The sequence below is a fragment of the Thermoactinomyces sp. FSL K6-2592 genome (assembly GCF_038006465.1).
GTDB lineage: Bacteria > Bacillota > Bacilli > Thermoactinomycetales > Thermoactinomycetaceae > Thermoactinomyces > Thermoactinomyces vulgaris.
This window is the reverse complement of sequence record NZ_JBBOVH010000001.1, coordinates 1,149,267-1,206,937: the sequence shown is the minus strand read 5'-3', so window position 1 is coordinate 1,206,937 and position 57,671 is coordinate 1,149,267. Positions and strand designations below refer to the sequence as shown.

At 50.4% G+C, this 57,671-nt stretch carries 51 protein-coding genes (2 of these 51 cut by a window edge); 5 read left to right on the top strand and 46 right to left on the bottom strand.

What is annotated here, in order from left to right; translation table 11 throughout:
* The 9 genes from rsmD to NYE37_RS06390 all read right to left on the bottom strand — a co-directional run.
* A protein-coding gene (gene rsmD / locus NYE37_RS06430; RefSeq protein WP_037994856.1) for a 16S rRNA (guanine(966)-N(2))-methyltransferase RsmD crosses the window boundary here: on the bottom strand, window positions 1-552 show its 5' portion. Its footprint begins 36 nt before the window's first position; 552 of the gene's 588 nt are visible here — the first part of the coding sequence; the start codon lies at window positions 550-552; its stop codon lies off the left edge, out of view.
* Window positions 553-857: 305 nt separating this feature from the next.
* A complete protein-coding gene (locus tag NYE37_RS06425) occupies window positions 858-1,085 on the bottom strand; it encodes a hypothetical protein (protein ID WP_037994859.1) in 228 nt (75 codons plus the stop codon).
* An 82-nt stretch (window positions 1,086-1,167) separates the two neighbouring features.
* Window positions 1,168-1,479 (bottom strand): hypothetical protein, encoded by a 312-nt coding sequence (locus tag NYE37_RS06420; RefSeq protein WP_037994860.1) that lies wholly within the window; start codon window positions 1,477-1,479, stop codon window positions 1,168-1,170.
* Between the two features lie 140 nt (window positions 1,480-1,619).
* The gene (gene recG, locus NYE37_RS06415) at window positions 1,620-3,671 is read right to left on the bottom strand and encodes an ATP-dependent DNA helicase RecG (protein WP_037994861.1); all 2,052 of its coding nucleotides are present in this window, start codon (window positions 3,669-3,671) and stop codon (window positions 1,620-1,622) included.
* Complete coding sequence (gene sdaAA / locus NYE37_RS06410) at window positions 3,668-4,552, bottom strand: L-serine ammonia-lyase, iron-sulfur-dependent, subunit alpha (protein ID WP_037994864.1); 885 nt, start codon at window positions 4,550-4,552, stop codon at window positions 3,668-3,670. Before sdaAA ends, recG begins: the two co-directional genes overlap by 4 nt.
* Window positions 4,553-4,613: 61 nt before the next feature.
* The gene (gene sdaAB, locus NYE37_RS06405; RefSeq protein WP_037994867.1) at window positions 4,614-5,270 is read right to left on the bottom strand and encodes an L-serine ammonia-lyase, iron-sulfur-dependent subunit beta; all 657 of its coding nucleotides are present in this window, start codon (window positions 5,268-5,270) and stop codon (window positions 4,614-4,616) included.
* Window positions 5,271-5,301: 31 nt separating this feature from the next.
* A complete protein-coding gene (locus NYE37_RS06400) occupies window positions 5,302-6,171 on the bottom strand; it encodes a DegV family protein (protein ID WP_340711878.1) in 870 nt (289 codons plus the stop codon).
* 12 nt (window positions 6,172-6,183) lie between these two features.
* On the bottom strand, window positions 6,184-7,866 hold the full coding sequence (locus tag NYE37_RS06395) for a DAK2 domain-containing protein (RefSeq protein ID WP_037994871.1): 1,683 nt from the start codon (window positions 7,864-7,866) through the stop codon (window positions 6,184-6,186).
* An 11-nt stretch (window positions 7,867-7,877) separates the two neighbouring features.
* A complete protein-coding gene (locus NYE37_RS06390) occupies window positions 7,878-8,243 on the bottom strand; it encodes an Asp23/Gls24 family envelope stress response protein (RefSeq protein WP_037994873.1) in 366 nt (121 codons plus the stop codon).
* Window positions 8,244-8,458: 215 nt separating this feature from the next.
* On the opposite strand from NYE37_RS06390, the gene rpmB reads away from it, so the two are divergent.
* The gene (gene rpmB / locus NYE37_RS06385) at window positions 8,459-8,647 is read left to right on the top strand and encodes a 50S ribosomal protein L28 (protein ID WP_037994875.1); all 189 of its coding nucleotides are present in this window, start codon (window positions 8,459-8,461) and stop codon (window positions 8,645-8,647) included.
* Window positions 8,648-8,697: 50 nt separating this feature from the next.
* Here the strand turns inward: rpmB and spoVM are convergent, their stop codons facing one another.
* The 20 genes from spoVM to NYE37_RS06285 form a co-directional block, all read right to left on the bottom strand.
* On the bottom strand, window positions 8,698-8,784 hold the full coding sequence (spoVM, locus tag NYE37_RS06380; RefSeq protein WP_037994876.1) for a stage V sporulation protein SpoVM: 87 nt from the start codon (window positions 8,782-8,784) through the stop codon (window positions 8,698-8,700).
* Window positions 8,785-8,967: 183 nt separating this feature from the next.
* Window positions 8,968-9,630 carry a thiamine diphosphokinase gene (locus NYE37_RS06375; RefSeq protein WP_037994878.1) on the bottom strand — a complete coding sequence of 221 codons (663 nt, stop codon included), beginning with the start codon at window positions 9,628-9,630 and terminating at the stop codon, window positions 8,968-8,970.
* A complete protein-coding gene (gene thiT, locus NYE37_RS06370) occupies window positions 9,631-10,179 on the bottom strand; it encodes an energy-coupled thiamine transporter ThiT (protein WP_037994880.1) in 549 nt (182 codons plus the stop codon).
* A gap of 17 nt (window positions 10,180-10,196) precedes the next feature.
* Window positions 10,197-10,856, bottom strand: a complete 660-nt coding sequence (gene rpe / locus NYE37_RS06365) for a ribulose-phosphate 3-epimerase (RefSeq protein ID WP_037994881.1) — start codon at window positions 10,854-10,856, stop codon at window positions 10,197-10,199.
* Complete coding sequence (gene rsgA, locus NYE37_RS06360; protein ID WP_037994884.1) at window positions 10,856-11,749, bottom strand: ribosome small subunit-dependent GTPase A; 894 nt, start codon at window positions 11,747-11,749, stop codon at window positions 10,856-10,858. The genes rpe and rsgA overlap by 1 nt, the downstream gene beginning before the upstream one ends.
* 26 nt (window positions 11,750-11,775) lie before the next feature.
* Window positions 11,776-13,443, bottom strand: coding sequence for a Stk1 family PASTA domain-containing Ser/Thr kinase (gene pknB, locus NYE37_RS06355; protein ID WP_082240658.1), 1,668 nt, complete (start codon window positions 13,441-13,443; stop codon window positions 11,776-11,778).
* 33 nt (window positions 13,444-13,476) lie between these two features.
* Window positions 13,477-14,229, bottom strand: coding sequence for a Stp1/IreP family PP2C-type Ser/Thr phosphatase (locus NYE37_RS06350; RefSeq protein WP_037995113.1), 753 nt, complete (start codon window positions 14,227-14,229; stop codon window positions 13,477-13,479).
* A 117-nt stretch (window positions 14,230-14,346) separates the two neighbouring features.
* Window positions 14,347-15,387 (bottom strand): 23S rRNA (adenine(2503)-C(2))-methyltransferase RlmN, encoded by a 1,041-nt coding sequence (gene rlmN / locus NYE37_RS06345; protein ID WP_037994886.1) that lies wholly within the window; start codon window positions 15,385-15,387, stop codon window positions 14,347-14,349.
* A 161-nt stretch (window positions 15,388-15,548) separates the two neighbouring features.
* Entirely contained in the window at window positions 15,549-16,703 is a 1,155-nt protein-coding gene (locus tag NYE37_RS06340) for a Ger(x)C family spore germination protein (protein ID WP_037994889.1), read from the bottom strand.
* Window positions 16,693-17,838: a GerAB/ArcD/ProY family transporter gene (locus NYE37_RS06335; RefSeq protein ID WP_037994891.1), complete on the bottom strand. Its 1,146-nt coding sequence runs from the start codon at window positions 17,836-17,838 to the stop codon at window positions 16,693-16,695. Before NYE37_RS06335 ends, NYE37_RS06340 begins: the two co-directional genes overlap by 11 nt.
* Entirely contained in the window at window positions 17,828-19,408 is a 1,581-nt protein-coding gene (locus tag NYE37_RS06330) for a spore germination protein (RefSeq protein ID WP_049720274.1), read from the bottom strand. The genes NYE37_RS06335 and NYE37_RS06330 overlap by 11 nt, the downstream gene beginning before the upstream one ends.
* Window positions 19,409-19,537: 129 nt before the next feature.
* Window positions 19,538-20,905: a 16S rRNA (cytosine(967)-C(5))-methyltransferase RsmB gene (rsmB, locus tag NYE37_RS06325; RefSeq protein ID WP_198052667.1), complete on the bottom strand. Its 1,368-nt coding sequence runs from the start codon at window positions 20,903-20,905 to the stop codon at window positions 19,538-19,540.
* The gene (fmt, locus tag NYE37_RS06320) at window positions 20,898-21,821 is read right to left on the bottom strand and encodes a methionyl-tRNA formyltransferase (RefSeq protein ID WP_037995116.1); all 924 of its coding nucleotides are present in this window, start codon (window positions 21,819-21,821) and stop codon (window positions 20,898-20,900) included. The genes rsmB and fmt overlap by 8 nt, the downstream gene beginning before the upstream one ends.
* Before the next feature lie 20 nt (window positions 21,822-21,841).
* Window positions 21,842-22,312, bottom strand: a complete 471-nt coding sequence (gene def, locus NYE37_RS06315; RefSeq protein WP_037995118.1) for a peptide deformylase — start codon at window positions 22,310-22,312, stop codon at window positions 21,842-21,844.
* Window positions 22,313-22,338: 26 nt separating this feature from the next.
* The gene (gene priA / locus NYE37_RS06310; RefSeq protein ID WP_037994898.1) at window positions 22,339-24,789 is read right to left on the bottom strand and encodes a primosomal protein N'; all 2,451 of its coding nucleotides are present in this window, start codon (window positions 24,787-24,789) and stop codon (window positions 22,339-22,341) included.
* Window positions 24,779-25,984 carry a bifunctional phosphopantothenoylcysteine decarboxylase/phosphopantothenate--cysteine ligase CoaBC gene (gene coaBC / locus NYE37_RS06305; RefSeq protein WP_037995121.1) on the bottom strand — a complete coding sequence of 402 codons (1,206 nt, stop codon included), beginning with the start codon at window positions 25,982-25,984 and terminating at the stop codon, window positions 24,779-24,781. Before coaBC ends, priA begins: the two co-directional genes overlap by 11 nt.
* A gap of 208 nt (window positions 25,985-26,192) precedes the next feature.
* Entirely contained in the window at window positions 26,193-26,387 is a 195-nt protein-coding gene (gene rpoZ, locus NYE37_RS06300) for a DNA-directed RNA polymerase subunit omega (protein WP_037994899.1), read from the bottom strand.
* Between the two features lie 18 nt (window positions 26,388-26,405).
* Complete coding sequence (gmk, locus tag NYE37_RS06295) at window positions 26,406-27,014, bottom strand: guanylate kinase (protein ID WP_037994901.1); 609 nt, start codon at window positions 27,012-27,014, stop codon at window positions 26,406-26,408.
* A gap of 13 nt (window positions 27,015-27,027) precedes the next feature.
* Window positions 27,028-27,294, bottom strand: coding sequence for an extracellular matrix/biofilm regulator RemA (gene remA / locus NYE37_RS06290; protein ID WP_037994904.1), 267 nt, complete (start codon window positions 27,292-27,294; stop codon window positions 27,028-27,030).
* A 114-nt stretch (window positions 27,295-27,408) separates the two neighbouring features.
* Window positions 27,409-28,302: a YicC/YloC family endoribonuclease gene (locus NYE37_RS06285; protein WP_037994906.1), complete on the bottom strand. Its 894-nt coding sequence runs from the start codon at window positions 28,300-28,302 to the stop codon at window positions 27,409-27,411.
* A gap of 186 nt (window positions 28,303-28,488) precedes the next feature.
* Here NYE37_RS06285 and NYE37_RS06280 point away from each other — a divergent pair, with 186 nt between their 5' ends.
* Complete coding sequence (locus NYE37_RS06280) at window positions 28,489-30,129, top strand: putative polysaccharide biosynthesis protein (protein ID WP_037994909.1); 1,641 nt, start codon at window positions 28,489-28,491, stop codon at window positions 30,127-30,129.
* 50 nt (window positions 30,130-30,179) lie between these two features.
* Here the strand turns inward: NYE37_RS06280 and NYE37_RS06275 are convergent, their stop codons facing one another.
* From NYE37_RS06275 to NYE37_RS06265, 3 genes are all read right to left on the bottom strand, one after another.
* The gene (locus tag NYE37_RS06275) at window positions 30,180-31,577 is read right to left on the bottom strand and encodes an amino acid permease (RefSeq protein WP_082240642.1); all 1,398 of its coding nucleotides are present in this window, start codon (window positions 31,575-31,577) and stop codon (window positions 30,180-30,182) included.
* A 399-nt stretch (window positions 31,578-31,976) separates the two neighbouring features.
* A complete protein-coding gene (locus tag NYE37_RS06270; RefSeq protein ID WP_062843164.1) occupies window positions 31,977-33,047 on the bottom strand; it encodes a M42 family metallopeptidase in 1,071 nt (356 codons plus the stop codon).
* A gap of 255 nt (window positions 33,048-33,302) precedes the next feature.
* Entirely contained in the window at window positions 33,303-34,658 is a 1,356-nt protein-coding gene (locus tag NYE37_RS06265) for a glucose-6-phosphate isomerase (RefSeq protein ID WP_198050781.1), read from the bottom strand.
* A gap of 218 nt (window positions 34,659-34,876) precedes the next feature.
* Between NYE37_RS06265 and NYE37_RS06260 the strand changes: the two genes are divergently transcribed.
* Window positions 34,877-35,626, top strand: coding sequence for a DUF3153 domain-containing protein (locus NYE37_RS06260; protein WP_037994915.1), 750 nt, complete (start codon window positions 34,877-34,879; stop codon window positions 35,624-35,626).
* An 18-nt stretch (window positions 35,627-35,644) separates the two neighbouring features.
* Here NYE37_RS06260 and dapF read toward each other — a convergent pair whose 3' ends face one another.
* Together dapF and NYE37_RS06250 are read right to left on the bottom strand one after the other, a co-directional pair.
* Window positions 35,645-36,466: a diaminopimelate epimerase gene (dapF, locus tag NYE37_RS06255; RefSeq protein ID WP_037994918.1), complete on the bottom strand. Its 822-nt coding sequence runs from the start codon at window positions 36,464-36,466 to the stop codon at window positions 35,645-35,647.
* Window positions 36,467-36,490: 24 nt separating this feature from the next.
* Window positions 36,491-39,235, bottom strand: coding sequence for a calcium-translocating P-type ATPase, SERCA-type (locus tag NYE37_RS06250; RefSeq protein WP_232335452.1), 2,745 nt, complete (start codon window positions 39,233-39,235; stop codon window positions 36,491-36,493).
* Between the two features lie 155 nt (window positions 39,236-39,390).
* On the opposite strand from NYE37_RS06250, the gene NYE37_RS06245 reads away from it, so the two are divergent.
* Window positions 39,391-41,112 (top strand): Rqc2 family fibronectin-binding protein, encoded by a 1,722-nt coding sequence (locus tag NYE37_RS06245; RefSeq protein ID WP_198241453.1) that lies wholly within the window; start codon window positions 39,391-39,393, stop codon window positions 41,110-41,112.
* A gap of 284 nt (window positions 41,113-41,396) precedes the next feature.
* On the opposite strand, the gene pyrE is transcribed toward NYE37_RS06245, so the two are convergent.
* The 11 genes from pyrE to NYE37_RS06190 form a co-directional block, all read right to left on the bottom strand.
* Window positions 41,397-41,969: an orotate phosphoribosyltransferase gene (gene pyrE / locus NYE37_RS06240; RefSeq protein WP_037994923.1), complete on the bottom strand. Its 573-nt coding sequence runs from the start codon at window positions 41,967-41,969 to the stop codon at window positions 41,397-41,399.
* Window positions 41,970-41,985: 16 nt separating this feature from the next.
* Window positions 41,986-42,699: an orotidine-5'-phosphate decarboxylase gene (pyrF, locus tag NYE37_RS06235; protein WP_198050782.1), complete on the bottom strand. Its 714-nt coding sequence runs from the start codon at window positions 42,697-42,699 to the stop codon at window positions 41,986-41,988.
* Between the two features lie 20 nt (window positions 42,700-42,719).
* Complete coding sequence (gene carB, locus NYE37_RS06230; RefSeq protein ID WP_049720278.1) at window positions 42,720-45,932, bottom strand: carbamoyl-phosphate synthase large subunit; 3,213 nt, start codon at window positions 45,930-45,932, stop codon at window positions 42,720-42,722.
* Complete coding sequence (gene carA / locus NYE37_RS06225) at window positions 45,925-47,016, bottom strand: glutamine-hydrolyzing carbamoyl-phosphate synthase small subunit (RefSeq protein WP_049720279.1); 1,092 nt, start codon at window positions 47,014-47,016, stop codon at window positions 45,925-45,927. The genes carB and carA overlap by 8 nt, the downstream gene beginning before the upstream one ends.
* A 19-nt stretch (window positions 47,017-47,035) precedes the next feature.
* The gene (locus tag NYE37_RS06220) at window positions 47,036-48,328 is read right to left on the bottom strand and encodes a dihydroorotase (protein ID WP_198050783.1); all 1,293 of its coding nucleotides are present in this window, start codon (window positions 48,326-48,328) and stop codon (window positions 47,036-47,038) included.
* Window positions 48,313-49,254 (bottom strand): aspartate carbamoyltransferase catalytic subunit, encoded by a 942-nt coding sequence (locus NYE37_RS06215; protein WP_206760016.1) that lies wholly within the window; start codon window positions 49,252-49,254, stop codon window positions 48,313-48,315. The genes NYE37_RS06220 and NYE37_RS06215 overlap by 16 nt, the downstream gene beginning before the upstream one ends.
* Window positions 49,255-49,272: 18 nt before the next feature.
* The gene (gene uraA, locus NYE37_RS06210; protein ID WP_037994932.1) at window positions 49,273-50,637 is read right to left on the bottom strand and encodes a uracil permease; all 1,365 of its coding nucleotides are present in this window, start codon (window positions 50,635-50,637) and stop codon (window positions 49,273-49,275) included.
* A 138-nt stretch (window positions 50,638-50,775) separates the two neighbouring features.
* Window positions 50,776-51,321, bottom strand: coding sequence for a bifunctional pyr operon transcriptional regulator/uracil phosphoribosyltransferase PyrR (gene pyrR, locus NYE37_RS06205; protein WP_037995129.1), 546 nt, complete (start codon window positions 51,319-51,321; stop codon window positions 50,776-50,778).
* A gap of 193 nt (window positions 51,322-51,514) precedes the next feature.
* Window positions 51,515-52,438, bottom strand: coding sequence for an RluA family pseudouridine synthase (locus NYE37_RS06200; RefSeq protein ID WP_121874252.1), 924 nt, complete (start codon window positions 52,436-52,438; stop codon window positions 51,515-51,517).
* 17 nt (window positions 52,439-52,455) lie between these two features.
* Window positions 52,456-52,944 carry a signal peptidase II gene (gene lspA / locus NYE37_RS06195; RefSeq protein WP_049720281.1) on the bottom strand — a complete coding sequence of 163 codons (489 nt, stop codon included), beginning with the start codon at window positions 52,942-52,944 and terminating at the stop codon, window positions 52,456-52,458.
* Window positions 52,945-53,023: 79 nt separating this feature from the next.
* Window positions 53,024-53,782, bottom strand: a complete 759-nt coding sequence (locus tag NYE37_RS06190; RefSeq protein ID WP_049720282.1) for a TraR/DksA C4-type zinc finger protein — start codon at window positions 53,780-53,782, stop codon at window positions 53,024-53,026.
* A 117-nt stretch (window positions 53,783-53,899) separates the two neighbouring features.
* Here NYE37_RS06190 and NYE37_RS06185 point away from each other — a divergent pair, with 117 nt between their 5' ends.
* Window positions 53,900-55,252: an amino acid permease gene (locus NYE37_RS06185; protein ID WP_049720283.1), complete on the top strand. Its 1,353-nt coding sequence runs from the start codon at window positions 53,900-53,902 to the stop codon at window positions 55,250-55,252.
* Between the two features lie 73 nt (window positions 55,253-55,325).
* On the opposite strand, the gene ileS is transcribed toward NYE37_RS06185, so the two are convergent.
* Window positions 55,326-57,671, bottom strand: the 3' portion of a protein-coding gene (gene ileS / locus NYE37_RS06180; RefSeq protein ID WP_049720284.1) for an isoleucine--tRNA ligase. Its footprint extends 426 nt past the window's final position; 2,346 of the gene's 2,772 nt are visible here — the last part of the coding sequence; the start codon falls outside the window, past its right edge — the gene reads right to left on this strand; it ends in the stop codon at window positions 55,326-55,328.

Here is a 57,671-nt window from a genome sequence, read left to right as displayed (position 1 = left end):
CTCACCCCATTCGTATAAAGAAATCGATGTATCCCGGTAATTTAGCAAGCGATAACGTCGGAAAGCCCCTATCTCTTCCGGGGGAACGCATTCCGCCTCATGTTCGGCAACAATCAAGCCATCCCCTTTTAACAACCCGTGCTTGGAAATCTTTTCAATCGTGGGAGCCAGTAAATTTTTTTTATAAGGAGGATCCAAGAAAATATAATCGAATTGTAAACGGCGCTTTTTTAAAAGCGGCAACGCCCGTTGGACGTCATTCCGGTAAACCTCAACGGAATCGCTTAATTTGGAAGCACCGGCATTCATCCGGATCACATCACAGCTTGTCCGCGAAGAATCGATGAAAACGGCTTTATCCAATCCCCTGCTCAAAGCTTCCAGCCCCAATGCGCCGGTGCCCGCAAACAAATCCAGGGCCATGCCGCCATCAAAAAAAGGACCGATCACTTGAAACAAGGATTCTTTGACACGATCTGCCGTCGGGCGAACATGCTTGCCGGGAACCATTTTCAAACGGGTTCCTTTGGCTTTTCCAGCAATGATTCGCATATCATTTTACACCTGACTTTATGAATGGATTATGAATGCATTACGTTTCTTATCCTACCATAAAGAACCGGCAAAAGAAAATCTGTAAAAAACATTCAAAGAAGAGGTATGAACGCCCGAAAAATGGAAATCATAAATGATGACAGCATCTGCTGCGATGCTGTCAACCGCGGAGAAGACTTACGTTTCCCCAATAAGCTCTTCCTCCGGTTTCTCCTCTCCCATTGAAGACTTACGCATGGATGCGTAAGAAACATGGGGCTCGCTATTGAGGCGAGCCATTTTTTTTTTGCATGGAAACGATCCTATCTTTCTTCTTCGAAGTCTTTGCGTTCTGCCGGCTCATCTGCTTCCGGTTGCAAAAACAAATCCCCGAACAACCAGTCCTCTTCCCATTCGTTGACAGCCACCGGTGCTGCTTCTTCCGGCTTGGGATCATCCCAATTTTCTTCGACCTTCAGATTGTCAACTTTGTCGGAAGGGGCCTTCGCCTTGCGAATCGCTTTTTTCTTTGCCCGATTTCTTTTTCCCATCCTTCTCCTCCTTTCCACTTGGATTTCTCTATACGATATGACAACACCCCGGCATCCGTCTGATTGAAAGGCCCATGCTTTTTTACAAATAACGGCGGATCATGTTGGCTTCAATCGGAGTAATGACCCCTTCCATCACCATCGCATCCACAAAACGGTTGGATAATTCATGCCAACGCGGCGAACGTTGCAAACGGTCGATTTCCCGGGGGGTGAAGATCTGCCAGGGCAATTCCCGGGCAAAAGCCCAAAGCCCCATCTTGCCGTAAGATCTGCGAATTTGTTTGGCCTGTTTGATCAAGGATTTAATTTTTTTGGGAGAAACGGCATTTCTGCCGACTGTCCGGTTGATCTCCTCTGCCAGCTCCACATAAAAAGCGTCACGCTGATTCATAAAACACTCCTCCTGCCGTGATATCCACCACCTTTACCCGTCGGCGGATCGGTTTCGAACAATATATCTTATGTCTTCGGCAAGAAAAAGTTTGTGATAAAAAAACAAACCGGCCATCCATGACCGGTTTCAGACCTGTTTCAGTCAAAATTGACTTCCGTCAGGTTTTGTGCACACAGATATTCATATAAAGGTTTGGTTTCTTCCGAGGTCGCAAAATCATCGCGGCTGACATATTCCGCCGCATCGGCGCGGGCGTATTCCAAAACGGTCAAATCCTGGTTTAGATCCGCCACTTTAAAATCAGGAAGCCCGCTTTGCTTCACCCCCAAAAAATCGCCGGGCCCCCTCAGCATCAAATCGCGTCGGGAAATCTCAAATCCATCCGTGGTTTCGGTCATAATCCGCATCCGCTCATTGCCGGTTTCCGATTTGGGGTTGGCCACCAGAATACAGGTGGAAGCCCCCCCTCCCCGGCCCACACGGCCGCGCAACTGATGCAACTGAGCCAGCCCGAACCGGTCGGCATCATAAATCACCATGACGGTAGCATTGGGAACATTGACTCCGACTTCCACCACGGTGGTGGATACAAGAACCTGCACATCATTTTCGGCAAACGAACGCATCACTTCTTCTTTTTCCGCTGGCGACATGCGCCCGTGCAACAATCCGACCCGAAGGGGCGCCAACTCGGTCACAAGCTGTTCAAACACTTCTTGCGCATTTTCCAGGTCCAGTTTTTCCGATTCTTCGATCAGCGGGCAAATCACATAGGCTTGCCGCCCGTTTTGGCATTCTTTCCGGATAAAATTCACGATGCGCGGCCACAATTCTTTTTTTACCCAATACGTATCGACCGGTTGTCTTCCCTTTGGCATCTCATCGATCGTGGAAACATCCATTTCGCCAAACACTGTAATGGACAGCGTCCGCGGAATGGGCGTTGCCGTCATGTGCAACACATCCGGCACTTCCCCTTTTTCCCTGAACATCGCCCGCTGTTTCACCCCGAAACGGTGTTGCTCATCGGTAATAACCAAGCCCAATTTCCGGAATTCCACCACTTCCTGAATCAAAGCGTGGGTCCCCACGACCACATCCGCAAGCCCCATCTTGATTTGGCCTTGCGCCTCTCTTTTTTCCCGCGCCGTCATGCTTCCCGTCAGCGTAATCACATTTAACCCCCAAGGAGACAATAACCCCTGCAACGAAGAAGCGTGTTGCTCCGCCAAAATTTCGGTGGGCACCATGATTGCCCCCTGATACCCGCTCAAATAATTGGCATATAACGCGATGGCGGCCACAACCGTTTTTCCGGAACCAACATCCCCCTGCAGCAGGCGGTTCATCTGAACCGGTTCGCGGAGATCATTGAGAATTTCGCGTGTCACCCTTTGTTGGGCTCCGGTCAAGGGAAAGGAAAGTCCGGCGATGAATTGCTCCACTTTTTCATCCGGAAACGCATGCGCCAGCCCTTTTCCCTTCGTCCGGTGGATCCGGCGCAACCACATGATTTTTAATTCGTACAGAAACAGCTCTTCGTAAACCATGCGCCTCCGCGCCTGTCTCCCTTCTTCTTTTCCTTTGGGAAAATGCAGATAATACATGGCGGTGGCCCGCGGAATCAACCGGTACTTGTTCCTTAATGCATGCGGCAAAATCTCCCCGATCTCCTGTCCGTACGCTTGAAAGGCTGAATGAATCAATTTGCGGAGCCAGTTCACCTTGACTTTTCCGCTGACGGAGTAAACCGGTTCAAACCGGCCGGCATATTTTTCGATTTCCGACGGACTGATCCACGTGCGATCCGCTGTCAGTTGCATCCGGTTCCGGTCCCATTTTCCGGAGACGACAATCGTTTTGCCGGCTTGCAGTTTATCTTTTAAAAACGCCTGGTTAAACCAAACCACTTGGACGGGAATGCCTCGAACCAGGAGTTTCAGCGTCATTCTTGATTTTTTCTTTCCGTACCAACGAACACTTGGTTGCCCGTAAACTTGCCCTTCCACCGTGACCCGCTCTTCATGCCGGGCTTCAGACAAGTCGCTCAGTCGATAGTCTTCATAACGATATGGGAAATAGGACAATAAATCAGCGATCGAATGGATCCCCAACTCGGCAAGGGCTTCTTTTTTCTGTTTCCCCACTCCGGGAAGAACTTCCACGGAAATCTCTTTCAGTTTCTTCATTTTCCGGAATTCCCGAAAACCCGCTGTTCCAATGCCCTTCCCGTCGGAGTGTCCGCAAGCCCTCCCAGAGCCGTTTCCTTCAAGGCGGCCGGCATGGATTGGCCGATTTTGTACATGGCATCAATCACTTCGTCGGCAGGAATCACACTCTTCACTCCGGCCATCGCCATATCTGCCGCAACCAGCGCAATGGAAGCCCCCATGGCATTTCGTTTCACACAGGGCGCTTCCACCAAACCGGCAACCGGATCGCAAACCAGCCCCAACATGTTTTTTAACGCAATGGCAACCGCTTCTGCCGACATCGAAGGGGTTCCTCCGGCCATCTCCACCACAGCGGCGGCGGCCATGGCGGTCGCTGAACCCACTTCAGCCTGACATCCCCCGGCGGCTCCGGAAATACATGCATTATTGGCAATGCAAAATCCGATGGCCCCGGCTGTAAATAAAGCGCGAACCATCGTTTCCCGGTCCGATTGCAATTTGTCAGCCGCTGCATGAATGGCTCCGGGTAAAATCCCGCAAGCTCCGGCAGTTGGGGTTGCGACAATCGTTCCCATGGCGGCATTCACTTCGGACACGGCCGTGGCCTTTGAAACCGCATCCAAAACCGTGGTGCCGGATAAAAACACGCCTTTTTTCCGGTATTCCCGGATTTTTTTCGCATCGCCACCGGTAATGCCGCTGTGAGACCGAATTTCTTCCGTCAATCCCCGTTCGATCGCTTCTGTCATCACATCCAGATTTTTTCCCATTTCCTCCACGATCTCTGCCCGCGGACGATTCATCACTTCCTCCTCATGCCGGATCATCACTTCGGAGATCGGGATTTTCAGGGTTTGAGCCACTTCTGTCAATTCCCTCACGGTACGAAATCTCATCAACGAAACCCCCTTTTCATAGAAAACCGCCGTCATCTGTGAAGAAACGGCGGTGGTGAAACTATAAAACCGTTACAGCATGGATATCCTCCAAGTCGCGAATTTCCGCTTGCACCTTTTCGTCCACCGGTTGATCCGTCTCGATGGACATCAGTGCCTGCAAACCTTTTTCCTTGCGCGACACCTGCATAAATGCAATGTTAATTTGATGCTCGGCAAGGACACCGGCAACACGCGCGACCGCTCCGTATTTGTCTTGATGCAATACGAACAAAACCGGCCCGTTCCCTGACAGACGAAGTTCAAAACCATTTAATTCCACAATTTCCATTTTTCCGCCACCGATGGATACCCCGACGATTTCCAGACTTCCCGCTTCGTCCTCCAGCCGGATCCGGGCCGTGTTGGGATGGTCCGTGATTTCATCGGATTCATGAAAGCGGATTGTTATGCCTTCTTGTTCGGCGATTTGAAGCGCATGCACCATCCGCTTGTCAAAAGTGTCAAAATCGAGCAATCCGCCTGCCAAAGCGACATCCGTCCCGTGGCCGCGGTAAGTTTTGGCGAAGGAGCCGTACAATGTAATCTCTGCCCGGCTCGGTTTTCGTCCGAAAATGGTCCGTGCCGCTCTGCCGATACGGGCTGCACCTGCCGTATGGGAACTGGACGGCCCGATCATCACCGGGCCGATAATATCAAAAACCGTCCGATATTTCATAAACTCCACCTCTTCAGACTGCTTTCCCGGCTCACAGCCGGTCCAGGGGCACAATGATGCAGCCGATGGTTCCGGGCCCGGCATGTGTCCCCACGGCAGGCCCGATATCCACTACATGTTGTTCCCGGATGTCAAACAGTTCCTGAGCCCGTGCCATCCATTGTTCCGCTTGCTCTCTTTTGGCTGCATGGATCACCGCCAAGGCAACCGGACGGCCCGACGCTTTCTTTTTCAAACCGTCAAACACTTTTTGGACCGCCTTTTTATTTCCCCGCGCCTTATCAACAGCTTCCACTTCCCCGTCATCATTGACAGTAATGATGGGCTTGATGTTTAACAAGGTACCGACAAAGGCAGCCGCTTTTCCGATCCGGCCGCCTTTATGCAAATATTCCAGGGTATCGACCAAAGCAAGCAATTTTTGTTCCTGCCGGATCTTCATCGCCATGGACAACAGTTCCGAAAACGGCTTGCCTTCTTTGGCGGCACGCGCCACCAGAACGACAATCACCCCCAAACAGTAGGTGACGGTTTTGGTGTCAACCACTTCAATTTTGACATCGGGATATTCTTCCTCCACCATTGATTTTGCCAGCAAAGCAGATTGATAAGTCCCGCTCATTCTCGATGAAATATGAAAAGATATGATTTCTTTGGCCCCGTCAAAAACGGCTCGTTTAAACGCGCTGACAATATCCAGCGGAGAAGGTTGTGAAGTGGTTGGCAATTGATCCGTCCGGCTCATTTTCAGATAAAACTCATCCGGAGTAATGTTGATTCCGTCCTGATAAGATTCCCCTTCCAAATGCACATTGATCGGGATGACCGTGATGTCCAATTCTTTTGCAAGTGACTTGGGAATATCTGCCGTACTGTCTGTAATGATTTTAACGTTCCCCATTTGATCCTCCCCTTACTCAACCGCAAACAAGTAGTAATAAACCGGCTGACCGCCGTCATACAATTCGATTTCCACATCGGGATATTGATCTTCCAAGGTTTGCACCAGGTCTTGTGCCTCAGCTTCTTCCAACGCTTCTCCATAGAAGATCGTCACAATGTCCGTGTCCTCTTCAATCATGTCAGCCAGCAAAGCCAAGGACGTTTGCTTTAAGTCCTTGTCGACGACTTCGATTTTGCCTTCCAGGATGCCAAGATAATTTCCTTGCTCAATCTGATACCCATCCACTTGGGAATCACGTACAGCCACGGTGATTTCGCCCGATTTCACTTCTTGGAAAGCTTCCGTCATATTCTCCTTGTTTTCTTCAGGCGAAACGGTTGCATCAAAAGACAACAACGCTGCCATCCCCTGCGGAATCGTGCGTGTCGGCAAAACATGCACCGGCTGGCCCACCACTTCTCCCACTTGTTCTGCGGTTAAAATAATATTTTTATTATTCGGGAGGATAATCACATGCTCTGCATGGAGTTGTTCCACGGCACGAACCAAATCCTCCGTGCTCGGATTCATTGTTTGGCCGCCTTCAATCACCACATCCGCGCCCATCGAACGGAAAATGTCCGCAATTCCTTTCCCGGACGCGACGGCCACAATGCCATATGGAGTCTTTTCAGCCGGCTTTTCTTCCGCTTTGGCCTTCGGTGCCGGTGTTTTGTTGACCACATCGTCATATTGCTCGCGCATATTTTCAATTTTGATTTTTTTCAGGTCGCCGAATTTCATTGCAAAGTTCAGCACGTCTCCGGGATATTCGGCGTGAATGTGGACTTTCACCAGCTCGTCATCGGAGACGACCAAGATGGAATCCCCAAATTGCTCCAATGCCCGTCGGAATTCCGCCTCCTCAAAGACTTCGGTTTCCCGGCGGTCCGTCATCAGGTTCACCATAAATTCGGTGCAATATCCGAACTGAATGTCAGCCGGATCCAATTTGGACTGCGCCGACTCATGAGCCAGATCCGATATGGACGACAGATCATCCGGGAGGACTTCGGAAGCATCGTCCTCTTCCCCTCTCAAGGCGGCAAGCATTCCCTCATAAATATAGACCAAGCCTTGTCCACCGGCATCCACCACCCCGGCTTGCCTTAACACGGGCAAGAACTCCGGGGTCTTTGATAACGCTTTTTTTGCTTCGGTTAAAACGGTATTCATCACAACGGACGGATCATCGGCCGCAAGCGCCTGTTTCTTTCCAGCCTCTGCCGCTTCGCGCGCCACGGTCAGAATGGTTCCTTCCACCGGCTTGATCACTGCTTTGTAAGCCGTATCGACCCCTCGCTGAAACGCATCGGCCAGCTGGTGAGACGAAATAAACTCCTTATCCGCCACTGCTTTGGAAAAACCACGAAATAGCTGAGAAAGAATCACGCCGGAGTTTCCTCGTGCTCCCATTAACAAACCTTTTGCGAGCGCTTGCGCCAATTCCCCAACGGTCCCGGCGGTTGCAGAAGCTTTTTCCATCTCTTTGACACCGGAACTGATGGTTAAACTCATGTTGGTTCCCGTATCACCGTCAGGCACGGGGAAGACGTTTAATGCATTCACTTTTTCTGCGTTTTTGTTGAGTGCCCTGGCACCCGCCCGCATCATCTGTAAAAACTGTGATGTATGGATTTGTTGCTTTGTCACAATGCTCCTCCTTACTCTTCATTCACCAGTCGAACACCTTGTACAAAGATGTTCACTTTATTGGCTTTGACTCCAATAATTTCACTGAGCGTGTATTTCACTTTTGACTGCACATTACTCGCCACTTCCGAAATTTTGGTGCCGTAGCCGACAATGATGTACAGATCGATCACAATCTCGCCGTTTTCTTCACGGACTTCGATTCCCTTACTCAAGTTCTCTTTTCGCAATAATTCCGTAATCCCGTCTTTCAATTGACTGCGTGATGCCATGCCGACCAATCCGTAACAATCCATTGCCGCGATCCCGGCAACCGTGGCAATCACATCATTGGTCACTTCAATCTGTCCAAGTTGTGTGGCTATTTCAACGCTCATTTTGATTCCTCCCAAATGAGGTACTTATTCCAGCTAGGTCAATTGTACAATATTAACATAACGAATAAAAGAGCAATAATATTCATCATACTGAACCTGTCAACTCCTTGCAAGCAGCGGGGAGGTATGCTAAAATGACCAGGTGTTTAGTCCATAAAGTTACCGGTTGGTAACGTTTCATCGGTTGGAACGAGTGAGAAACAGGAGGTGTCGACATGGCTCGTCGTTGTTTTGTAACCGGAAAACAAGGGCATGCTGGAAATAAAGTAAGCCATTCTCACCGCAAAACGCGGAGAAAATGGGGCGCCAATGTCCAAAAAGTCCGCATTCTTGTAGACGGAAAACCAAAGCGCGTGTACGTAAGCACCCGCGCATTGAAATCCGGCAAGGTTACCCGTGTATAATGCCAGGAAAAAAGCACCGTGAAGAGGTGCTTTTTTTGTGGTTTCTTTTTTTATTGCGGATCTTTTTTAAAAGCGGCCAGGATAACTTTTACCATCCCGCCCAAAAACTTCGGCAATTTAAACGTGTAAAATTTCACCAGGATCACCCCTCATTTCAACAATTCACCAGGATCGACAAAAGGAAGAATACCCTATTTTTCAACTTATTTATATTCTATAGATGAGAATGTGTACCTAGAACCTCCGGAAAAATCCTGAAAGACGAGCCTGAATTTTTCTTCCCGAAACAAGAAAAACCTGCGGCACACCGCAGGTTTTGTTTATTCCCGGCTTTCGACCACCAAACAAATCCCTTTTTCAACCGAAACGAAAGCCGGCACTTTCACCAACTCATTGCTGATCCCCCGGGTTCGTCCCCGGTACAACGTTTCCTTTTTGAGCGGATATTTCAATCCGTCCGTCTCAATCCCGGTCACTTTCCGGGAAACCGGAAGCAACGAAACATATTGAAAATCTTTGCTGTCTATCCTCATCTTTCCCGGTCCCGAAAGCAACCGCAACCGGTTCGCAGGATGAAGCATGGTTGCATTTTTGCCCTCTTCCTTTAACCATTCCAACAATCCGATGTTGGCCAGCATATGGTCCGCCCGGTCTCCGCCCAGCGCTCCCAGGATCAAAATTTCGTTCGGTTTTTGCCGGATGGCGCAAAGGAGAGCAAAATGTAAATCGGTCACTTCTTTTTCGGCGGGAAGCGGAATAACCCGCACTCCCTTTTGCTTCAACGTTTCGATATAGCCAATGCCCGTGGTGTCAAAATCCCCCACGGCAATATCCGGAACCAATCCGTGTGCTTCCAGGCTCATGGCCCCTGCATCCGCCGTAATAATCAGATCCGTTTCCGGACGAATGAGTCCCGCCTCAAAACGGGTAAAATCACCGCCGGCAATCACAACCACCCTGTTTTTTTCCAATCTCTTCACCATCTATCCCTGTCTTCTGATCAGTTGCGGCGCCGACCGGCAAATTCCCGCCATGATGAGGAAGGTCAGGATCACTTCCGGCAAAATGTACGACAGGTTATACACCAGCGAATACAGATAGACGGATTGGCCGGCGGGAGTGAATGCTTTGAAAAAAATAACCCCGGACAGGAAATGGGCCGTCAGCCGCAATCCGCCGGACAAGAGAAGTCCCAAAGAAAGGAAGAGCAATGGCCTTTTCGCTGCTTCACCCATCCGGACCCATCCGGCAACCCCCAAGGCCCCGAAAGCAAGCGGGTAGTCCAGAACGGCCTGAGCCGGATGAATCACAGTGCCTCCCAACATCCATAACAACAACCCGGTGATTCCTCCGCAAATGACCCCCGCTTTGGCCCCGCGGCGAAAAGCCACTGCCGCAATCGGAACCATGGAAAAGGTCACCGAACCACCGTTGGGCCATAAATGAAACGGAATCATCAACTTATGAAGTACTATGGCAATTGCAGCCATCATTGCGATTTCAATCATTGTGACCAGTTTTTTGCCCGCCATTTTCTCCACCTTTTTGTTTATTTTTCAGCCGCCTGCCGGATGGCTTTGATCGCCTCTGCCCGCTTCTTCTGTCCGAAGATTGCCGAACCTGCCACCAACACATTGGCTCCGTACTCCACCGCCAAGCGGGCCGTTTCCGGCTGAATGCCGCCATCCACTTCGATATCCACATGCATCCGGCCCTGCTCGTCCAACATTTTCCGGACCTCCCGGATTTTCGGCAACACATTTTGAATAAACCGTTGTCCGCCGAACCCCGGATTCACCGTCATCAATAAAACCAGATCCACCTCCGGCAAAACCGGTTCCAGCATTTGCACGGGCGTTGCCGGATTAATCACCACGCCGGCCTTCACTCCCCGTTCTTTCACATAAGAAACCGTCCGGTGCAAATGCCGGCAGGCCTCTTGATGAACGGAGATCAAATCGGCCCCGGCTTTGACAAAATCGTCAATATACCGGTCCGGCTCTTCGATCATTAAATGGACATCCAAGGGCAAACCGGTATGGGGGCGGATCGCTTCGACAACCAGTGGCCCCATCGTGATATTCGGCACAAAATGCCCATCCATCACATCCACATGGATCCAGTCGGCTCCGCCTTTTTCCACTTCCTGAATCTCCTTTTTCAAATTGGCAAAGTCCGCGGACAATATCGAGGGGGCAATCTTAATCATCAGGTATATCTCCTTTCCAATGCCTCTTTAATCTCTGTCAAAAACTGTGTATAGTGCTGATACCGCTTTTCGTCCATCTGTCCCTGACGGAGCGCTTCTTTGACCGCACAATCCGGTTCATTGATGTGCAGGCAACCTCGAAACCGGCATTCCGGAGCGCGCTGGCGGATCTCGGGAAAACAATCCCCCAGCTCAGCCGGTTCCATGCCTTTGAAATGGAGTTGGCTAAAACCGGGCGTATCCGCCACTTGACCTCCTTCCGGCAAAGAAAGCAGCTCCACTTGCCGGGTAGTATGGCGCCCACGCCCGATTTTGTCACTCACCTTCCCGGTTTCAAGCTTTTGCCCGGGCAGCAATTCATTTAACAGAGAACTCTTTCCGACACCGGATTGACCGGCGAAAACGGAGACTTTTCCTTTGAGGTGTTGTTTCAGTTCATCAATTCCTTCTCCGGTTTTGATGCTCGTCTCAATAACGGGATAACCTGCCGGTTCATATACCGACCGGATTTTTTCAATTTCTTGTTCATTTTTCACCAAGTCTTTTTTAGTCAAAACAATAACCATCTTCAACCCTTCGCGTTCCCCGTGAACCAGGAAACGGTCCAGCGGCATGGGCTGAAAACGGGGACGTTTGAGGGAACCCACCACAATCGCTTGATCCACATTGGCGATCGGCGGACGGACTAATTCAGAAGAACGGGGTTGAACGGAGGTCACCACGCCTTCGTCCAACCCCGTTTGTTCGATTTCCACCAAATCGCCAACCAGCGGAGTCAGCTTTTTCTTTTCAAATTTAAAAACGCCACGCGCCCGGCATTGAATCACTTTCCCTTCATCCGTGCGCACGTAGTAAAACCCGCTGATTGCTTTTACGATTTGTCCAAAGGGCATCGGAGACCTCCTTTTTCCATCATCATTTACCAAGAATCAATTTTTCTGCATTCAGGCATTGTCTTGATATAAGTGAATGCTTTCACAGTGGCCCCTTTTTCGATCGGCGTGCCCGGTTTGGGATCCTGATCATACACTTGTGCATGATCAGCCGGTTTCCCGCCGGAATCAGGGCATCTCCAAAGCTCAAAGTTAAAATCACTGGCATTTTTATACTGACGAAGTGCCGATTCATACTTACCTAAAAAATTTGGAACCGTCACATCGCCAGCGCCCACTTTCACCTTAAACACTGTCGAAGAATCAATCTTATCTCCGGCTTTTGGTTCTTGCTCCACAATTTTATTTAAATCTCCGGATACGTAAGAAACCTGAGCCTCTGGCAGACCGTGCTCTTTAATAAAAGCATTCAATTCATCCAATGTTTCAAAATCATCGGCCACCAATTGCTCCTGATGTTTACCGGCCGAATCACTTCCATCCCCGGTAAACAGTCCCCAAACGGTGGTAAAGCCCCAGATGCTCAACATGACGATGACTGCAATGGTAAAGAGGCCAAATAACAGCTTTTGCCACCAGGGCAACTTGGCTTGCACATTTTCGAGCCAGACAACCGTCCGTTGCAGGACCGTTTTTTCTTTGTCACCGGAAACATTCTTCAGCCGCTCCAGATTGGTCAGCGTGCGCTCCCCGAGCCCTTGCGTTTGGCCCTTTTGCGGGGACGGTTCTTTTTTGCCGGAGCGAATCTCCGGACGCTGTACCGGCGACTCATATTGTTCGTCATTGTTCGACGATTCTTCATTCAACGGAATCGTCTGGAACATTTCCTGTCCTTGATTCCGTTGGTGATTCACCCAATTGGCTTCCATATGAGGCGTCAATTGGACCGCATACTGGATGCTTTTCATCATGTCACGGGCTGATTCGAACCGGTCTTCCGGATTTTTGCTCAAGGCCCGCATGACGATTTCCGCAACATTATCCGGAATATTCGAGTTATATTTCCGGGGGTCTTCAGGTGTTTCCTGTAAATGTTTCAATGCAATGCTGATGGCTGAATCCCCGTCAAACGGAATTCTTCCGGTCAACATTTCATACAATACGATTCCCAACGAATATAAGTCCGATTTTTCGCCAATCACCCCGCCCCGGGCTTGTTCCGGTGAAAAGTAATGAACCGACCCCATCACCGATCCTTGTTGGGTGATCGTGGACGAGCTGGCGGCACGGGCAATTCCGAAGTCTGTCACTTTGGCGCGCCCGTTGGGACCGAGCAAAATATTGTGGGGCTTGATGTCCCGGTGCACAATCTGATTCTCATGGGCATGGGCCAATCCGTCACAAATCTGAACGGCAATCGTTGCCGCTTCCTGAACGGGCAGTGGACCGCGCTCCTGAATGTACTGCTTCAAGGTCGGACCTTCCACCAATTCCATCACGATGTAATGCGTAAAGTGATCGCGCCCCACATCATAAACATTGACAATATTGGGGTGAGACAAACTTGCAGCAGCCTGGGCTTCCCGGCTGAATCGACGTATAAATTCCGAATCATTACTGAGGGATTCACTCAGAACCTTGATGGCGACATATCTGTTTAAAAGCACATCTTTTGCTTTGTATACAACGGCCATCCCTCCGCCGCCGACGCGGCTGACGATTTCATAACGTCCCCCCAGCTTCTTCCCTTCCATCTGCATGGTCACCTCGTTCCTCCTTGCACCCGATTAAGATGTCGCTGACCTTCCTGTATGCCTTAGTAAGATAAGGGAAATATTATCTGTTCCGCCGGCGTCCAACGCCATTTTTATTAACTGATCCGCTTTCTCATCCAAGGACATGGTTCTGGAAGATAAGACAAGCCCGATTTCCCTCTCGCTAACCATTGTAGTCAGTCCGTCTGAGCAAAGGAGCAACGTGTCTCCCTGATTCCACGGTGTATTGATCAAATCCACTTCCACTTCTTCACTGGTTCCGACTGCCCGGACGATCATATTGCGTTGCGGATGATTCGCCGCTTCTTCTTCGGTGATTTGCCCATGTTTTTTCAAAAGATTGACATAGGAATGATCTTCGGTCAATTGATAGAGCCCGCCATTATGCAGCATATATGCCCGGCTGTCCCCAACATGGGCCAAGACAACTTCTTTGGTGTCCACAATGGATGCGATCACCGTTGTACCCATCCCTTTATATTGGTTATTCTCAGCTGCCATATTATATACGGTTTCGTTCGCTTTTCCTACTGCATGAAGAAGTAAGTCACTTTTTTCATCCGTAGATATATCCAAGGGTTGGGCTGAGACCACCTGTTCAATGGTTTCCACGGTTTTGCTGCTGGCTACGTCTCCAGCTTGATGCCCGCCCATTCCATCCGCAACAATGGCAATCACAGCCCCGGATTTGGTCACAATCAGACCTGTGCTGTCTTCGTTCAGATCACGCACACGTCCGATGTCTGTGCGCCGAGCTAGCTCCATTCCGGTTACCCCTTTCCCTTTCAGTTTCCCTTGGTTGAAATGCAATAAAGAGGAAATGACGTTTCTCAACCTTCGCGTTTTCCTCGGGAATCGATTGCATGCCGCCCGAAAAATTCTTCATTTTGACTGGTTGTGTTTGGCCCGCAATTGTCCGCATGCCGCATCAATGTCATGTCCTTGTTCTCTGCGGATGGTTGTATTGATATGATATGAGTCCAAAATCCGTTTAAACTCAAAAATTTGTTCCCGCGGCGTCCGGGTGTAATTGCGTTCCGGAACGTAGTTAACCGGAATCAAATTGACCAGACAATTTTTCCCTTGAAGCAGTTGCCCCAGTTCGTGGGCATGTTCATCCTGGTCGTTTTTCCCGCCGATCAAGGCGTATTCAAAAGTGAGTCGGCGTCCGGTCTCATTGATGTAGTACCAACACGCTTCCAAAAGTTCAGCGAGCGGGTACTTCCGGCTGATGGGCATCAATTTCTTGCGCAATTCCTGATTGGGCGCATGCAGAGAAATGGCCAAACCCACTTGCCAATTTTCATCGGCAAACCGATAAATATTTGGCACCACTCCACTGGTGGAAACGGTAATATGTCTTTGCCCGATATTTAAACCATGCGAATCATTGATCGTGCGAACAAAACGCATGGTGGCATCGTAGTTTTCAAAAGGCTCACCGGAACCCATGACAACAACCGATTTTACTCTTTCATTCGTTTGGTCCAAATATTTTTGAGCCATCATCACTTGCGCGACAATTTCACCACTGGAAAGGTTCCGTTTCAATCCGCCCAGTGTGGATGCACAAAACGTACATCCCAACCGGCAACCCACTTGGGTTGTCACACAAACGCTGATTCCGTAATTGTGCCGCATGACCACGGTCTCAATGGCATGTTGGTCATGCAAACCAAACAAGAATTTCACCGTACCGTCTTTGGAAACCTGGCGGGTGATGATTTGAAGCGGTGCCAGATGAAAATGCTCCTCCAAGGTTTCCCTCAACGTTTTGGGAAGATTCGTCATCTCCCGGAATGAATCAACGCGTTTCACATAAAGCCAATCCATCACCTGTTTGGCCCGGAATGCCGGTTGATTCCTTTCTTTCATCCATTCCATCCACATTTCATAAGTCAAATCGTATGCAAAAGGTTTCATAAATGATCTCACCAATTCCTAACTAGCCATCCATCTTGAACAGGGAACGCCTGTTCAAAACTTTTCTTATTATATCATAGTCCTAATGAAAGAAAAGGGACAGCTCGTGAAGATTTTTGTGTCCTTTCTGACAGATATTGCGGCTTCTCCTCCCCCCTGTGTCACTTCGACTCCAACCCGGCTCTTCGCAAGTCCACGTCATAATGGATGCGGATCGGTATTTTGGAAAAGTCTTTTTCCCAGTTCAACCGGTGATACAGTTTCGGGTAGTATGCATTCACAAATTTGCCGAAGGCAAAGATATCTGTATTGTACTCTTTTTGGGCCAGATCAATCAGCTTTTTCGCAGATTTATCATATTCATGTTGAACCATATTACTGAGCATCTGGTATTTTTGCGGTTGATCCAGCTTATACGAAGTACACTCTTTGACGGTAATTTCTCCTTCCACGCTCACGTTCACATCGATCGCCGGTTCCTTGTCCGAAATGTGAATTTTGCTGGAGGATGATTTGGGGTAAAACACAATTTGCCCTTTCTGTTGTTGGGGGCAATCGATCATCACCGGCCATCCGGGTTTGTGTTCCCGGACATTTAGCAATGCATTGACCAAAGGCGGTTTCAAAACCCCGAGCAGGCGGTCATCTTTAAAAATGCCGATTCCGTTCCAAACATAGCGGTTATCGGAGACGCGGAAAACATTCAAGATCGGTGCCCGTTTGGCCGGATTGGACAATTCCTCAAAAAACTCCCCCAAAACCATCGACGGAAAACGCCCATTTTTGATTCCGGTTTCGATCGATTCCCGCAAATAATCAATGGGAATTTCTTCGAGACGAACCTGAACGTCCAAGGCATTCTTCGCCTCGCCTTGAATGATCACCGGCCACAAATGGCGCCGGATTTGTTGATTTCGCCTCAATCCTTCAATCAAATCCCTGGTCCCGTTTTTCGCCAACTCCTCACCGATCAACAAAATTTGAGTGTGTCCCGTAAACAAAGGGAAATTGGTTTCATTCTCGATTTGCATGAATGCTTCCTGGAGGGTGCGTCCTTCCTCCGAAAATAATTCGACAGCTCCGGCTCCTCCGCCTCCACCCCCATCGTCTTCACCGCCACCGCCGCCGACGGTTTTGCGGGGGTTCGGGATTTGGATTGACACTTTATGCCCCAACGGGCTTTGATCCACCGCCAATGCCACCACAACGGCCCGTTTTTCAATTTCGATCGCATCCCAACATCCGCTGGTCAACAGCAGTGAGAATACTGAAAGAATGATCACCCATCTTTTTCTTTGGAGAAGATTAAATTTCATCGCGAACTTCTCCTTTCTTTTTGCGAATCACGGCAACCAACAACAAAACCACCGGAATGATGACGGAAATGACGGCATCATAAAGCCCGATCCGATCGGCATAAATCCCCACTTCCTGTGTATTCTCCGGAATCAATGCCAAGTACAAAAAAACCGGGACGGCGAGAAAAGCAATCCAGCGGCGGTACCGTTCGGAGAGGCGAAAATACTCGATGATGATTTGAACCAAAGCCGAAAACAAATTGACCACCGATGTATAACCCGCAACCAGCCAAATTGATAAAATGGCGGATTCGATCCGCTCAAATAAAATGTCTTCCATCTTGACCACTTTGGCCACTTCCAAGACGGGGAACATCAAATTATTCACCTCGTCAATTCCAAAAACACTTAAGGAAATGGCACACAAGTACCAATACGAAATGGTGATGGCGAGGATGGAAATCATATTTGCTTTTTTCATTTTCTCCGGTTGTTGATAAAACCCGGAAAAAATCATCACCACTTGAAATCCGGCAAAAGCAAAAGCGCCTCCCATCAACGCTTTCGGCAAGACCATCGGATCCAGTTGAAAGAGTGGCAGAATGTTGGTGATTTCCCCGCTTTGAAACAAGGCATATATCATGGACAAAAAAGGGATCAACGTGATCGGGAACAAAAACTCGTTCAATTTGGCAATCACTCCGAGATCACTTCCCGCACCAATAGCCGCCGCCAAAAGAAAAATAAGCATCACGGCTTCCACGGGGGTGCGCGGCAACATGGTCGTCACGACGGTTTCCCCAAAAATGCGCACGACTGACGCCGTCCCCATGACAAAAAAAAGTGCCACCATCAACAAAAAGGGAAAACTGATGACATATCCGACCCACTTTCTTTTTCGGGATCCCAAAATGTAAGGGGCAAACTGCACCAGTGTCATTCCGGGAAACCGCTGACAAAGTCTGGTTATCAAATACACTAGGATCGCCACGACCACCCCGGACAAAAGGATCACCCAAATCATATCGTTTCCGGCCGATTCCCCGACCGACCTTGGCAAACTCAAGACACCGGCTCCAAAAATGGTTGAATAAAGAAGCGTGAAAGCCTGATAGGAAGTGATGACTTGTTTGGATGCGGTTTTACGATCCATCTTTGGTCCCTCCCTCTTTCAAGCGGATTTTATTATGTGGCTGATAGATGGTCGGTCGTTTTTTCATCCACGGCCACGGGATGCGGATCAGGGAGTCTCTGAGATCCCTCAAATTCAAGGGGGCAAACGGAGACATGTACGGAACGCCAAAAGACCGGAGCTGGACCAGATGCAAAAGCAAAAGCATCAATCCGATCATGATGCCAAATAACCCGAACATCGCTGCGACGATCATGAACGGAAAGCGAAGCAGACGGATCGAAATGGCTGCGTTGTAATTGGGATTGGCGTACGAACTGATTGTCGTCAAACCGACCACAATCACAAAGGCGGGGGAAACCAATCCGGCGGTCACCGCCGCGTTTCCAATGACCAGCGCCCCGACAATCCCGATGGTCGGCCCGATTGGTCCCGGGAGGCGAATGCTTGCTTCCCGCAAAATTTCCACACTGATTTCCATGATCAATGCCTCCACAATCGCCGAAAACGGCACGGTGGCCCGCCCCGCAGCCATCGCAAGCATCAGGTCGGAAGGGATCATTTCGGGATGAAACGAAATGAAAGCAATGTAAAGCGCCGGCAACAATAATGCGATAAACAAACTGAGCAAACGGATAAGCCTCAGGAACGTCGATATCAAATAACGTTCGTAATAATCCTCCGGACTGTTGTAAAACTGGCTGAATACCGCCGGGGCAATCAGCGCTTGGGGGGCTCCGTCCACCAGCACGGCCACTTTCCCTTCCAACAAATGCGAGACGACCGTGTCCGGCCTTTCCGTGTTTTGTAACAGCGGAAACGGCGTCCACATTTGATCCTGAATCATCTCTTCAATATAACCAGCTTCCAAAATCCCGTCGATTTTGATGCGTTTGATCCGCTCTTCCACTTCTTGCACGATGTATTTTTCGCTGATCTCTTCAATATACAAGACGGCAACCGTCGTCTTTGTCCTTTTTCCCACCGGGATATACTTCACACGCAAGGATGGATCCCGCAGACGATGGCGGATCATGGACAAACTGAAATTCAGGGTTTCACTCAATCCTTCACGGGGCCCTCGCACCACTTGTTCCGCCCGTGGTTCATCGACACCCCGGGTGGCCCAACCTTTCGAGCCGACAATCAACCCTTTTTCGGAACCATCCACCAATAAAACGGTGTCCCCTCCCAACACACCTTCCAAGACTTTTCTCATCTGATCGACTTCTTCCGTCTCTCCGGCCTCCACTTCGTTGACAACCGCTTTCCACGGATCCGACAACTCTGCCCCGGTTTTTTCCAGCTTGATCAGTGGCCGGATTAAAAAATTTTGGATCAACTCTTTATTGATTAACTCATCAAAAAAGATCACGGCCGCTTTCTTCCGGGGTTGGTCAATCGTGAATTCGCGAATCACCAAATCTGAAGAATCACCCAGAACATTTTTGATAAATTCCAAGTTTTGGTCCAAATCCGGATAGACGGGTGTTTCCTCTTTTACTGCTTTATTTAATTGTTGCTCATTATGTTCTTCCAACTTCTGTTTCTTTTTGCATTCCCTTTTTAAGAAACGATTCGGTCTTCTCATCAAGCATCACCATCCATAACTTCCCACCAAGCCCGGGAAATCATGCATCGTGGATTGAAATAAAAAATCAGCGGGATGTTGTTCCCGCTGATTCATGGCACATGGGCGCACTCCACCCTGAACATATTATCAATGTTTGATCATCCGTGAAATAAAAAAACCATCACTTAAAAAATCGTGCGGCAGGATTTGAATCCAACCGTCCCCCGAATGGACCCGGTTTTTCAACGGGTCCGGCAATTTTTCCTTCCAGGTGTTGTCACCGGAAAAATCCGGATGCCTTTTTAAAAAGGACTCTACCTGCTCCCAATTTTCACGCGATTCCCATGTGCAGGTGCTGTACACGAGAACCCCGCCCGGTTTCAATAACGGGGCGGCCGCATCCAGCAACTCTTTTTGCAATTGTGCCAACGCCTCAATATTTTCCGCTTCTTTGCCCCATTTTAAATCCGGTTTGCGACGGATCACTCCCAATCCGGAACAGGGGGCATCGAGCAAAATGGCATCAAACGTATGCGGTTGAAAGGGTCCGGGCAGGTTCCGCCCGTCCAGTTGCCGGACGGAAATAATATCAATTCCAAGTCGCGAAGCATTGGACCGGATCAGGGAAAGTTTGTGGTCATGGACATCACAGGCCACAATGTGTCCCTGATTCCCCATCAATTCCGCCAAATGCGTCGTTTTCCCTCCGGGAGCCGCGCAGACATCCAACACCTTCATTCCGGGTGCCGGCGCCAAAACTCGCGCCACCAACATCGAGCTTTCATCTTGAATGGTGCAATACCCTTCCCGGAACCACGGGGTGAACGCCGGGTTTCCACCGCCTGAAATCGTGACCCCTTCCGGTGCGATTCCGGATGCCTCTGCCTGGCCGGTTCCGGTTGCATTCCACTCTTTGATGAATACATCCGGATCCATCTTCAGCCTGTTCACCCGGACACTCACCCGGGGGGGATAGTGATTGGAAAGCAATGCCGCTTTCGTTTCTTCCTCCCCGTATGCCTGTTCCATCCGTTCGATTATCCACTCGGGATGGGAATACGAAACCGCTTTTTCCGCCAGGGTTTGCGGATTCTTTTTCGGTGTCAACCGGTGCCGGTTCCTTAAAAAAGAACGCAACACCCCGTTGACCAGGCCGCTGATGCCCCGGTGCCCCCTCTTTTTGCTGATTTGCACCGTTTCGTAAATCGCCGCCCGCTCCGGAATCTTATCCAGATAAAGCAATTGATAAATCCCGAGCCGCAACAATTGGCGGACCCAGAGTTCCAAAGAGCCGACACCTTTTTTCACCAACTGGTTCAAAATCCAATCCAGTGTGTTTTTCCGTTGGATCGTTCCATAAACCAGTTCAGTCACCAGGCGCTTGTCCTTCTCATTCAACGGGGACGCTTGCAGCGCCTGATTCAAAAGCAAATTGCTGTATGCTTGTCTTTCTTCCCATTTCTCCAAAATGGAAAGAGCGGTTTCCCGGGCATTGACCTCCCTTTGTTTAGTCACCGAACCGATCTCCTGCCTTCATCTGCCGGCCGTTGATAAATTGCCTGGCCGGCATGGGTTTTTTTCCGGAAGGCTGTACCTCCGTCAATCGCAGCAATCCTTTGCCGGTGGCCACCACAATGCCATTGTTATCAAGCCGGATTACCGTGCCGGGCTCGCCTTGGGTTTCTTCATTCACCACCGAAGCCTTCCAAATTTTAAACGGTTTTCCCTTCCACAATGTATAGGCCACCGGCCACGGGCACAAGCCGCGGATTTGACAATCCAGTTCCTGAGCAGTTCGTTCCCAGTCGATTTTTTCATCTTCGCGGGTGATATTGGGGGCAAAAGTCGCCTGCTCATCATCTTGAGGAACGGCCTGCACCGTGCCGTCCAGAATGGAAGGAAGAACTTCTTTTAATAATTCTGCGCCAAGATTTGCCAATTTATCATGCATGGTCCCCACATTATCCCCGGAGGTGATCGGAATCGCCCGTTGCAAGAGCATGTCCCCGGCATCCAGCGCTTTGACCATGTACATGATCGTCACCCCGGTTTCCTTTTCCCCGTTGATAATGGCATGGTGGATCGGAGCCCCTCCCCGGTATTTGGGCAACAACGAGGCATGAACATTGATGCATCCGTATTTGGGGGCATTTAAAACCGGCTCCGGCAAAATTTGTCCGTATGCCGCGGTCACAATCAAGTCCGGCTGAAGTTCCAAAACCTGACGGATGGCTTCTTCTGATCTCAATTTTTGCGGCTGGAACACCGGCAGATCATGTTTTATGGCTTCCACCTTGACCGGGGGCGGCGTTAACACTTTTTTTCTGCCTTTGGGGCGGTCCGGCTGGGTCACCACCCCGATCACTTCCACCTGATCCTTCTCTTCCAGCAACAAACGCAAAGAGGGCACAGCAAAATCCGGCGTGCCCATAAATAACACTCTGGCTTTGCTCAATCCAATTCCTCCTCCGGACGGAATACGCGGTCAGCAATATCAATAAACAATACACCGTTTAAATGATCCACTTCGTGTTGCAATGCCCGGGCCAAATAACCTTCCGCCTCGATTTCAACCGGATTTCCGTCCCGGTCCTGCCCGGTGACTTTCACCCATTGTGCCCGCCGCACTTCCCCCAACAGATTGGGAATGCTCAAGCACCCTTCCGGCGGAGCAAGTTGTTCCCCTTTCTTCTCAACGATTTCGGGATTCACGATTTCCATCAACCCTTCCCCGACATCGACGACAATCACTCTTTTTAATATCCCGACTTGCGGAGCCGCCAACCCGACACCTTTTGCATCATACATGGTTTCTGCCATGTCATCGAGCAGTTTGTGAAGCCGTGCGTTGAATTTTTGAACCGGCCGGGCTTTTTTCTTCAAGACCGGATCCGGGTATTGAACAATGTTGCGAATTGCCATCATCAAGCTCCTTTCCTGTCTTTTCTTTATAAAGCAGTGGCCGGAATCAACGATTCCATTCCATCCCGGTCCAAACTGATTTTCAATTGGGGATCCTCCATCGAATAAAGCATTTCTCTCACCCGGTGTTTCAACCACTGAACGGACGGGCTGCCGGGCGGATATTTAATCAACATTTGCATGCGGTAACGGTCTTTGATCCGCGGAATGGGAGCCGGTACCGGTCCCAAGAGCTCACAATCGGACGGAAAATCCTTTCCGAGGTGAAAAGCCAGCTCTTGCCCCGCACGCATCACCTTCACCCGGTCCGGATGACTGATCAAAAAAGAAAACAATCCGCAATAAGGGGGATAAAAATGTTTTTTGCGGACTTCCGCTTCCTGCCGGTAAAAACGTTCCGTCTCGCGGCGGACTGCCATCCGGATGCTGTAGTGATCGGCACTATAGGTTTGGATCACCACTTTTCCCGGCTTTTCATGCCGTCCTGCCCGGCCGCTGACCTGAGTCAATAATTGAAATGTGCGTTCCGCCGAGCGGAAATCGGGCAAATGAAGCATCGAATCCGCCGCAATGACCCCCACCAATGTAACATCTGGAAAATCCAGCCCTTTGGCAATCATCTGGGTTCCAAGCAAAACATCCGCCTGCTTTCTCCCGAATTGGCTCAAGAGCTGTTCGTGCGCCCCTTTGCGACTGGTGGTGTCCACATCCATCCGGATCACGCGGATACCGGGAAAATGGCGGACCAATTCCTGCTCCACTTTTTGCGTTCCGACACCGAAATGGCGGATATATTTGCTGCCGCATGACGGACAAACTTCCGGCACACGCTCCGCATATCCGCAATAATGGCAACGCACCGTCCGGTTCGTCTGGTGATAAGTCAACGAAATGTCACAATGGGGACACATCACCGATTCGCCGCATTCCCGGCACATGACAAAAGTGGAAAAGCCGCGCCGGTTTAAAAACAACACCGCCTGCTCATTTTGGTCCAGGCACCGGGTCAGTTCCTGCCGCAAACATGCACTGAACATCGACCGGTTGCCGTCGGCCAGCTCCTTTCGCATATCCACCACTTTCATCTCCGGAAAGGGGCGTCCGTGAACCCGTTCTTTTAACTCCACCCGGTGAAAATGCCCTTCGCAAGCTTGCTTGTAACTCTCCAACGACGGCGTGGCGGAACCCAATACCAAGGTTGCCCCGTGTTTTTGAATCCGCCACTGTGCAACATGCCGCGCGTGATATTTGGGATTTTCCTCTTGTTTATAGGAAGACTCATGTTCTTCATCAATAATGATCAATCCAAGCTGTTGAAACGGTGCGAAAATGGCGGACCGGGCACCGATGGCCACCTTCACTTCCCCGCGGCGGATTTTTCGCCATTCATCATACCGTTCGCCGCCGGACAGACGGCTGTGCAAAACCGCCACCTGATCACCGAAGCGGCCTTTGAACCGTTCCACCATCTGCGGGGTGAGGGAGATCTCCGGAACCAGCACAATTGCTTCCCGTCCCCGCCGCAAAACTTCCGCAATCACTTGAAGATAAACTTCGGTTTTTCCGCTTCCGGTCACCCCTTGCAACAAGATGGTACGGGGCTTGTTCTCACGGATGGATTCCATCATGGCGTCATAAGCCTTCTGCTGCTCGCCGGTTAAAGGAAGCGGCTTGGTTTTTTGAAATTGTTGATGCCGATAAGGATCCCGGAATTCTTCCCGCTCCTCTTCCATCAAAATTCCTTTTTGGACAAGGCTTTGGATCGTCGAACGGGATACTTGAAGCTCACTGAGCAACCGGGGAAGCGGAATTTCGCTTTCTTGAGCCAAAAAATATCGGAGCACTTCCCGCTGGCGCGTTGCCCTTTTGCTCAATCCTTCCAAAGCTTGGAGCAGGGTTTCCCGGCTTTTGGGAAACACCCAGGTCACCTTGTTCCGGGTCACCCGGTCTCCCACTCTTTCTTCCAGAATGATCCGTCCGACGGCGGCAAGTTTTCGCAACCGGGAGGCACTCATGCCAAGCGATAACGCCTCATCCCAGGTACACTCGCCTTTCTCTTTCAACCGGGTCAAAAAAGGTTCGCAATCAATCAGAGACAGATCGTCTGCGATCTCGTCCGTCTGATTATCCGCATAACGAACCACTTTTTGGTACTTTCCTTTCAAAACCGCCGGCACCATGGATTGCAGAGCGGTAATCGTGTGGCACATATATTCTTCCGCCATCATGGCGGCCAGCTCAACCAGTTCAGGCGTAAGAGGCGGGATGAAATCCATCACTTCGATAACCGGTTTCACCCGCTTGGTTTCCGCCTTCTCTTTGATTTTCACAACATATCCGATCAGCTTGCGGTTCCCGAAAGGAACATGGACCCGGCTGCCCACACGGATATCCGGTTCCAGCTCTTTTGGAATCAAATAATCAAACGGGCGGTCTGCGGCCTGAGCCGGCACATCCACGATCACTTCAGCAATCATTTGCAAACCAGTCCCCAACCAAGGTCATCAACTTCCGTGCCACCTCCAATTTACTCATCCGGGGCAGGGAAAAAACTTTTCCGTGCCGGTCATACACCGTGACAATATTGGTGTCGCTGCCAAATCCGGCTCCGGGCATGGTTACATTATTGGCCACAATGTAATCCATCCCTTTTCGTTTTAATTTGTCACTTGCATAAGCTTCCAGATTTTCGGTTTCGGCGGCAAAGCCCACAAATAATTGATGCGGCTTTTTGTGCGCTCCGACCCATTTGGCGATGTCTTCCGTTTTGACCAGGTTTAACGTCATCTCGTCTTTGGTTTTTTTCATTTTTTGTTCCATAAATTCTTTGGGACGGTAATCCGAAACGGCGGCCGCCTTGAAAATCACATCCACCTCCGGCAAATGTTTCCGGACGGCTTCTTTCATTTCGCCCGTTCGCCGGACATCCACCCGCCGGACCCCGAGAGGCGTTTTCAAGGAGACCGGGCCGGTGATCAAAATCACTTCCGCTCCTGCCTCACGGGCCGCTTCCGCCAAGGCAAATCCCATTTTTCCCGAAGAATGGTTGGAGATATAGCGGACCGGATCAATGGGTTCCAACGTGGGGCCGGCCGTGATCAAAACCTTTTTTCCCGCCAAAAGCCGGCGATTGGAGAAAAAGTGCTCCACCCATTTGACAATCTGCTCCGGTTCCGCCATGCGCCCTTTGCCGACGTAACCGCAAGCCAGTTGTCCTTCGCCCGGCTCAATGAACAAAATGCCCCTTTTTCTCAGAATCGCGATGTTTTCTTGCACTGCCTGGTTTTCATACATATTGACATTCATTGCCGGCGCCAAAACAACGGGCGCCCGGGTCGCAAGTAACGTGGTGGACAACATGTCATCGGCCAAGCCGTGAGCCATTTTGGCAATGATGTTTGCCGTGGCCGGAGCAATCACGAACAAATCGGCATGATCCGCCAAGTCAATATGATTTACCACTTCCGGCCGGTGCTCGTCAAACGTGTCCACCGTTACATGGTTCCGCGATAACACCTGCAGAGTGAGAGGAGTGATAAACTTCGTCGCTGACCCGGTCATGATGACACGGACATCCGCTCCGCGCTGGGTCAACTGACTTGCCACGGTCGCCGCTTTGTAAGCTGCAATGCCTCCGGTGATGCCCAATCCAATTCGTTTTCCCTTCACGATGATGTTTCCTCCTCTCTTCGATCCGTCCGCAATCGGGACCACAAACGCCGTGCACCGTGTGACACGGTGCACCGGATCAATACGCTCTTTCGCCCTCTGCCACCACATCCCTTCGCCTGTTCCAATCCAAACAACCGCTGGGAATGAATGGTGAAATGAAGGATGAGTGCCACATAGAAAAATAACAACCTGTACAGGTTGTTATTTTTCATTCGCGTGATGTCGGGACGAGAATATCAGCTGCAATCTCTTCCAACGCCATTCCCACATATTTTTGGGATTTGGGCTCCAATTGCGTGCTTTCACCTTCCAACAGGCTCCGGGCCCGTTTGGCCGCCAACACCACCAATGAATATTTGCTGTCCGCTTTTTGCATCAATAAATCGATCGATGGATATAACATGATCAAACCCTCCATCCACTACGCGTCTTCACTGATTTTCAACCGATCCGTCCGGCAATGTTCCGCCATCACAATGGCGCGGATCCGTTCGCAAGCTTTGTCCACTTCATCGTTGATGACGACATAATCGTATTGATCGATTTGTTTCAATTCATCGCTTGCCGCTTCAAGCCGGAGGTTCAACACCGATTCGCTTTCGGTTCCCCGATGGATGATCCGTTGACGCAACTCTTCAAACGAAGGGGGAACCAAAAAGATGAAAATGCCTTGCGGATATTTTTCCTTCACCTGCATGGCACCTTGCACTTCAATTTCCAAAACGACATCCCGGCCTTTTGCCAGTGTCTCCTCGACGAAGTGCCGGGGCGTGCCGTAATAGTTTCCCACATATTGAGCCCATTCAATCAGTTCATCTTCTTCAATCATTTTTTCAAACTCTTGGACGGACTTGAAAAAATAGTTGACTCCATCCACTTCTCCTTCACGGGGGGAACGGGTGGTTGCGGAAATCGAATACGTCAGTTCGGGCATCATTTCACGCAATGCTTTGCAAACCGTTCCTTTCCCGACACCGGAAGGTCCGGAAATCACAACCAAAAGCCCTTCATTGACATAATTTGCTTTCATCTCAAAGCCCTTCCTACTCCACAATTTCTTCATGTTGCTCTTTGTTCGCCAAACGGTGAGCCACCGTTTCCGGCTGAACCGCGGATAAAATGACATGGTCGCTGTCCGTGATGATGACCGCCCGGGTCCGGCGTCCATATGTAGCATCAATCAGGACACCGCGTTCCCTCGCTTCCTGAATGATCCGTTTGATGGGAGCCGAATCCGGACTGACAATCGATACAATACGGTTGGCAGATACAATATTTCCAAATCCAATGTTGATTAATTTAATACCCAAATCAAAGTGCCTCCTCACCCATGTTCAATATTCGTTGGGAAAGAGCCTGAATTTCTTAAACCATTGATTACCTACTACGCTATTTTAGACCGTTTCCCCTTAATAATCAATGTATTACTCAATATTTTGCACCTGTTCTTTCATTTTTTCCAGTTCACTTTTGCATTCAATGACATACTTGCTGATCGCCTTTAAGTTGGCTTTGGAGCCGACGGTGTTGACTTCCCGGTTCATTTCCTGGATCAAAAAGTCCAGTTTCCGCCCGATTGGTTCTTCTTTTTCCAACGTTTTTCGAAATTGGTCCATATGGCTTTTCAACCGGATCAACTCTTCGGTGATATCCGCTTTTTCCGCCCAGATCGCCGCTTCCGTCAAGATCCGGTCGGGATCAATGTCAGAATGACCCAGCCATTCCTCCAGCCGCTTCCGCAATTTGTTTCCGACATGCCGGCTCACCTCGGGAGCGAGCTCTTCCATTTCCTCCACATACTCATCCAGGCAGTCCACTCTCTTCATCAGATCCCGGCTCAAATGGATGCCTTCTTGTCTTCGCATTTTTTTCAAAGACGTTAAAGCCGTCTCCACCGAAGCCAAAACGGACTCTTCATACTCCTCCACCGAAGGCTTCACTTCCTCAATCAGCCACAGCTCCGGCTTGTTGATCAAATCCGCCATGGTTAATCCGGGAGCAATCCCCCATTTTTCATTTAAAGTTTTGCCGGCAGAAATAAAACTCTCCAACAGGTTCCAATCCACTTCCGCTTTTCGTTCGGGGGGCTTCATCCCTTCGATGGTGACAAAAATGTCCGCTCTGCCTCTGCGGATCACTTGCTGGACTTTTTTCCGGATCAAATCTTCCAGTACCATCCACCTGTTTGGCATGCGGATCACCATATCGAGGAAACGATGGTTCATCGTGCGAATCTCGGTGACAATCCGGACTCCGTCCCTTTCGATTTCGCCGCGTCCATATCCTGTCATACTGACTGCATTTGTTATCGTACCCATCTATCCAGCCCTCTCCATCTCATTGTTCATCTTAATGATAATGAACTTGCTCTGGTGAAATCAAACGGAGGATGGACGCAGAATTTCATTTTATTTTACGATTCTCGCCCAATCGATTGTATGCTTCCGGACGGATTCCTGATAGAATAAATCCATATAAATTTTAAAATTAAAGGAAGAAGGAAAATGGCAAATAAACTCGTCAAAGGAACCGTTATATTAAGCATTGCAACGTTATTCACCAAAATTCTCGGTGCTTTGTTCTGGGCCCCGTTTCAAAATATTGCCGGGGACGAAACCGTTGGTCTTTATCGCATATCTTTCCCATTTTACACGATCTTGCTCATGATCGCCTCCGCCGGAATCCCGATCACCGTTTCCAAATTTGTTGCGGAACGGCTGGCCCAAGGGGATCGTTTGGGGGCCCGGCGGGTATTAAAAGCGGCTTCCATCATTTTGAGCCTGACCGGATTGGTCGCCTTTTGCATTTTATTTTTCGGAGCAAAATTCATATCCCATGTGTTGCTTGACAACCCGCCGACCGAGTCTTCCTTGAAAGTTTTGGCCCTGGCCATTTTGATTGTTCCAGTGATGGCGGTTTACCGTGGATATTTCCAAGGACATCAACAAATGATGCCAACCGGCATTTCGCAAGTTGTGGAACAAATCGTTCGCGTGGGTGTGGTGATCGGTCTTACATACTGGATGGTTGAAGCACAATTTTCGCAAGAACTGGTCGCCGCCGGAGCCACTTCCGGAGCTTTTGCCGGGGCGCTGGGCGGGCTGGCCGTCGTGCTTTGGTATAACTTCCGGGACGTAAAGAAACTCAAAAAAGAACCCGTCACCACGGAGCAAGACTCCAAACCAAAAGAGCCCTTGGGCCGGCTGGCCAAGCAAATCGTCCTTTATGCTTTGCCGATCTCACTTGGTTCCCTGGTCCTGCCGTTGATCGGCTTGATTGATTCCTTCACCGTCCCGCGGTTATTGATGAATATGGGATATTCGGAAAGCATGTCCAACACGCTGTTCGGGATTTACGGACGCGGGGAACCTTTTGTCAATGTGATTTCGACCTTTTCCTCTTCGTTGACTTTGGCGCTGATTCCCACCATCTCCGCCCATATTGCCAAACAGGAGATGAAAGCGGTCGAGCACAAAGTCAAACAAGCCTGGTTGATGACCTTGATCGTCAGCTTGCCGTCCGTCATCAGCCTCGTCATTTTGGCCCGGCCGTTAAATATCATGATGTATCAAAACGACAGCGGAACCCTGACCTTGTCCGTTCTGGCTTTCTCCGCCATTTTCAGCACCCTGGCGGTCACCAGTTCCGGCATCCTTCAGGGAATGGGCTACAATAAATTGCCGGTTCGCCATTTGATGATCGGAGCGGTTTGCAAAATGGCCGGAAATTTCGTCTTCGTGCCGTGGTTTGGCATTACCGGTTCTGCCGTCTCCATGGTTTTGGCATATATCATCGTCTGCTTTTTAAACACTTGGATGGTGGTCAAAAAAACCGGCATCCATGTCGATGTCACGCGTCAGTTTGTCAAACCGGCCCTGTGCAGCGGATTGATGGGGATCTTTTTAATCGGCTTGTATACATTGACAACCGGATGGTTTGATCCCTTGCACATTTCGCGTATATCGAACGCCTTGCTGAGCGTTGTTTTGGGGATTTTGGCCGTTCTCATCTACGGCATTTTCTTGTTGATGACGCGAACCATCGGCGAAAATGAAATCCGCCTACTCCCCAAGGGCCATCTGATTTTGTCCTTCCTGAAAAAAACCGGGCTGTTGAGACCGGAAAAACCGGGGATCACTGCATAAAAAAATAAAAAGGCATCTTCGCAAACTGAAGATGCCTTTTTTATTTTGTCTTATTGTTGATTTAACAAAGAATGCCTCCGGGAATACGTGAAGTAAATGATAAGTCCGACCAAAAACCAGACTGCAAAGGCAATCCAGGTAAAGACAGCCAGATTGGAAATCAAGAACAAACAGGCAAAAATGGCGATTGCCGGAATCACCGGAACTCCCGGGCAACGGAACGGACGCGGCAAATCAGGCTGGGTATAACGCAGGATAATCACGCCGAGCGAAACAACCGTAAACGCAAAGAGCGTTCCGATGTTCACAAGTTCCGCCAATTTCTCCAAAGGCAGAAGCGCTCCGACAAAAGCCGCAATGGTTCCGATAATCCATGTGCTGGTGTACGGTGTTTTATATTTGGGATGAACCCAGGAAAACGCCTTTGGCAACAAACCGTCCCGGGACATGGAGAAGAAAATCCGGGTTTGCCCGTAAAGCATTACCAAAATCACGGTGGTCATCCCCATGATTGCCCCCAGATCGATTACACCGGCAAACCAATCTTGCTGCGCTTTCTGCAAGGCCAGCGAAATCGGGTGAGAAAGGTCTTTGGCAAACTCCTGATACGGAACAATCCCCGTCATCACCAGTGTTACAATCACATACAGCAACGCGCAAATCCCGAGCGAGGTCAACAAACCGATCGGCAAATCCCGTTTGGGATTCCGTGTTTCTTCTGCAGCTGCAGCAACCGCATCAAACCCGATAAAAGCAAAGAATACAAGAGCGGCTGCGGAAAAAATCCCCTCAAATCCAAACGGGGCAAACGGCTCCCAGTTGGACGGCTTCACATAAAATGCCCCCACGATGATAAAGAGCAGAACCACAGCCACTTTAATGATCACCATGATATTATTGGCCTTTTTCGACTCCGTGATTCCGCGCGAGAGCAAAAACGTAATGATCATGACAATCAAAAATGCAGGCAAATTAAAATAGGTGGTGACTCCTTCCACCGCTCCGGGTGCCGCGGTCAGTGCATCCGGAAAATGAATACCAAAACCACCCAGCAAGGATTGGAAATAACCCGACCAACCCACCGAAACCGAACTGACTGCGAACATGTATTCCAACACCAAATCCCAACCGATAATCCATGCGATAATTTCTCCCAAGGTTGCATAACTGTACGTATAAGCGGATCCTGAAACCGGAGCCATCGATGCGAATTCAGCATAAGCCAGTGCCGAAAACGCACAAGCGATGGCGGCAATGACAAAGGAAACGGCAAGGGCCGGACCCGCTTTGAGTGCACCGGCTCCCGTCAGCACGAAGATGCCTGTGCCGATGACCGCCCCGATTCCGAGCATGGTTAAATCAAAGGCGCCTAAGTCCCGCTTTAATTTTCCTCCTTTTTGCGACTCCGCAAGTGCATTGGAAATGTCTTTTTTCCGGAATAAATTCACCTGTCTCTCCTCCTGTATATAGGGCGTCCATTTCAATCAAATCAACTAATCGTCACAGCTTTTTTCATTTTGTCCCGAAATCGGTCAACCATCACAAAAACGCCATTGTTTTTTTATTTGAATATTTCAAAATACACTGATGAAATAAAACGAACCACCTCTCCCTTTGATCGACTTTAGCCATTTTTCCAACAATTCATCCTTTTTGGAACAAAAAACACGAATATGATTTCAAATAAAACTATTTATATATTAATTAATTTGCTTGTTATTTTCAACTAATAAAAAATATTTTTGGTATAACTTGGAGGAAATGGCTTCACAAACAGGATCCTTTTTGTAAGCGGTTTCAGCGGAGTTTGGCCGGATAAACGGTATCCAGCCAATCTCCGCCGGTAATTATAACCAGCTGTCCAACGTGTTTTGGTCCAATTTTTTGATGACGGCCGTCAACAACCGGGCAGCCTGTTCAAAATCATGCCTGGACATCAATGAATTATGACTGTGTACATACCGGGTGGGGAAACCGATCACCACCGTCGGGCATCCGGTTCCGTGCAAATGGAATTTTGCCCCGTCGGTCCCGCCGCCCATCAAAGCATCCACCTGCAATGGAATTTCCAACTCTTCAGCGGTATCCATCACCAAATTTCTCAATCCGGTATGCGGGATCATGGTATAATCCATGATAAACATCAACGGGCCTTCCCCCATCGCCGCTTCCCCGGGATGTCCTTCAAAGCCCGGAATGTCATAAGCCATCCCGACATCCAACGCAAAGGCAATGTCGGGCTTCACCAATTCCGCGAGCGTTCCCGCTCCCCGCACGCCGACTTCTTCTTGCACGGTGGCTCCGCCGTAGACAACATTGGGATGCGCCTCATCTTTCAGTTGCCTCAACACCTCAAGGGCCAGCGCACAACCCGCGCGATTATCCAGCGCTTTTCCTCCCCAAATCTTTCCGTCTTGCATGGTGAAAAAATCGGATACCGGAACCACGCTGTCTCCCGGACGAATCCCCATTTCTTCGGCTTCCGCCCGGCTTTTCGCACCGATATCAATGAACATTTCCTTGATGTTCATGACTTTTTTCCGTTCTTCCGCTTTTAAGGCATGAGGCGGTTTCGAACCGATCACTCCCAAGTATTCGCCTTTGCGGGATTGAACCACCACACGGTGGGATAACATATTGTGTGCCCACCAACCGCCCAATGGTTGAAACTTTAAAAAGCCTTTCTCGGTAATGTATGTAACCATGAAACCGATTTCATCAAGATGCCCGGCAAGCAAGATTTTGGGTCCGGCGGCATCTCCCGTTTTTTTCCCGGCCAGTCCCCCGAGACGGTCGGTCAGGATCTCCTCCGACAACGGTTCCAAATGTTTTTGGAACACTTGCCTGACTCCTCTTTCATTTCCTGGAACCCCTTTGGCATTGACCAGTTCCTCCATCAAATTTTGCAAAGCGTCCATAGAATCTGTCCTCCTGCCTTTATAGCCTCTGTGATGGATCGATAAAAATGACTTATTTTTTCATTATCACATAAAATTTATAATATATGCAATAACAGAGCAAATCGCTCCGCACGCCTCCAAACGGATTTGTCAATCAACTTCTGGATGGTTCTCCATCCCGCTCGCGTTTTCATGCTTAAAAAGCCTGCAAATAAAAAAATCCGGCTCATCGGAAGGATGAAACCGGATGGGTCCAAACCAAGTGGCAACGTTTCAGAAATTCAACCGTTTGAGCAATTCTTCTTTTTCTTTTTCGAACCCTGGCTTTCCGAGCAAGGCAAACATGTTCTTTTTGTAAGCTTCCACCCCGGGTTGGTCAAACGGATTAACCCCCAACAAATACCCGCTGATTCCACACGCTTTTTCAAAGAAATACACCAGTTGTCCGAATGCATACGGACTGTGCTCGCTCACGGAGACCACCAGGTTGGGCACATGGCCGTCCGTATGGGCCAGCATGGTTCCTTCAAAAGCCTTGCGATTGACAAAATCCAGTTCTTTGCCCGCCAGGTAGTTCAGTCCGTCCAAGTCACCGGCATCTTCCGGAAGGGTGACGGATTTGCGGGATTTTTCCACAAACACCACGGTTTCGAAAATGTTGCGCAAGCCTTCCTGAATGTATTGCCCCATGGAATGCAGGTCGGTGGTGAAATTGACTGATGCCGGGAAAATTCCTTTTTGGTCTTTTCCTTCACTTTCCCCGTAGAGCTGTTTCCACCACTCGCTGAAATATTGCAAAGACGGATCATAGTTGACAAGAATCTCGGTGGTTTTTCCTTTGCGGTACAACGCATTTCGCACCAATGCATATTGGTAGCTCTCATTTTCCGCCAACTCCGGATTCCCGTACCGTTTCATCCCGGCCCGGGCTCCCGCCATCATTTCATCGATGTCGATTCCGGCCGTGGCAATCGGCAAAAGCCCGACAGCGGTCAACACCGAGTAGCGTCCGCCCACATCGTCCGGAATGACAAATGTTTCATATCCTTCTTCATCGGCCAATTTTTTCAAAGCGCCTTTTTTCCGGTCGGTGGTGGCATAAATCCGGCGACGGGCTTCTTCTTTTCCGTAGCGTTTCTCCATGTACTCACGGAAAATCCGGAAAGCAATGGCCGGTTCCGTTGTGGTTCCGGATTTGGAAATCACATTGACACTGACTTCTTTTCCTTCCAGCACCTCCAACAGATCCGCCACATAAGTGGAAGCAATGTGATGGCCCACAAAATAGATTTCCGGCACTTTTCGCCCGGTTTTCGCCAATTGGTTATGAAACGTATGGGTCAACATTTCAATCGCTGCACGCGCTCCCAAATAGGAACCGCCGATCCCGATCACCACTAGAGCGTCCGAGTCGGATTGAATTTTTTGCGCCGCCTTTTTAATCCGCTCATACTCTTCGCGGTCATATTTTTCCGGCAGTTCCAGCCAACCGAGAAAATCAGATCCGGCTCCGGTGCCCGTATGTAGCAATTCGTGCGCCATTTTGACCGCCGGAGCCATCTGATCGATTTCCTGCTCGCTGAAAAAAGCTTTGGCTTTGGTGTAATCAAACGTAATCACGTTTTTCATGTTTTTTCACCCTCATTCTCCGATTCCTGGTTTTACGGTTTTTCCATGAATAAACCAATCTTCATTTTAATGTAACCGATAAGTCATTTCAAAAAACAATCAAGGAGCATGTTCAAACGAAAGCGTTCCCATTTCTACATTTCCCCGATTTGTTCCGGTTCATTTGAAGCAAATGATGATTCCGTGTATAATCCAGAAAAAAGTCAAAGGGGATTGTTATGCACAGACGAAATCATCTGATCCTGACGCTGATCTGTCTGTCTTTTTTTCTGTTCTTCACCGGATGTGTCCAAGCCGACATTCATGTGGACATCCACCGCGACGGATCCGGAACCTACCAAGTGAAAATCCTCACCAATGATTTGATCCTCACCAATCTGGGCAATGTCAAAACCCGGCTGAAGCAGCAAGGATTTCAGCTGCGGGAGATTTCAGAAGGATCCCAAAAAGGCTTTGTGGCCGAAAAAAGGGTCCAAAGCGTGATCGAGGAACCACCATCAAAAACCTTTGAGTCTCTGCAACCGACCGGCTCTGCACCTGCATCGGGGCCAAAAGACGACGGCGGTTTAAACGTGGAACATCAATTTTTCACCTCCCAGATCATTTATCGGGATGTGATCGACTTTTCGGATGAAATGCCCCGGCAAGACCTGGCGGAATGGATTCTGGAACAAATGAATTTCCGTTTTCATCTCACCACTCCGCTTCAAGCGGACGAACATAACGCAACCTCCGTGGAAAACGGCGGAAAAACCTTGACATGGCAGATCGATCCGGCCAAGCCCAATCCTGTCTATGTTGTTTATGTCATTCCCAATCCCTATACATGGAGTGTGATTTTGCTGATCGCCATCATCGGTTTGGTCGCCGGGATCATTTGGGGGATCCGCATGCGCCGCAGCAAAAAAAGAACAGGAGATTCCACAACAGAACCTCCCGTTTCCTTCCGTTGGGACAACCGAAAGTAATCAGCCACGGGTATGGCGTCAGTCCAGCCATACCCCTTCATAAACAAATTCAGCTGGCCCCGTCATATAAACATGTTGATCTTGTTCATTCCATTCGATGAGCAATTCGCCTCCCAAAAGCTTTACCCGGGCCGTCCGGTCAAGGCGGCCGGCAAGCACCCCCGCCACGACCGTCGCACAAGCGCCGGAGCCGCAAGCCATGGTTTGCCCGACGCCCCGCTCCCACACACGCATCCATACCTCTTGCGGCGACTGGAACGTGACAAACTCGATGTTTGCTTTTTGCGGAAACATATCATGTTTTTCCAGAACGGGTCCCCACTTTTCGACCGGAAACTTGTCTAAATCCTCCACTTCAATCACCGCATGAGGATTCCCCATGGACACGGCCGAAAACCGAAATGAGACCCCGTCCGCTTCAATCGTTTGGTTCACCGCTTTTTCCCCGCTCAACCGGACGGGAATCTCCGCTGGTGCCAAAACGGGTTTCCCCATATCCACCCTCACGTTTTTCCCATCCGTCCAAACCGGTTGCACCCCCACTTTGGTTTCGATCGCAAACGTATTTTTCCGGCTTGAAATTTTTTCATAATAATATTTGGCCACACAGCGCATGGCATTGCCGCATTGTTCCGCCATCGATCCGTCCGAATTAAAGATCCGCATGGAAAGATCCGCTTGATCGGACGGATACATCACCACCAGGCCATCCGCACCGGCTCCCGTGTGTCGGTCACACATCTTCCGTGCCAACGCCGAACATTCATCAAAAGACGGCTTTTGGGTCTGGTGGATGAGAATAAAGTCGTTTCCAAGTCCGTGCATTTTCGTGAAATTCATGATGTCGTTCTTTTCTCCTTCCCATCATCGCTGTACGACGGTTTTCATCGGTTTGCGGTAAAAAACCGTGCGCAGGACATCGAACAATCCGGCCAGAATGACGGGCATCGTGGAAGTCACCGTTACAAGGATCCATTCCCTGAGACCGAGCGGGACCGTGTGGAAGACCGGCCCGAGCGGCGGATAATAAATCACACCCAGCAAGAGAACAGCCGAAGACAACACAGCCAACACCAACATGGGGTTATCCAGCGGCGTGCGTTGGAAAATCGTCCCTTGCGAACGGCAATCAAACACATATATCAACTGGGAAAGGACCAGTGTGGCAAAGGCAACCGTTTGTGCCCGCACCAGATTCTCCGGCGTTTCGACATAAGAAATCCAAAAAGCGGCCAAAGAGCAAAATCCGATAAGCAGACCGCGGGTCACAATTTTCCATCCGACGCCGCGGGCAAAAATGCTTTCCCGGCTGTCGCGCGGCGGCCGCTGCATCGCATTTTCCTCCGCCGGATCCACTCCGAGGGCCATGGCCGGCAATCCGTCCGTCACCAGATTCACCCACAAGATCTGGATCGGTACAAGCGGCAAAGGCAAACTTGCCAGCATCGCCAAAAACATGATCAAAATCTCCCCGACATTGCTTGCCAACAAATAACTGATGAATTTCCGGATATTTTCGTATATATTCCGGCCTTCTTCCACGGCCGCTACGATGGTGGCAAAATTATCATCGGCCAGGATGAGCGAAGAGGCTTCCTTGGACACATCCGTCCCCATGCCTCCCATGGCAATCCCGATATCCGCCGCTTTAATCGCCGGGGCATCATTCACTCCGTCGCCCGTCATCGCGACAACATGTCCTTTTTTCTGCAATGCTTTGACAATCCGCAATTTATGTTCGGGCGAGACCCGTGCATACACGTCCACATCATTGACAATCTTGATAAACTCTTCGTCCTTCATATTGTAAAGATCTTGTCCGGTCAGTGTCAAACCGCCGGGCCGCTTGATCTCCAGCTCAGCAGCAATGGCTTCGGCCGTCGCCTGATGATCCCCGGTAATCATGACCGTCTTGATCCCGGCCTGCCGGCTCTGCTGGATGGCTTCTTTCACGCCGGGACGGGGCGGATCCATCATGCCCGTCAGCCCGACAAAAATCAAGCGTTGTTCCATTTGCCAATCTATTGAGTCCGGGTTGGCCGGTTTGATTTCCCGATAGGCAAAGGCGAGATTCCGCAATGCTTTGGCTGCCAATTGCTCATTCATTTGCATGATTTTTTTGCGCTTGGCTTCCGTCAAAGGCACCACTTTCCCATCCGTCAGAAGATGGGTGCATTTATTCAACAGAACATCCGGCGCCCCTTTGGAAAAAAGAAAATGTTTCCCCGCCTGTTTCACCCAGACCGACATCATCTTGCGCTCGGAATCGAAAGGAAATTCTTTTACCCGTTCCCACTTTTTGTCCAAATGTTTCCGGTCAAATCCCGCTTTTTGCGCAACAACCAGCAGCGCTCCTTCCGTGGGATCGCCGTCCAATTCCCATTGACTCTTTTTGTTTAACAACCCTTTTTTACTTTTTTGGATAAATGACGCATTATTGCATAAGGCCGCAATCTCCATCAGCCTTTTCAAGGACTCCCACTTTTGGACATCCACTTTTTTCTGCTCAAACAAAATGTCCCCCCCGGGATCATAACCGTTCCCGGTCACTTGAAACAGCACCTGATCCGCCCAAATGTGGGTCACCATCATTTTGTTTTGCGTCAATGTTCCGGTTTTATCCGAGCAAATCACCGTTGCACAGCCCAAAGTTTCCACCGACGGAAGTTTGCGGACGATAGCCTGCCGTTTGATCATCCGTTGCACACCCAAGGCCAGCGCAATCGTCACAATCGCCGGCAACCCTTCAGGAATGGCGGCAACCGCCAATGAAACCCCGGCCAGGAACATCTGATACACATCATGCCCGTGAATGATTCCGGTCACAACAACCATCGCGGTCAAAATGAGGGACACAACAATCAGCACTTTTCCCAGTTGCTCCAACCGGCGCTTCAATGGAGTGTCCGTCCCTTCGGCCGTTTTGATTAAATGGGCGATTCTTCCCATCTCCGTGGCCATTCCTGTGGAAACGACAATGCCCGTTCCACTCCCCCGCACGACCATGGTCCCCATATATCCCATGTTTTTCCGGTCACCGATGGCCACATCCTGCCGCAAGAGCGCTTCGCTTTGTTTTTTAACCGGAACCGATTCTCCGGTCAGGGCTGATTCTTCAACGTATAAGCTTTCCGTATGGATCCAGCGCACATCGGCCGGGATCCGGTCCCCGCTTTCTACCGACACGATATCCCCGGGAACCAGCCGGAAAGCTTCGATTTTTTTCCACTCCCCATCCCGTTTGACTTTGGCAACCGGCGCCGATAATTTTTTCAAAGCCTGCAGGGACTTTTCCGCACGCATCTCCTGAAAAAATCCCAGTCCCGCGTTTAAGATGATAATTGCAATGATGGCGACGGCATCGGTGTATTCTCCCAGCAATCCGGAAATCAACGTCGCCGCCAATAAAACCAAAACCATGAAATCCTTGAATTGATCGACAAACAAAGCAAAAAGGGAAGATTTTTCCCCTTCCGACAACTGATTGAGTCCGGTCTGCTTAAGTCGTTCTTGCGCCTCTTTGTCATGGAGTCCAACGGATGGATTCACCTGAAAGTGAGAAGCAACATCCTCTGTCTCCCAGTCAATCCAACGTCCTTGCTCTGCCAAGATTCTTCCTCCTTTTTCCGGAACGATTACTTTCAATGTATTCAGACGAGCTGTCAAACATACCTGAACCGGACAATCGGATTTCCGTCGGAACCAAGATATTGTAAAATGGAAAAGTGTGATGACTTTTGAAACTGGAATAAAGGATGAAACCTATGTCATATGACGGATTGGTCACCCGGTCTGTGGTGAAGGAACTCAATCAGGCACTTGCCGGCGGCAGAATCACCAAAATCTATCAACCGGGTGAATTTGAATTGCTTTTGGTGATTCGCTCGCAAGGAAAAAATCATAAATGTCTGCTTTCGGCCCATCCGGCCTATCCCCGTGTCCAACTGACCCGGTCTTCTTACGAGAATCCCAAAGAACCTCCGATGTTTTGCCGTTTGGTCCGGAAACACCTGGACGGCGGAATCATAGAAAGCGTGGACCAAATCGGATTGGAACGAATCGTCCACCTCCATCTTCGCGCCAAAAATGAATTGGGGGACTTCGTTTCGCGCAAGCTGGTCGTCGAAATCATGGGCCGGCACAGCAATATTATTTTGGTGGATCCTGACACAGGCACCGTCCTTGACGGAATTCGACGGGTCAGCCATGCCATGAGCCAATACCGGCAAATCTATCCGGGGGCTTCCTACACGGAACCGCCATCGCAAAACAAGGAAAATCCGCTGGAAGTGACAAAAGAGCGGTTTATCGCCGGGTTTGATTACAACCAAGGCCGTTTGGACAAACAAATCGTCCAGCGGTTCACCGGAATCAGCCCGCTCATTGCCAAAGAAATCATTCACCGGGCCGGATTGGGCAGCCGTGACCAACTGTGGGAAGCTTTCTCCCGATTGATGGAGAAGGCCAAGAATCACGAGTATGCCCCCGCGATCATGCAAACAGGGAAAAAGACCGTATTTTCCGTGTGGCCGCTTTCCCATATGGAAGAAACCGTCTATCGCACGGATTCCATCAGCCAACTTTTGGACCATTTTTATTACGGCAAAGCCGAACGCGACCGGATCCGCCAGCAAACCTCCCAGCTGATGCGCAAGTTAAAAAACGAAGTGGATAAAAACAAGAAAAAGATCAAGATCTTGCAAAAAGAATTGAAACAAGCAGAAAAAGCGGACCATTACCGCATTCTGGGAGAATTGGTCACAGCCAACCTGCACCAAATCAAGCGGGGGGAAAAAACGGTTGAGGTGATCAATTTTTACGACCCGGATGCCCCGGCCCTGACAATTGAACTCGATCCCACCCTCAGCCCGGCGGAAAACGCGCAACGATACTTTAAAAAATACAACAAATTAAAAGCATCCCTAAAATGGAACCAAGAACAGATCGAAAAATCCCGGGCCGACATCGAATATCTTGAATCGGTCCTTACCCAAATCGAAAATGCCGGGTTAAAAGATATTGAGCAGATTCAGGAAGAATTGGCGGAAGAAGGGTGGCTGAAAAAAACTTCCCGGCAAAACAAGCCGCGTAAAAAAGAAGCTCCCGTCCCTTATGAGGCGACGGCAAGTGACGGAACCCCGATTCTGATCGGGAAGAACAACAAACAAAACGACTATTTAACCCACAAGCTGGCCGCTTCCTCCCATATCTGGCTGCACACCAAAGACATTCCCGGTTCGCATGTCGTCATTCGCGCCAGCCAGGTCCGGGACGAAACGCTCTTGGAAGCCGCCATGTTGGCCGCCTATTTCAGCAAAGCCCGGGATTCCTCCCAAGTGCCGGTCGATTACACACAGATCAAACATGTCAAAAAACCGGCCGGCGCCCGCCCCGGCTTTGTCACTTACGATCATCAACAAACGATCTATGTCACGCCGGAAAAAGAAGTGATTATGCGGCTTTTAAACAATCAAAACCTAAAATAACAGAAGAAAGGAGTCAGATTTCCTCTGACTCCTTAAATTTTGCAAAACGCAATTAATAACAGGATGCAGCCTGCCCCTTCATCATGGATCACTTTTCCGGATCAAGCCGCCTGAGCGCCCCGGTGGATTTTGGTCTTTGGTCACCTGGGCAGTTGACCGGTTTAGCAGATGATGAAATGAGAAAAATGAACACGCTCTTGCTCCATGCTTTTTCCGGGTTTTCCCCCGACCGGCTTGCAAAACAAAAAGGCCCCGCCTTGGCGAAGCCTTTGGGGCCGCGATCGTCATCGGTTTCCGCGGCTTCCCGGTTTTGTGACGGGGATCCCTTTTTTGCACAGGGGACAATCTTTGGAGTCAAAACTTTCGATCTCCACCTTCTTTAAAGCCAGGTAAGGCTGGCGAAACGGATTTTGCCCGCCGGTCCGGTCCACAATGGAACCGACGCCCACAACGTCTGCTTTTCTTTCTTCCAAGAGCCCGATCACTTCTTTGACCGATCCTCCGGTGGTCACCACGTCTTCCACCACCAATACCTTTTGGCCGGGAGCGACTTCAAAACCGCGCCGAAGTTGCATCACCCCGTCTTTTCTCTCAGCAAAAATACATGGCACATTCAGGGCGCGGGCCACCTCATGGGCGATGATGACTCCACCGAGTGCCGGCCCGGCCACCAGATCCACGGAAATGCCTGCAAATTTTTTGGCCAACGCTTGTCCCGTTTTTTCGGCATCATCCGGATGCATCAAAAGCTGTGCACATTGCATATACCGGGCGCTGTGGCGACCCGAGGACAAAAGGAAGTGTCCTTCTTTCAGCACCTCTCTTCGTTTCATCGCTTTTTCCAAGGACCAAGCCATCTGTTCCACTCCTTTTTTAACAAATCTCTTCCACCAGGGACTGAAAGGCTTTTTTCGGATCCGGCGCTTGTGTCACCGGCCGGCCGACCACCAGGTAATCGGCTCCGTTCACCACAGCTTCCCGGGGAGTGACGATTCGTTTCTGATCGTTATTTGAAAAGCCTTGGGGGCGGATGCCGGGTGTCACCGCCAAAAATCCCGGTCCGGCCGCTTGTTTGACCCACCGGGCTTCCAACCCCGAACAAATCACCCCGTCCATCCCGGCATCGCAGGCCAACGACGCCAATTTCTGCACGGACTCACGTACATTCCCCGGGATGCCGAGTTCCTGGTTTAACATCCTCTGATCCGTGCTTGTCAGCTGGGTCACCGCCAGCAATTTCAACCGGCGGGATCCACCGGCATGTTTCTCGGCAATCTCCCGCGCTTTCTCCATCATTTTTCTGCCGCCGGAAGCATGGATGGTGACAAAATCCACCCCCAACCGGCTGAGCGATTCGATCCCCTTGGCCACCGTATTGGGGATGTCGTGAAGTTTCAAATCCAAAAAAATGGTATCGCCGGCATTTTTTCGTTTCTCCACCCATTGGGGTCCCGCGGAGAAAAACAGCTGATACCCCACTTTGATCAATGGCCGTTCGCCCGGGTCCCAAAGGGAAAGCAAGCGGTCTGCCTGCTTCTCATCCGGAACATCCAACGCGAGAAAGATACGATTTTGCGGATTTTCCATGGTTCCTCCTCCTTCCTCCTTTACACCAACACTCGGGCGAAATCCGGCTTTTTGAGCGGTTCCGCATGGAATTGAATCGATTCCAAGGTTTCCAAAAGAGCTTGCACCGTATCCAACGAGGTCAAACAAGCAACGCCATGTTCCACCGCTTCCCGGCGAATCCGGAAACCGTCCCGCTCCGGCGTTCTTCCCCGCGTCCAAGTGTTTACAACCAAATCGGCTTTTCCCTGGCGGATCCAATCCAAAATGTTGGGCGATCCTTCCTTCAACTTGTTCAACCGCTTCACGGGCAAGCCGGCTTTTTCCAGAACTTCCGCCGTGCCTTGGGTGGCGACAATGTGGTAACCCAACTCATAGAAACGTTTCATCAAGGGAAGTGCTTCTTCTTTTTCTTTGTCCCCGATGGTTGCCACCACTGTGCCAAAGCGCGGCATCTGGATGCCGGCGGCCATCAGGCCTTTGTAAACCGCCCGGGCATAATCCCGGTCTTTTCCCATCACTTCCCCGGTGGATTTCATCTCCGGCCCGAGGGCGATATCCACCTTCGTCAGCTTGTCAAAGGAGAAGACCGGCACTTTCACTGAAATAAACTCACTTTCCGGCCACAATCCGGACTGATCATATCCTTGCTCCCGCAAATTGACTCCGAGCATGATTTTGGTGGCCACTTGCGCCATGGGAATTCCCGTGACTTTGCTTAAGAAGGGAACCGTTCTCGATGACCGCGGATTGACTTCCAAGGTGTACAGTTCATTTTGATACAGAACAAATTGAATGTTGATGATTCCCTTGATGTGAAGCGCTTTGGCGATTTTTTCCGTGATCCGGGCAACCTGCTCTTTTTGCTCCCCGGTCAGGGTTTGCGGGGGATAAACAGCAATCGAATCCCCGGAATGGACCCCTGCCCGTTCGATGTGTTCCATGATACCGGGAATGAGGACTCTTTCCCCGTCGCAAATCGCATCCACTTCGACCTCTTTGCCCAACAAGTAACGGTCGATCAGGACGGGATGTTCCGGATTCACTTTGACCGCTTGCTCCATGTAAGAGCGCAGTTCCATTTCGTTATGGACGATTTCCATGGCACGCCCTCCCAGCACATAGGACGGACGGACCAACACCGGATATCCCAGGATCCGGGCGGCTTTTACCGCTTCGTCCACCGAAGTGACCGCCGTTCCCGGAGGCTGTGGAATTTGGAGGTCGCTCATCAACTGTTCAAATTTTTTCCGGTCTTCCGCACGGTCAATTTCCTCCAAAGAGGTGCCCAACAACCGGATGCCTTCATCCTGCAAGTCCCTCGCCAGATTCAAAGCGGTTTGCCCGCCGAATTGCACGATCACCCCGAGCGGATTTTCTTTTTCAATGATGTTGAGAACATCTTCTTTAAAGAGAGGTTCAAAGTACAGACGGTCAGAGATATTGAAATCCGTCGAGACCGTCTCCGGATTGTTATTGATGATCACCGCTTCATAGCCGGCTTTTTGGATGGCCATGATCGCATGCACGGTCGCATAATCAAACTCGACTCCCTGACCGATCCGGATCGGCCCCGAGCCGAGGACCACAATGCTTTTTGTTTTGCTTACCGCCACTTCGTCTTCAGATTCATAAGACGAGTAATAGTACGGGGTATTTGCGGCAAATTCCGCGGCGCAGGTGTCCACCATTTTATAAACCGGGACAATGTGGTGTTGTTTCCGCAACGCGCGAACCTCTTTTTCCGTCCGGTTTGTAAGGCGGCCGATCGCCCGGTCCGTCATCCCGAATTGCTTGGCCTTTCTGAGCAACTCCGGGGCAAGGGAACCGGATGCTTGCAACTCTTTTTCCATCCGGATGATGCGTCCGATTTTATGCAGGAAAAAACGGTCGATTCGGGTGAGTTGATGGGCTTCTTCCAGACTGTGTCCGCGCCGGAACCATTCCGCCAGCAAAAACAGCCGCTCATCATCCGGTTTTTGCAGCCGTTTTCTCAACTTGTCGCCGGGAATTCCCCCGGCTCCCGGCAGGTTCAAATCATCCTGCCCGATTTCCAGCGAACGCACTGCTTTTAAAAGCGATTCTTCCAATGTCCGCCCGATGGCCATCACTTCCCCCGTTGCTTTCATCTGGGTTCCCAATTCCCGGTTTGCCGAGACAAATTTGTCAAACGGCCAGCGGGGAATTTTGCAGACCACATAATCGATGGCCGGTTCAAAACAAGCACTGGTTTGTCCGGTCACCGGATTTTTTAATTCGTCCAGTGTGTAGCCCAGTGCAATTTTGGCAGCCACCCGGGCGATCGGATATCCCGTCGCTTTGGAAGCCAGCGCACTGGAACGACTCACCCGCGGATTCACTTCAATGACATAGTATTGGAAGCTGTGCGGATCGAGTGCAAACTGGATATTGCATCCGCCACGAATATCCAGGGCGCGGATGATTTTCAACGCCGCATTCCGGAGCATCTGGTGTTCCCGGTCCGTCAAGGTCTGACTCGGGGCAAACACGATGCTGTCCCCGGTGTGTACGCCCACCGGATCAAAGTTTTCCATGTTGCACACCACGATGGCGTTATCCGCGGCATCGCGCATCACTTCATATTCAATTTCTTTGTATCCTGCGATGCTCTGTTCGATCAGGCATTGGGTGATCGGGCTGTAACGGAGCCCGTTTTCAACAATCTCTTGCAATTCTTTTTCGTCTTTGGCAATGCCCCCTCCGGTTCCGCCCAGTGTGTAAGCGGGCCGGACGATCACGGGATAGCCGGCTTCTCCGGCAAACCGGAGCGCTTCATCGACCGTGTGCACAATTGCGCTTTCCGGAACCGGCTCTCCCAGCTCTTGCATCAATGCCCGGAACGAATCGCGGTCCTCTGCACGGGTGATCGCTTGCAGATCGGTTCCCAGAAGACGGACGCCTTCCCGTTTTAGAACCCCTTGTTTGGCCAATTCCACCGCCAAGTTTAAGCCGGTTTGCCCTCCCAGGGTGGGCAAAAGACCATCCGGACGCTCTTTGCGAATCACTTGCGTGATAAATTCGGCAGTCAGCGGTTCAATATAGACGCGGTCTGCCATGTTGGTATCGGTCATGATCGTGGCCGGATTGCTGTTGACCAAAACCACTTCCAATCCTTCTTCTTTCAGCGCCTGACACGCTTGCGTCCCGGCATAGTCGAATTCCGCGGCCTGGCCGATCACAATCGGCCCCGAACCAATCACCAAAATTTTCTTCAAGGTCGAATCTTTAGGCATTGACGGTCTCTCCCTTCCGTGCAAAAGACTCCATCATCTCAAGAAAACGGTCAAACAGATAACCCGAATCAAGCGGGCCCGGTGCCGATTCCGGATGATATTGGACGGTGAACACCGGCAGGGTTTTGTGCCGGAGCCCTTCGACCGTCCCGTCGTTCAACGCAATGTGCGTGATTTCCAATCCGGTGTTTTTCACCGAGTCAGAAGTGACGGCATACCCATGATTTTGCGAAGTGATCACGGTGCGTCCGGTTGCCAGCTCCTTCACCGGATGGTTTCCGCCGCGATGCCCGAACTTCATTTTTTCCGTGTCGGCTCCGGCGGCCAACGCGACCAGCTGATGGCCCATGCAAATGCCAAACAGCGGCACTTTCCCCATCAATTGTTGGATCGTTCGGATTCCCTCCGGCACGTCCTTGGGGTTCCCGGGACCGTTGGACAACATCACCCCGTCCGGCCGGAAGCGCATGATTTCTTCGGCTGAGGTACTGTAGGGAACGGTAATCACCTCGCAGTTGCGCTTCACCAACTCCCGCACAATGTTGTGTTTGGCTCCGAAATCCATCAAAACCACCCGTTTTCCCTTGTTCGGGGAAATATGAATGCTTTTGGTGCTGACACGCGCCACTTGGTCACGCATCAACGGAAACTTCAACTGTTCATTCAATTCCTCCAAACTCTCTTCGCCGGTGGTGATGATTCCCTTCATCGTTCCGTGCATCCGGATTTTGCGGGTCAGCATCCGGGTGTCGATTCCGGAAATTCCGATCAATCCGTATTCCTTCAAAAACGTTCCCAGCGGCAATTCGTTGCGCCAGTTGCTGGCATATTCGGCATACTCGCGCACGATCAAACCGTGAGCGTAAGGGCGCAGGGATTCGTTGTCATCGCGCGAGATCCCGTAGTTGCCGATCAGCGGGTATGTCATGACCACCATTTGCCCGCAATAAGAAGGGTCGGTTAAAATCTCCTGATAACCGGTCATGCTGGTGGTGAACACCACTTCCCCCCTTTTAAACCCTTCTGCCCCGAATGATTCGCCAACCAATAACGTACCGTCTTCCAACAGCAATCTTGCTTTCACGGACGCTCCTCCTTTTCCACTACATCAGGCAATCGTCATCTTGCCATGTCACTTTTCCGTTCAAGATGGTCAGAACCGGCCACCCTTTTAATTTCCAACCGGCAAACGGGGTGTTGCGGCCTTTGGAAGCAAAGTCCTTTGGATCAATCACTTTTTCCCGGTCCAGATCAATGACCGTGATATCGGCCGGTCCCCCTTCCACCAGGCGGCCGTAAGGCAACCGGAAAACTTCCGCCGGTTTCAAGGTCATCTTGTCCACCAATTCGTGCAACGTAATCACACCTTTTATGACCAGATGCGTATAAAGCAGCGGAAATGCCGTTTCCAAACCCACAATGCCGAACGGGGCCTGTTCGATTCCCGCCTGTTTTTCTTCCGCCGTATGCGGGGCGTGATCCGTTGCAATGAAATCGATCGAACCGTCTTTCAAACCTTCGATCAATGCTTGCCGGTCTTCTTTGGAGCGGAGGGGCGGGTTCATTTTCCAATTAGGATCGGGCCCGGGGATATCTTCGTCACACAACAGCAGATGATGCGGAGTCACTTCGGCCGTCACTTTTTGCCCGCGGGCTTTGGCCTCCCGCACCAGCCGGACAGACGCTTTGGTGCTGATGTGGCAAACATGGTAGTGCGCCCCTGTCTCTTCCGCCAGCAAAATGTCCCGCCCCACATGGACCGCTTCTGCAGACGAAGGGATTCCCGTCAGGCCGTGCTTTTTTGCAAACACGCCTTCATGGACGCATCCGCCTTTGGCCAGCGTGTCATCCTCACAGTGGGCCACCACCGGAAGGTCTGCCGCCACGGCTTTCTTCATCGCTTCTTTCATCATTTTGGCGCTTTGCACGCCGACCCCGTCATCAGTGACACCGATTGCCCCGGCTTTCTTCATGCCGGCCATATCGGTCAATTCATCCCCCCGCTGTCCGATGGTGATGGCACCATAAGGCAAAACCCGGGCCAAACCGGTTTTCTTTGCGCGATTGATCACTTCTTTAATTTTGTCCGGCGAATCGGTGACAGGGTTGGTGTTCGGCATCGGCGCAATCGTTGTGAATCCGCCGCGCGCCGCCGCCCGGCATCCCGATTCGATCGTCTCTTTCTGCTCAAATCCGGGCTCGCGCAAATGAACATGCATATCAATCAGCCCGGGGCAAACCAGTTTTCCGTCGGCCCAAATCACCGTCACATCTTCATCGGGACGGATCTCCGGGGCAATCGCCCGGATCTTTTGCCCGTCAATCCAAAAATCTCTTTGCACCAATTCTTTGCTTTCCGGATCCAACAAGTTCCCGTTTTTCAGCAGGATACGCAACGAAAATCCCCTCCCATCGCTCTTTCCAAGGCCGCCATCCGCACCCAAACTCCGTTTTTCATCTGTTCGAAAATTTTCGAACGCTGATCTTCAACCATTTCATCTGCAATTTCCACGCCCCGGTTGACCGGTCCCGGATGCATGATGATGGCATCCGGCTTCATGAGCCGGGCCCGTTTACGGGTCAGCCCGAATTGCCTGAAATACGCTTGTGCAGAAGAAAACAGCGTTTGGTCATGCCGTTCCAACTGCACCCGCAGCATCATCACCACATCAGCTTCCCGGAGAGCATCTTCAAACGGCACATAAGGCGCCAGTTGTTCAATCTCTTCATCCCGCATTCCATCCGGACCGCTCACCATGATCTCCATGCCAAACCGGGACAACGCCCAGAGACTGGAACGCACCACCCGGCTGTGCTTGATATCGCCAATCATCGCTACTTTCTTTCCTTCCAACTCTTTAAAATGCTTCCTCATGGTGTACAAATCCAACAAGGCTTGTGTCGGGTGGGCCAGGCATCCGGCTCCGGCATTGACGAGCGCGCATTCCGGCAGCCGGTCGGCCAATTCCTGAAAAACACAGGGGTCGGCGTGCCGGATCACCACGACACGGACTCCGAGCGAAGACAAGGTTTTGACCGTGTCATACAGCGACTCTCCTTTGGCCGTGCTGGAAACTTCCGGAGAGAAATGAATCACTTCCATTCCCAACTTTTTTTCGGCCACTTCAAAGGAAAAGCGGGTCCGGGTGCTCGGCTCAAAGAACAGATTTGCCGCAAACCGCCCTTGATACGGTGCATGTCCCGGTTGCCAATGCTCCTCCCAATACTGCGCCCGGTCCAAAAGCGTTTGTATTTCATTTCTGGATAAATCCTTGGTATCAAACAAATGGTTGGGGGCGAACCTTCGCTTCGTCACAGTCAACTGAATCCCTCCTGTCTGTCAGGCTGCTTCCGCCAACTCTTTTTGCCGCGAATCTTTTTCAGGCAAGACCAGATTGAGCAGAATGCCGGTGACGGTTGCCAACGCCATCCCTTCCAATTCCAGATGGATGTTGGCCAATTTCAGCAACGCCCCTCCGACTCCGATCACCAGAATGACCGATGCAATCACCAGGTTGCGACGGTTATCCAGGTTCACTTGATTTTCAATCAGCATCCGCAACCCGCTGGAGGCGATGACACCAAACAACAGGATCGAAACGCCGCCCATCACCGGAGTGGGAATGGTTTGAATGAGTGCCGATATTTTTCCCACGAAACTGAACATGACAGCCAGGACAGCCGTTCCTCCGATCACCCAGACACTGAAAATGCGGGTCATGGCCATCACCCCGATGTTTTCCCCGTAAGTGGTGGCCGGAGGGCCGCCGACCAGGGCAGCGATGCTGGTGGCAAGCCCATCCCCCAACAAAGAACGGTGCAATCCGGGATCTTTCACCAAGTCTCTGCCCATGATGTTTCCTTGTACCACCAAGTGTCCGATGTGTTCGGCCAACACCACCAACACCACCGGCAACATCACCACAGCCGCATGCCACGAAACGACCGGTGCCGTCAACTCAGGAGCGGCAAACCACGGGGCTTCCCTCACCGTGGCAAAGTCCACCATCCCCATCATCAAAGCCGTCAGGTATCCGCCAATCAGCCCAAGCAGTATCGGGATGAAGCGAAGGAATCCGCTGAATGCTAAATTGGCCGTGATGGCGATTCCCAAGGTGACAAGTGCCACGATAAAGTTCTCCAAAGAATAAACCTGCAATTGAACCTTTTCATTTTCCGGATCGACGGATTGAATGGTTCCGTCCAATGCCGCCCATCCGCTTGCGGTTTGCGGCATGTCCACGATCACTTCTTTTTTGCTGGCCATGTCCACCGCCGTGCCTGCCAGCGAAAGGCCGATGACAATCACCACCGAGCCGATTACAACCGGGGGCAGCAAATGATCCAGCCATTTCACGCCAAACTGGTATACAATCAGGGCCACCACTCCGTAGGCAATCCCGACCAGGAAACATCCGAATAACGCTTCACCCAGATGCTTTCCTCCTTGGGAAATGGTGATCACCGGAACAATGAAGGCAAACGAAGACCCCAGATATGCCGGGATTTTGCCCCGTGTCACAATCAAATAGGCCAGCGTCCCGATTCCGCTGGATAACAGTGCGACGGCCGGATTCATCCCCGTCAACAACGGCACCAGCATCGTGGCGCCAAACATGGCGAACAAATGTTGAAAGCTGAGAAAGAGCCATGACAAAGCTTTGGGTTTTTCATGCACATCCATGACAATTTTTTGTGAACTCATTGGCCTTAACTCCTTTGTTGAGGATAAAAAAACGTCTCTTTGCCCATACGCAAAGAGACGCAGTAAAACAATACAGCGCTTGTTTGTCAACCGCATCCCTTTGCCGGACTCACTGGACCGATTTAAAAGGGATTGATGCTATCCTTGATTTTGTTGTCGGATACTGACCCGTTCTTCTCCCTCATCCACTTCCGAGAGATAAACCGAAACCACTTCCGCCCGGGAGGTGGGAACATTTTTGCCGACATAGTCGGGGCGGATCGGCAGTTCGCGATGCCCGCGGTCAATGAGGACAGCCAATTGAATCATCTGCGGCCGTCCCCGGTCGATCAAAGCATCCATGGCGGCCCGAACCGTTCTTCCCGTAAACAAAACATCGTCGACCAAAATCACTTTTTTTCCGTTGATGTCCGGGATGTTGGTTTCCCGCACTTCGGGTTGATCATTTTTTTCCGTCAAATCATCGCGATAAAGCGTGATATCCAACTCACCGCAAGGAAGGGATTTTCCCTCAATCTGATGGATCCGTTCTTTCAGCCGGTCAGCCAGATAAATCCCTCTGGTTTTAATCCCGATCAGAACGCAGTCATCCACGCCTTTATTCCGCTCCAAAATTTCATGTGCAATTCGGGTTAACGCCCGGCGAATCGCTGCTTCATCCAAGATCACTTTTTCCTTTCCCATGCTTTCAAGAACTCCCTTCTTTGATTTCGGCGGCACAAAAAAAGTCTTTGTCTTGCCAGACGGCAGACAAAGACCTCCTGAAAAAGGGCATACCAACCCTTTTTTACATTTCCGTGCCCTTGCCAGCCTCACTGGACTGGATTTAAAGGTTCCTTTTCACTTATCTGTATCATACCGGTTGGTTTTGTGATTGTCAACAAAACGGCTGCTTTAATGCCTTGTAAATTTTTCTCATATCCTCCGGCCACTCCGCTTCCAAACGGATACGCCGGCCCGTTCTCGGGTGCGTAAAGCCGAGCACTTGTGCATGCAGGGCTTGCCCCTCAATCGCATAGGGATTTTTCTTCGGACCGTAGACCGGATCCCCAATGAGCGGATGCCCGATATATTTCATATGTACCCGAATCTGGTGCGTCCGGCCCGTTTCCAGCCGGCACTCCACCCATGTCGCCTGTTGAAATCGTTCCCGCACAAAAAAATGCGTCACCGCCGGTTTGCTGTTTTGAGAGATCACAGCCATTCGCTGACGGTGTTTGGGATCCCTTCCGATGGGGGCATCCACTGTGCCGTGATCGTGCGGAATCACGCCATGGCAAAAAGCAACATACACCCGCTCAACCGAATGCTCCTTCAATTGTGCCGCCAACGACTGGTGTGCCAGATCATTTTTAGCCACCATCAACAACCCGGAGGTGTCCTTGTCAATGCGATGAACGATTCCGGGGCGGGCAACCCCTCCAATCCCCGACAGTTCATCCCCGCAATGGGCCAAAAGCGCATGAACCAACGTTCCCGAATTGTTTCCCGGTCCCGGATGCACCACCATCCCCCGGGGTTTATTCACCACAATGACATCCTCATCTTCATAACGGATGTCCAAGGGAATCGGTTCCGGGCGGATTTCGGCCTCTGTGACCGGCGGGACATTGAGGGTGACCACATCCCCTTGCTTCAAACGGTAATTTCCTTTTTTATTTTTTCCGTTCACCCAAGCCAATTGGGCACGGATCCATTCTTGAACCCGTGCACGCGACCATTCTTCATTTTTTTGGGGAAGGAATTTGTCTAACCGCTCCCCGTCTGCAGAATCATCGATTGTCCATTCATAATGCTCCATGTTTTCCCATGACTCGTTCATTGCGTGTCCCTCACTTTGGTTAAAGGCTCTTTTTCTGCCGCGGGACTGGCAAAAGTCAACACCACGAGCAGAAAAACGCCGACCACGATCGATGAATCCGCAAGATTAAAGATCGGAAATTGATAAGCACCGAATTGGAAATGCAGGAAATCCACCACTTCTCCCAACCGGATCCGGTCGATCAAATTGCCGGCGGCACCGCCCAAAATCAGGGAAAACGCCGTCGGCATCCATGGGTTTTTTTCATCTTTGACCTGCCATAAGTAATAAACCACAAAGCCAATGACAATCAGCGTGATGGAGACAAACAGCCAAATTTTATCCTGCAAAATGCCAAATGCGGCTCCCCGGTTCCGGTGCGAGGTCAGATAGAAAAAACCGTCAATCACCGGAATCGATTCATACAGATTCATTTTATGTTCAACGAGCCATTTTGTGGTTTGATCCGATAAAAGAATGAGTAACGCAATCAAATAATATCTCAAGAGTCCTCCTCCTGTCCCCCACCGTCGATAATCCTTTTATCCCTCCGATTGTAGCACAGGCCGGAGTCTTCTCACAAGCTTACGACAACGGGTCGTCTTCCCGTTCTTCCCGCTCTTTTTGAGCATAGGCATCATTGTGGGTGATTTCTGTGATCTCATCCGTTTTCCCGGATAAATCCGTAATCGAAAACCCTTCCGTCAAGTCGACATACCCCCGGTGCTCATGCGAATCAATCATCAACTCATTATAATTTCTTCCTTCCACAAAAAAATCCGGGGGATTGGAAGTGCCGTACTGTTCCACATCCTGCCAGGCATCTTCTCCATCGTAAAAATTCTTGTCACTTTGGTCCTGATTGCGTCCGCCGGAATCCATCACTTTTTCTTCCGCCGGACGCCTGATGGAGGAATGTTGCTCCGGATGGTGATTCACGCAATACTCTGTGGTCGGCACCGCTTCCAACCGGTCTTCCGCGATTTCTTGGCCGCAAACTTTGCAGATCCCGTAGGTTCCCTGATTCATCCTCTCAAGCGCCTTGTCAATTTCCTTCAACCGGCGCTCATCATTTTCATTCAGGGCCAAATCTTTGCCCCGCTCGAAAATCTCCGTCCCCAAATCGGCCGGGTGGTTATCATAACCGGACAATTCGCCGATCGATCCGTTCATGCTTTGATCCATGCTGTATGAATCGTTTTGTTTCAACCGTTTTTCAATTTGGCTTTTTTCCTGTTCCAATTTTTGACGCAGCCTTTGTTGGACAACCGGATTTGCCACTTTACATTTCACCTCCTGTTTGATGGAGTCAGCAATATCTTCTCCGCCTGACCTCCTTTTCATGTATCCCATCCGTTGACGATTTGATAATTTCGAATAAACGCAAATTTATTAAACCCCTTTCTTTTTCACTTTTATACTGTTATGCTTTTGGGTAATAAAGTGGGGTGAAAACATCGAATGAGCCAATTGCAAAGAAAATTACGCCCTCGCCACGTTCAAATGATTGCCTTGGGAGGCGCAATCGGAGCGGGAATTTTTCAGGGCAGTGCAGAAACGATCCAATCCGCCGGCCCCGGGGTACTGATCGCTTATCTGATCGCCGGAGTTTTGTTGTTTATCGTGATGGGATCGCTTGCGGAAATGGCGCTGGCCAACAAAGGATTGGACATAAGGGGACTCATTTATAAAGCATTGGGATACCAAGTTTCATTTGTGGTCGGTTGGATTTATTTCATCATGTGGATTTTGGTGATGGCCGTGGAAATCGTGGCCGCCGGAACCTTTTTGCATTACTGGTTTACCGGCCTTCCGGTCTGGCTGCTCAGCTTTATGGTCGCTTTGGTGCTGGTCGGTTTAAACCTTTTGAGTGTCGGCCTGTTCGGAGAAGTGGAATTTTGGTTGACCGGCATCAAAGTGTTCACACTGATGGCTTTTGTCATTTTGGGTTCCGGATTGATGTTTGGATGGTTTCCGACGGAAAATCCGCCGTATCTCACCCATCTGACGGCACACGGAGGTTTCTTGCCCCTCGGATGGAAAGGCGTGATTTCCTCCCTTTTGATTGTAATCTTCTCCTATGGTGGAACCGAAATGATCGGGCTCACCATCACCGAAATGAAAGATCCGGAAAAATCCTTGCCCAAAGTGATTAAAGATATCATTATCCGGATTTGCCTGTTCTATGTATTGCCATTGTTTATCATCATGGGACTGGTGCCCTGGAATCAGGTCGGCGAGGCAGGAAGCCCGTTTGTCACCGTCTTTTCCGCTTTGGAATTAAAAGGCGTGGCGCACATCATGAATTTTATCCTGCTGATCGCCGTGACCTCGGCAGCCAACACCGGGATTTACTCCAGCTCCCGGGTGCTGTATTCGTTGGCAAAACAAAAAGAGGCCCCTGCGATTTTCAGCCGGTTGAACAAAAACGGCGTGCCCATTTACAGCCTCATTCTGTGCGCCGGTAGCCTGCTTCTGGGGTCGGTTGTCGCCATGGCGGCTGAAGAGAGCGTGTTTCAATATCTGATGGGAATTCCGGGTTACACCACCATCATGCTTTGGATCATCATTTGCCTTTCTCAGTTGAAATTGCGGAAGCAATACAAGGAAAAACCTTTTTTCCAAATTCCTTTATACCCGTATTTGACAGGTTTCACCCTGGCCGTATTGTCAGTGATTTTCATCACACTGTTGCTGAATCCGGATAACATTATTAACAGCATGGTCTTCCTGTCCATGATGATCGTACTGTTTTGCGCGGCCCGGTTCAAATCGGGCCTTGCGGATCAGCCGTTGCCCGACTCTTCTTCTTGATTTTACGCACGACAAATCCAAAGCCCCCTTCTCTTTATTGAGAAGGGGGCTTTGATTTGTTGCGTTTTCTGTTTTATTCGCTCAAATCGACACCCAATTTTTTCACAATGGTGGCACAGCGCGAGCACAGATGCGGATGGTCGGCATCTTGACCCACAGTCGGGGAAATCACCCAACAGCGCTCGCATTTTTCTCCTTCCGCCGTACGAACCGTCACTTTCACCTTCTCCTCCGCCGTCACTTCAGAAGAAGCTTCGTTCAGGACGACATCGGAGACAATAAACAGTTGATCCAAATGATCTGTCGACCTGAGCAACTCCCCGGCTTCCGGATTCGGTGTGATTTCGACAGTCGCTCCCAGCGAGTTTCCGATTAATTTTTCGGCCCGCGCTTCTTCCAGCGCTTTTAAGACCACATCGCGGATGGTCAACAATTCATCCCATTTTTTCTCTAAAGCTTCGTCATACCAATCTTCTCTTGCAACCGGGAAATCACAAAGTTGCACACTGATTTCACGATCGCCCGGAATGTATTTCCAGACTTCCTCCGTCGTATGCGGCAGGATGGGGTTGATGATTTTCACCAGTGTCAGCAAGACTTCATACAACACGGTTTGTGCCGAACGGCGCACTTCCGAATCCGTGGGCAATACATACAGCCGGTCTTTTAACACATCCAGGTAGAACTGGCTTAAAAACACCGTGCAGAAATGGTGGATGTCATAGTATACTTGGTGAAAATCATATTCATCATAAGAGTTGCTCACCCGCTCGACCAGACGATTCAGCTTGATGAGCGCATAACGGTCCAATTCGGTCAGTTCATTCAGAGCCAAACGATCCGAATCGGGATCAAATCCGTTCAAGTTGCCCAGCAAAAAGCGGAACGTGTTCCGGATTTTCCGGTAAGCTTCGGCTGTTTGTTTCAAGATGGCATCCGAAATCCGCACATCAGCCTGATAATCCGAAGAAGCCACCCACAGGCGCAAGATATCCGCACCATATTGTTGGATCACTTTGGCCGGGGCAATCACGTTCCCCAGGGACTTGGACATTTTCCGCCCTTCTCCGTCCAAGGTAAATCCGTGGCTCAGCACTTCTTTATATGGAGCTTGCCCTTTGGTTGCCACGGCGGTGGACAGAGACGAGTTAAACCAGCCTCGATATTGGTCTGATCCTTCCAAATACATGTCCGCCGGCCATTGCAAGTTTTCCCGTCCTCCCAAAACCGCACGATGACTGCTGCCGGAATCAAACCACACATCCATCGTATCGGTTTCTTTGCGGAACTTGTCATGACCGCATTCGGAACAGGTGGAATTTGGCGGCATCAATTCTTCAACCGGTTTTTCATACCAGACTGAAGAGCCCCGTTCTTTAAACAGATTGGCAATATAATCAATGGTTTCATCGGTCACATGAGGATGGCCGCATTTGGTGCAATAAAAGATCGGCAAAGGGACGCCCCAAATCCGCTGCCGCGAGATACACCAATCTCCACGGTCGGCAATCATGTTGTGAAGGCGGATTTCTCCCCAGGACGGTGTCCATTTGACTTTCCGGATCTCTTCCAACATTGCTTCACGGAATCCGTCAATCGAAGCAAACCATTGTTCGGTCGCCCGGAAAATGACCGGTTTTTTGGTCCGCCAGTCATGGGGATATTGGTGGGTGATAAAGCCCAATTTTAATAAGTAACCGGCTTCCTCCAGCTTTTCCGTCACTTTTTTGTTGGCATCGTCATAGAACAATCCTTCAAAGCCGGGAGCTTGCTCCGTCATGCGCCCTTTCTCATCCACCGGGCAAAGCACTCCCAAATTGTATTTTTGTCCGACATAAAAGTCCTCTTCCCCGTGTCCCGGAGCCGTATGAACACAACCGGTCCCTGCATCCAAAGTGACATGATCTCCAAAGATGACGGGACTTTCCCGGTCATACAGCGGATGCCGGCAAATGACGCCTTCCAGCTCTTTCCCTTTAAAAGTTGACAGCACCCGGTAATCGGAAATGCCGGCCTCTTCCATCACTTTCTCCAACAATGCTTTGGCGACCACCAGTTTGCGTCCATTCGCCTCAACCAGGTTGTATTCAAAATCCTCATGCAAAGCAACGGCCAGGTTGGCGGGAATCGTCCAAGGCGTGGTGGTCCAGATCACCACATAGGTGTTGTCATCCGAAAGCACATCATTGCCCCGTTTCACCGGGAACAAAACATAAATGGACGGCGAGCGTTTATCACGGTATTCAATTTCCGCTTCGGCCAGTGCCGTCTCGGAAGACGGGGACCAGTAAATGGCTTTTTGCCCGCGATAAATATAACCCTTTTTCAACATTTCCCCGAACACACGGATCTGTTCGGCTTCATATTCCGGTTTCAACGTAATATAAGGGTTGTCCCAGTCTCCCCGGACCCCCAGGCG

Excerpts from the sequence above, each read along its gene's own strand:
- NYE37_RS06190 (WP_049720282.1), bottom strand. The coding sequence starts at position 53,782 with ATGAAAAGGAGGTCAGGCGGAGAAGATATTGCTGACTCCATCAAACAG.
- uraA (WP_037994932.1), bottom strand. The coding sequence starts at position 50,637 with ATGAGTTCACAAAAAATTGTCATGGATGTGCATGAAAAACCCAAAGCT.
- NYE37_RS06200 (WP_121874252.1), bottom strand. The coding sequence starts at position 52,438 with ATGGAGCATTATGAATGGACAATCGATGATTCTGCAGACGGGGAGCGG.
- rpe (WP_037994881.1), bottom strand. The coding sequence starts at position 10,856 with ATGATTAAGATTGCCCCCTCGATATTGTCCGCGGACTTTGCCAATTTG.
- NYE37_RS06420 (WP_037994860.1), bottom strand. The coding sequence starts at position 1,479 with ATGAATCAGCGTGACGCTTTTTATGTGGAGCTGGCAGAGGAGATCAAC.
- NYE37_RS06245 (WP_198241453.1), top strand. The coding sequence starts at position 39,391 with ATGTCATATGACGGATTGGTCACCCGGTCTGTGGTGAAGGAACTCAAT.
- NYE37_RS06335 (WP_037994891.1), bottom strand. The coding sequence starts at position 17,838 with ATGGATCGTAAAACCGCATCCAAACAAGTCATCACTTCCTATCAGGCT.
- NYE37_RS06260 (WP_037994915.1), top strand. The coding sequence starts at position 34,877 with ATGCACAGACGAAATCATCTGATCCTGACGCTGATCTGTCTGTCTTTT.
- NYE37_RS06265 (WP_198050781.1), bottom strand. The coding sequence starts at position 34,658 with ATGAAAAACGTGATTACGTTTGATTACACCAAAGCCAAAGCTTTTTTC.
- rlmN (WP_037994886.1), bottom strand. The coding sequence starts at position 15,387 with ATGAAACCTTTTGCATACGATTTGACTTATGAAATGTGGATGGAATGG.
- rsgA (WP_037994884.1), bottom strand. The coding sequence starts at position 11,749 with ATGCCCTTTGGACAAATCGTAAAAGCAATCAGCGGGTTTTACTACGTG.
- sdaAA (WP_037994864.1), bottom strand. The coding sequence starts at position 4,552 with ATGAGATTTCGTACCGTGAGGGAATTGACAGAAGTGGCTCAAACCCTG.
- def (WP_037995118.1), bottom strand. The coding sequence starts at position 22,312 with ATGGCAATTCGCAACATTGTTCAATACCCGGATCCGGTCTTGAAGAAA.
- recG (WP_037994861.1), bottom strand. The coding sequence starts at position 3,671 with ATGAAGAAACTGAAAGAGATTTCCGTGGAAGTTCTTCCCGGAGTGGGG.
- NYE37_RS06340 (WP_037994889.1), bottom strand. The coding sequence starts at position 16,703 with ATGAAATTTAATCTTCTCCAAAGAAAAAGATGGGTGATCATTCTTTCA.
- NYE37_RS06390 (WP_037994873.1), bottom strand. The coding sequence starts at position 8,243 with ATGAGCGTTGAAATAGCCACACAACTTGGACAGATTGAAGTGACCAAT.
- NYE37_RS06185 (WP_049720283.1), top strand. The coding sequence starts at position 53,900 with ATGAGCCAATTGCAAAGAAAATTACGCCCTCGCCACGTTCAAATGATT.
- dapF (WP_037994918.1), bottom strand. The coding sequence starts at position 36,466 with ATGAATTTCACGAAAATGCACGGACTTGGAAACGACTTTATTCTCATC.
- fmt (WP_037995116.1), bottom strand. The coding sequence starts at position 21,821 with ATGGGCACGCCGGATTTTGCTGTGCCCTCTTTGCGTTTGTTGCTGGAA.
- NYE37_RS06350 (WP_037995113.1), bottom strand. The coding sequence starts at position 14,229 with ATGGAGCTAGCTCGGCGCACAGACATCGGACGTGTGCGTGATCTGAAC.
- NYE37_RS06330 (WP_049720274.1), bottom strand. The coding sequence starts at position 19,408 with ATGAGAAGACCGAATCGTTTCTTAAAAAGGGAATGCAAAAAGAAACAG.
- gmk (WP_037994901.1), bottom strand. The coding sequence starts at position 27,014 with ATGAAAGCAAATTATGTCAATGAAGGGCTTTTGGTTGTGATTTCCGGA.
- pyrE (WP_037994923.1), bottom strand. The coding sequence starts at position 41,969 with ATGGCTTGGTCCTTGGAAAAAGCGATGAAACGAAGAGAGGTGCTGAAA.
- pknB (WP_082240658.1), bottom strand. The coding sequence starts at position 13,443 with ATGGAAGGGAAGAAGCTGGGGGGACGTTATGAAATCGTCAGCCGCGTC.
- rpmB (WP_037994875.1), top strand. The coding sequence starts at position 8,459 with ATGGCTCGTCGTTGTTTTGTAACCGGAAAACAAGGGCATGCTGGAAAT.
- rpoZ (WP_037994899.1), bottom strand. The coding sequence starts at position 26,387 with ATGTTATATCCATCGATCGATTTATTGATGCAAAAAGCGGACAGCAAA.
- pyrR (WP_037995129.1), bottom strand. The coding sequence starts at position 51,321 with ATGGGAAAGGAAAAAGTGATCTTGGATGAAGCAGCGATTCGCCGGGCG.
- NYE37_RS06280 (WP_037994909.1), top strand. The coding sequence starts at position 28,489 with ATGGCAAATAAACTCGTCAAAGGAACCGTTATATTAAGCATTGCAACG.
- sdaAB (WP_037994867.1), bottom strand. The coding sequence starts at position 5,270 with ATGAAATATCGGACGGTTTTTGATATTATCGGCCCGGTGATGATCGGG.
- priA (WP_037994898.1), bottom strand. The coding sequence starts at position 24,789 with ATGATTGCTGAAGTGATCGTGGATGTGCCGGCTCAGGCCGCAGACCGC.
- NYE37_RS06425 (WP_037994859.1), bottom strand. The coding sequence starts at position 1,085 with ATGGGAAAAAGAAATCGGGCAAAGAAAAAAGCGATTCGCAAGGCGAAG.
- NYE37_RS06375 (WP_037994878.1), bottom strand. The coding sequence starts at position 9,630 with ATGGTGAAGAGATTGGAAAAAAACAGGGTGGTTGTGATTGCCGGCGGT.
- pyrF (WP_198050782.1), bottom strand. The coding sequence starts at position 42,699 with ATGGAAAATCCGCAAAATCGTATCTTTCTCGCGTTGGATGTTCCGGAT.
- thiT (WP_037994880.1), bottom strand. The coding sequence starts at position 10,179 with ATGGCGGGCAAAAAACTGGTCACAATGATTGAAATCGCAATGATGGCT.
- NYE37_RS06285 (WP_037994906.1), bottom strand. The coding sequence starts at position 28,302 with ATGGGTACGATAACAAATGCAGTCAGTATGACAGGATATGGACGCGGC.
- carB (WP_049720278.1), bottom strand. The coding sequence starts at position 45,932 with ATGCCTAAAGATTCGACCTTGAAGAAAATTTTGGTGATTGGTTCGGGG.
- NYE37_RS06270 (WP_062843164.1), bottom strand. The coding sequence starts at position 33,047 with ATGGACGCTTTGCAAAATTTGATGGAGGAACTGGTCAATGCCAAAGGG.
- NYE37_RS06400 (WP_340711878.1), bottom strand. The coding sequence starts at position 6,171 with ATGGGGAACGTTAAAATCATTACAGACAGTACGGCAGATATTCCCAAG.